Origin of the sequence: uncultured Roseibium sp. (genome assembly GCF_963675095.2) — a bacterium.
Classification (GTDB): domain Bacteria; phylum Pseudomonadota; class Alphaproteobacteria; order Rhizobiales; family Stappiaceae; genus Roseibium.
The window spans coordinates 1-42,123 of record NZ_CAXXSJ010000071.1 but is presented as its reverse complement, the minus strand read 5'-3'; the positions used below and the strand labels follow the sequence as shown (position 1 = coordinate 42,123).

The 42,123-nt window shown below is 60.8% G+C and carries 33 protein-coding genes and 6 pseudogenes; 18 read left to right on the top strand and 21 right to left on the bottom strand.

The window, feature by feature from the left end:
* Positions 1-133: 133 nt before the first annotated feature.
* Positions 134-783 (bottom strand): annotated as a pseudogene (locus tag ABIN98_RS28375) (ribonuclease HII).
* Positions 784-827: 44 nt separating this feature from the next.
* A pseudogene (locus ABIN98_RS28370) lies at positions 828-1,963 on the bottom strand (PA0069 family radical SAM protein).
* Positions 1,964-2,075: 112 nt separating this feature from the next.
* On the opposite strand from ABIN98_RS28370, the gene ABIN98_RS28365 reads away from it, so the two are divergent.
* From ABIN98_RS28365 to ABIN98_RS28355, 3 genes are all read left to right on the top strand, one after another.
* Positions 2,076-2,768 carry a glycosyltransferase gene (locus ABIN98_RS28365; RefSeq protein WP_346915549.1) on the top strand — a complete coding sequence of 231 codons (693 nt, stop codon included), beginning with the start codon at positions 2,076-2,078 and terminating at the stop codon, positions 2,766-2,768.
* A gap of 93 nt (positions 2,769-2,861) precedes the next feature.
* The gene (locus ABIN98_RS28360; protein WP_346915547.1) at positions 2,862-3,743 is read left to right on the top strand and encodes a DMT family transporter; all 882 of its coding nucleotides are present in this window, start codon (positions 2,862-2,864) and stop codon (positions 3,741-3,743) included.
* Between the two features lie 153 nt (positions 3,744-3,896).
* Entirely contained in the window at positions 3,897-4,370 is a 474-nt protein-coding gene (locus tag ABIN98_RS28355) for a RidA family protein (RefSeq protein ID WP_346915545.1), read from the top strand.
* A 57-nt stretch (positions 4,371-4,427) separates the two neighbouring features.
* Here ABIN98_RS28355 and ABIN98_RS28350 read toward each other — a convergent pair whose 3' ends face one another.
* Both ABIN98_RS28350 and ABIN98_RS28345 read right to left on the bottom strand, forming a co-directional pair.
* A complete protein-coding gene (locus ABIN98_RS28350) occupies positions 4,428-5,873 on the bottom strand; it encodes a carnitine 3-dehydrogenase (RefSeq protein ID WP_346915543.1) in 1,446 nt (481 codons plus the stop codon).
* Positions 5,870-6,793 carry a 3-keto-5-aminohexanoate cleavage protein gene (locus ABIN98_RS28345; protein WP_346915541.1) on the bottom strand — a complete coding sequence of 308 codons (924 nt, stop codon included), beginning with the start codon at positions 6,791-6,793 and terminating at the stop codon, positions 5,870-5,872. Before ABIN98_RS28345 ends, ABIN98_RS28350 begins: the two co-directional genes overlap by 4 nt.
* Positions 6,794-6,899: 106 nt before the next feature.
* Here ABIN98_RS28345 and ABIN98_RS28340 point away from each other — a divergent pair, with 106 nt between their 5' ends.
* Positions 6,900-7,820, top strand: coding sequence for a GlxA family transcriptional regulator (locus ABIN98_RS28340; protein ID WP_346915539.1), 921 nt, complete (start codon positions 6,900-6,902; stop codon positions 7,818-7,820).
* On the opposite strand, the gene ABIN98_RS28335 is transcribed toward ABIN98_RS28340, so the two are convergent.
* A complete protein-coding gene (locus ABIN98_RS28335; RefSeq protein ID WP_346915537.1) occupies positions 7,817-8,254 on the bottom strand; it encodes a type II 3-dehydroquinate dehydratase in 438 nt (145 codons plus the stop codon). The two genes, ABIN98_RS28340 and ABIN98_RS28335, sit on opposite strands and share 4 nt — an antisense overlap.
* 153 nt (positions 8,255-8,407) lie before the next feature.
* A complete protein-coding gene (dctP, locus tag ABIN98_RS28330; protein ID WP_394701651.1) occupies positions 8,408-9,394 on the bottom strand; it encodes a TRAP transporter substrate-binding protein DctP in 987 nt (328 codons plus the stop codon).
* A 173-nt stretch (positions 9,395-9,567) separates the two neighbouring features.
* On the opposite strand from dctP, the gene ABIN98_RS28325 reads away from it, so the two are divergent.
* Positions 9,568-10,257 (top strand): GntR family transcriptional regulator, encoded by a 690-nt coding sequence (locus tag ABIN98_RS28325; RefSeq protein WP_394701650.1) that lies wholly within the window; start codon positions 9,568-9,570, stop codon positions 10,255-10,257.
* A 46-nt stretch (positions 10,258-10,303) separates the two neighbouring features.
* Complete coding sequence (locus tag ABIN98_RS28320) at positions 10,304-10,990, top strand: GntR family transcriptional regulator (RefSeq protein ID WP_346915533.1); 687 nt, start codon at positions 10,304-10,306, stop codon at positions 10,988-10,990.
* A gap of 239 nt (positions 10,991-11,229) precedes the next feature.
* Here ABIN98_RS28320 and ABIN98_RS28315 read toward each other — a convergent pair whose 3' ends face one another.
* Positions 11,230-12,138: a LysR family transcriptional regulator gene (locus ABIN98_RS28315; RefSeq protein ID WP_346915531.1), complete on the bottom strand. Its 909-nt coding sequence runs from the start codon at positions 12,136-12,138 to the stop codon at positions 11,230-11,232.
* 119 nt (positions 12,139-12,257) lie between these two features.
* On the opposite strand from ABIN98_RS28315, the gene ABIN98_RS28310 reads away from it, so the two are divergent.
* A complete protein-coding gene (locus tag ABIN98_RS28310) occupies positions 12,258-13,121 on the top strand; it encodes an NAD(P)H-binding protein (protein WP_346915529.1) in 864 nt (287 codons plus the stop codon).
* A 234-nt stretch (positions 13,122-13,355) separates the two neighbouring features.
* Here the strand turns inward: ABIN98_RS28310 and ABIN98_RS28305 are convergent, their stop codons facing one another.
* Positions 13,356-13,685 (bottom strand): transcriptional regulator, encoded by a 330-nt coding sequence (locus tag ABIN98_RS28305; protein ID WP_346915527.1) that lies wholly within the window; start codon positions 13,683-13,685, stop codon positions 13,356-13,358.
* A gap of 79 nt (positions 13,686-13,764) precedes the next feature.
* Here ABIN98_RS28305 and ABIN98_RS28300 point away from each other — a divergent pair, with 79 nt between their 5' ends.
* Positions 13,765-14,961 carry an MFS transporter gene (locus ABIN98_RS28300; protein WP_346915525.1) on the top strand — a complete coding sequence of 399 codons (1,197 nt, stop codon included), beginning with the start codon at positions 13,765-13,767 and terminating at the stop codon, positions 14,959-14,961.
* 3 nt (positions 14,962-14,964) lie between these two features.
* Here ABIN98_RS28300 and ABIN98_RS28295 read toward each other — a convergent pair whose 3' ends face one another.
* Together ABIN98_RS28295 and moaB are read right to left on the bottom strand one after the other, a co-directional pair.
* The gene (locus ABIN98_RS28295; protein WP_346915523.1) at positions 14,965-15,693 is read right to left on the bottom strand and encodes a spermidine synthase; all 729 of its coding nucleotides are present in this window, start codon (positions 15,691-15,693) and stop codon (positions 14,965-14,967) included.
* A 74-nt stretch (positions 15,694-15,767) separates the two neighbouring features.
* Positions 15,768-16,325 (bottom strand): molybdenum cofactor biosynthesis protein B, encoded by a 558-nt coding sequence (moaB, locus tag ABIN98_RS28290; protein ID WP_346915521.1) that lies wholly within the window; start codon positions 16,323-16,325, stop codon positions 15,768-15,770.
* A gap of 184 nt (positions 16,326-16,509) precedes the next feature.
* Between moaB and ABIN98_RS28285 the strand changes: the two genes are divergently transcribed.
* From ABIN98_RS28285 to ABIN98_RS28275, 3 genes are all read left to right on the top strand, one after another.
* Positions 16,510-17,730, top strand: a complete 1,221-nt coding sequence (locus ABIN98_RS28285; protein ID WP_346915519.1) for a PLP-dependent aminotransferase family protein — start codon at positions 16,510-16,512, stop codon at positions 17,728-17,730.
* A gap of 42 nt (positions 17,731-17,772) precedes the next feature.
* Positions 17,773-18,423 (top strand): ceramidase domain-containing protein, encoded by a 651-nt coding sequence (locus ABIN98_RS28280; RefSeq protein WP_346915517.1) that lies wholly within the window; start codon positions 17,773-17,775, stop codon positions 18,421-18,423.
* A gap of 91 nt (positions 18,424-18,514) precedes the next feature.
* Positions 18,515-20,809, top strand: a complete 2,295-nt coding sequence (locus ABIN98_RS28275) for an NADP-dependent malic enzyme (protein WP_346915515.1) — start codon at positions 18,515-18,517, stop codon at positions 20,807-20,809.
* A 51-nt stretch (positions 20,810-20,860) separates the two neighbouring features.
* Here the strand turns inward: ABIN98_RS28275 and ABIN98_RS28270 are convergent, their stop codons facing one another.
* A complete protein-coding gene (locus tag ABIN98_RS28270; RefSeq protein ID WP_346915513.1) occupies positions 20,861-22,363 on the bottom strand; it encodes an EAL domain-containing protein in 1,503 nt (500 codons plus the stop codon).
* 542 nt (positions 22,364-22,905) lie between these two features.
* On the opposite strand from ABIN98_RS28270, the gene ABIN98_RS28265 reads away from it, so the two are divergent.
* Complete coding sequence (locus ABIN98_RS28265) at positions 22,906-24,255, top strand: DEAD/DEAH box helicase (protein WP_346915511.1); 1,350 nt, start codon at positions 22,906-22,908, stop codon at positions 24,253-24,255.
* A gap of 663 nt (positions 24,256-24,918) precedes the next feature.
* Here ABIN98_RS28265 and ABIN98_RS28260 read toward each other — a convergent pair.
* Positions 24,919-26,601: an electron transfer flavoprotein-ubiquinone oxidoreductase gene (locus ABIN98_RS28260; protein WP_346915509.1), complete on the bottom strand. Its 1,683-nt coding sequence runs from the start codon at positions 26,599-26,601 to the stop codon at positions 24,919-24,921.
* Positions 26,602-26,932: 331 nt separating this feature from the next.
* On the opposite strand from ABIN98_RS28260, the gene ABIN98_RS28255 reads away from it, so the two are divergent.
* The 4 genes from ABIN98_RS28255 to ABIN98_RS28240 all read left to right on the top strand — a co-directional run bounded on the left by ABIN98_RS28255 (position 26,933) and on the right by ABIN98_RS28240 (position 30,018).
* Complete coding sequence (locus ABIN98_RS28255; protein WP_346915507.1) at positions 26,933-27,862, top strand: uracil-DNA glycosylase; 930 nt, start codon at positions 26,933-26,935, stop codon at positions 27,860-27,862.
* A 294-nt stretch (positions 27,863-28,156) separates the two neighbouring features.
* Positions 28,157-28,774, top strand: coding sequence for a PilZ domain-containing protein (locus tag ABIN98_RS28250; protein ID WP_346915505.1), 618 nt, complete (start codon positions 28,157-28,159; stop codon positions 28,772-28,774).
* Between the two features lie 158 nt (positions 28,775-28,932).
* Positions 28,933-29,790: a S49 family peptidase gene (locus ABIN98_RS28245; RefSeq protein ID WP_346915503.1), complete on the top strand. Its 858-nt coding sequence runs from the start codon at positions 28,933-28,935 to the stop codon at positions 29,788-29,790.
* A 36-nt stretch (positions 29,791-29,826) separates the two neighbouring features.
* Entirely contained in the window at positions 29,827-30,018 is a 192-nt protein-coding gene (locus ABIN98_RS28240) for a hypothetical protein (RefSeq protein WP_346915501.1), read from the top strand.
* A gap of 251 nt (positions 30,019-30,269) precedes the next feature.
* Here the strand turns inward: ABIN98_RS28240 and glyS are convergent, their stop codons facing one another.
* Positions 30,270-32,357: a glycine--tRNA ligase subunit beta gene (gene glyS / locus ABIN98_RS28235; protein ID WP_346915499.1), complete on the bottom strand. Its 2,088-nt coding sequence runs from the start codon at positions 32,355-32,357 to the stop codon at positions 30,270-30,272.
* A gap of 374 nt (positions 32,358-32,731) precedes the next feature.
* Here glyS and ABIN98_RS28230 point away from each other — a divergent pair, with 374 nt between their 5' ends.
* Positions 32,732-34,234: an EAL domain-containing protein gene (locus tag ABIN98_RS28230; RefSeq protein ID WP_346915497.1), complete on the top strand. Its 1,503-nt coding sequence runs from the start codon at positions 32,732-32,734 to the stop codon at positions 34,232-34,234.
* A gap of 7 nt (positions 34,235-34,241) precedes the next feature.
* Here the strand turns inward: ABIN98_RS28230 and gltS are convergent, their stop codons facing one another.
* The 6 genes and pseudogenes from gltS to ABIN98_RS28200 form a co-directional block, all read right to left on the bottom strand.
* Positions 34,242-35,456: a sodium/glutamate symporter gene (gltS, locus tag ABIN98_RS28225; protein WP_346915495.1), complete on the bottom strand. Its 1,215-nt coding sequence runs from the start codon at positions 35,454-35,456 to the stop codon at positions 34,242-34,244.
* A 76-nt stretch (positions 35,457-35,532) separates the two neighbouring features.
* Entirely contained in the window at positions 35,533-36,327 is a 795-nt protein-coding gene (locus ABIN98_RS28220; protein ID WP_346915493.1) for a DUF2207 family protein, read from the bottom strand.
* A gap of 519 nt (positions 36,328-36,846) precedes the next feature.
* A complete protein-coding gene (locus ABIN98_RS28215) occupies positions 36,847-37,089 on the bottom strand; it encodes a DUF2207 domain-containing protein (protein ID WP_346915551.1) in 243 nt (80 codons plus the stop codon).
* Positions 37,090-37,234: 145 nt separating this feature from the next.
* A pseudogene (locus ABIN98_RS28210) lies at positions 37,235-37,381 on the bottom strand (DUF2207 domain-containing protein); the annotation flags it as partial.
* Positions 37,368-37,502 carry a hypothetical protein gene (locus ABIN98_RS28205; RefSeq protein WP_394701649.1) on the bottom strand — a complete coding sequence of 45 codons (135 nt, stop codon included), beginning with the start codon at positions 37,500-37,502 and terminating at the stop codon, positions 37,368-37,370. The pseudogene ABIN98_RS28210 and the gene ABIN98_RS28205, both read right to left, overlap by 14 nt.
* A gap of 11 nt (positions 37,503-37,513) precedes the next feature.
* Positions 37,514-38,070 (bottom strand): annotated as a pseudogene (locus tag ABIN98_RS28200) (LemA family protein).
* A gap of 962 nt (positions 38,071-39,032) precedes the next feature.
* On the opposite strand from ABIN98_RS28200, the gene ABIN98_RS28195 reads away from it, so the two are divergent.
* Complete coding sequence (locus tag ABIN98_RS28195; protein WP_346915491.1) at positions 39,033-39,500, top strand: hypothetical protein; 468 nt, start codon at positions 39,033-39,035, stop codon at positions 39,498-39,500.
* A gap of 104 nt (positions 39,501-39,604) precedes the next feature.
* On the opposite strand, the pseudogene ABIN98_RS28190 reads toward ABIN98_RS28195, so the two are convergent.
* Positions 39,605-40,597: pseudogene (locus tag ABIN98_RS28190) on the bottom strand (glycine--tRNA ligase subunit alpha).
* Between the two features lie 119 nt (positions 40,598-40,716).
* Positions 40,717-41,958 (bottom strand): annotated as a pseudogene (locus ABIN98_RS28185) (MFS transporter).
* Between the last annotated feature and the right edge of the window lie 165 nt (positions 41,959-42,123).

Below are 42,123 nucleotides of genomic sequence, written 5' to 3'. Positions count from 1 at the left end.
GAGTTACGGTTTGTCGGGAGGCCGTTCACCCCCCTCTGTCCGTTGACACGGACATCTCCCCCTCAAGGGGGGAGAGGGGAACAAGCCGCGTGTGAGGGCCCCTACTGTTCAGCCACGAGTATGCAGAGGCGCCTTACTTGGCAGCCGCTTCCCGCACCGGCCTGAACGACATCCTATGGTGCGGGGAGGGACCGAGTTTCAAAAGCGCTTCCTGGTGGGCCGGGACGCCATACCCTTTATGGGCGGCGAAGCCGTAGCCGGGGGCAAGCGCGTCGAGGCGGACCATCATCCGGTCCCGCAGCACCTTTGCGACGATCGAGGCCGCGGCAATGGCGAGACAACGGCCGTCACCCTTGATCAGGTTCTGTCCCGGCTGGTTCAGCCCCGGTGGAACATCGCGCCCGTCGACCAGCACCATTTCCGGCGCGACCGCCAAACCGTTCACGGCGCGTCGCATTGCCGAAAGGGTCGCGCCTCGGATGTTGAGCCGGTCGATCGTCGTAGGGCTTGCGGTCGCGGCGCAGACATGGGCCGACGAACAGATCTCATCGAACAGCTGTTCCGTTTCGCTTCGGTCAGCTTCTTGGAATCGTTCAGTCCTGCCGGCAGGTTGTCGTAATCGAGAATGACGGCAGCCGTTGCCACAGGCCCGGCCCACGGCCCGCGTCCGGCTTCGTCGACGCCTGCGAGCCGGTAATGGAAACCGGCGGCATGGGACCGCTCCAGGGCTTCGTCGGGACTGTCGGGAAAAGGAAGATCGAAAAGACTGGGTGGCTTGCTCATGTGCCGACCATGCCAATGGCCCGTCGGCTAGACAAGATCGCGGTTCAAAACAGATCCAGTTGCACCCCGCCTTTTTGCGGCGAGACGAAACTTTCCGTGTCGAGCTTTTTCCGCCGCCCGTTGAGGCCGAGCCGTTTCGCGGCCAGGGAAAACCGCTTGGCGATCTGGTCGGCATAGGGGCCCTTGCCCTTCATGCGCTCGCCCCACTTGGCGTCATAGTCCTTGCCGTTGCGCATGGAGCGGATCAGGTTCATCACATGCCGGTAGCGGTCAGGCCGTTCGCGCAGGAGCCAGTCGCGGAAAAGCTCGGAGACTTCCAAAGGAAGACGCAGCAGGATGAAGCCGGCGGATGTGGCGCCGTGTTCGCAAGCCGCCTCCAGGATCGCCTCGATCTCGCTGTCGTTCAGGGCCGGGATCACTGGCGCGATCATGGCCGCCGCCGGAATGCCGGCCTCAGACAGCTTCTTGATCGCCTGAAGGCGCTTGTGCGGAGCGGACGCCCTCGGTTCCATGGCCCTGGACAGCTTGTGGTCCAGGGTGGTGACGGAAAGCGCCACCTTGACCAGGTTCCGCTCCGCCATGCGCGACAGGATATCGATGTCGCGGGTCACGAGCGCGGATTTGGTGACGATGCCGACCGGATGATTGCATCGGTCCAGCACCTCCAGCACCTCGCGCATGATCGCGTATTGCTTTTCCAGCGGCTGGTAAGGATCGGTGTTGGTGCGATTGCGATGGTGCGTGGCTGGTAGTTCGGCCTCGACAGTTCCCGCTCCAGCAATTCGGCCGCATTCGGCTTTGCGAACAGCCGGGTTTCGAAATCGAGCCCCGGCGACAGCCCCATGAAAGCATGTGTGGGCCGGGCGAAACAATAGATGCAGCCGTGCTCGCATCCCGGTAGGGGTTGATGGAGCGGTCGAAGGAAATATCCGGCGAGGTGTTCCGGGTGATGATGGTGCGCGCCCGTTCCTCCTGGGACCGTGGTCTTCAGGGGCGGCAGATCTTCCCCGCTGTCCCAGCCGTCATCGAAGGAAACGGTTGCCAGCGGCTCAAACCGGCCGGACATATTGAGCCCGGCGCCGCGGCCACGGCGAAGGTCGGGCCGCACGACCGGCCCGGCGTCGGAAAGAGCGGCTTCGCCCTGACTGTCGAATTCTTCCGTAACGGCATGGAGTTGCATTTTCGAATCCGGGACAGATTGCATGAGAACATAATGAGAACATTAATCAGAAAATGCCGAAACTCAAGGGGGTCGTCTCGCGCTTTGCGCGAAAACACGCTAGAAGAAAGGCATGATCAGCGTCATCATACCGACATTGAATTCCGAGATTGTGCTCGCCCACACATTGGCGGCTCTCGTTCCGGCCGCGGCCGAAGGCGTCGTACGCGAAGTGATCGTGGTCGATGGCGGTTCTTCCGACAATACCCATGTGATCGCCGATGCCGCCGGATGCGACTGGTGCTCGGACAAGGGGCCGCGCAGCCGGTTGCTCGAAGCAGGCGCCAACCGCGCCAAACGGGGGGAGTGGCTCTTGTTCCTCTCCGCGGACACCGTCCTCGAGCCAGGCTGGTTTCACGAGGTTCAGGCCTTTATCGAGCGGGCGGAGCGCTCCGGCAGCGCCGACCGGACGGCTGCGGCCTTCAAACTGAAATTCGAGGCCTTCGGCCTGGGCGCGCGCTTGTCGGAGATACTGGCGTCACTACGTTCGCATCTGCTCGGAATGCCATACGGCAACCAGGGCCTGATCGTTTCCAGGCGGTTCTATGCCAAGCTCGGCGGCTATCGCCCCTTGCCGGAAATGGAAGATCTCGATCTGGTGAAACGGATCGGACGCCGGCGCCTCGTCTGTCTGCGGGCAGCGGCGATTTCCTCGGGGCGGCTGGACGAGCCGGGCCTCCTGTCGTCCATCCGCCGCTCGATCGCCCGTTTTTGCGTCGGCACCCTGCGCGTGCCGCCGAAGCTCGTGCTGCGCATCCACGGCTGAAGCATGGCTTCCTCTCTCTGAGAGTGAAACCGGCTTGTTACGTTCCCTTGCCGGTGATTAGGTGTTCCTCCCTTTCAAGAGAGGAGATGCACTGTGAGCACGGCCAATGCAGGGGTGGATAGGACGGCGACCGCGGGCATCCTGTTCATGTGTGTCGCCGTCGTCTTGCTGTGTGTCAGCGACGCCATCGCCAAGGCGTTGACCGCGCATTATTCGCCGCTGCAGATCCTTTTTCTGCGCAACATCATCGCCCTGCCGTTCTCCATGGTGATCGCCTGGAAAGCGGGTGGAATCGCCGCCCTGCGTTCTCACCGACCTGTCATGCATATTCTGCGGGGGCTGATCTGGATCGGCGCGGCCGGAACCTTCTTCACCGGCCTCAGGTATCTCGGCCTGGCCGAGGCGACGGTGCTGGCCTTCGCGGCTCCGGTCTTCATCACGGCCCTTGCGGCTCTCGTGCTGAAGGATCCGGTGGGCTGGCGGCGCTGGTCGGCGGTCCTGGTCGGCTTTGTCGGGGTTCTGGTCGTGGTCCGCCCGGGTCTGGACGCGTTCCAGATGGTATCCCTGTTTCCGGTCGCGACCGCTATTCTCTACGCGGTGCTGATGCTGTCGGCCCGCTTCGTCGATCCCCGCGAAAGCGTATGGACGCTGATGCTCTATCTGGTGGGCGCCGGTGCGGTGGTCAGCGCCCTGACGATGCCCTTCGTCTGGGTCCCTGTCCGGCCAGAAGACATCTGGCTGTTCCTGGGGATCGCGTTCTTCGGCACCATCGGCGTCACCATGCTGACCCAGGCCTTCCGGCTCGCGCCGGCGGCAACCGTCGCGCCTTTGGACTACACGGCCCTGATATGGGCAAGCCTGATCGGCTGGCTCGTCTGGGGTGAGATCCCGGACCTCGCCACCTACCTCGGTGCTGCGATCATCATCGCCAGCGGCATCTTCATCATCTGGCGCGAGCGGAAATTGGAGGGGTAGGGGGCCGTTACAGGCCGTGCGCTGCGCGTTGACCAGAAATGCGTTGAACGGTCCATGCACTCATTCGTGGCGGCGTCCCGAAGAACGGCTTTTTGCTGTTGTGCGGAACCCTGCAGTCGCTATCAATACGACCGAGAATTTTGGAGGGGCGTCATGAGTTCGATTGAACAAAAAATTGCAGCAATGGGAATCCGGCTTCCCGAAGCGCCTCGTCCGCTCGGGAACTTTGCACCTTACCTGGTGGACGGGGACTATCTCTATATTTCCGGGCAGATTTCCGTGGGGCCGGATGGTCAGGTTCTGAAAGGAAAACTTGGTCAGGACCTTGCGCTGGAAGAGGGAATTGAAGCCGCCCGCTATTGCGGAATCGGTATCCTCGCGCGCGCCAAGGCAGCAGTCGGCGATCTCGACAAGATCGAGAAGCTCATCAAGCTGGGCGCGTTTGTGAACGCCACCCACGATTTTCCTGATCATCCCAAGGTCGTGAACGGCGCATCCGATCTGATGGTCGAGATATTTGGAGCGGAAAAGGCCGACCATGTTCGTTTTGCTGTTGGCAGCGCAAGTCTGCCCTCAAACGCGGCTGTCGAAATCGAGGCGGTCTTTCGCATCCGGCCTGATCGGTAACGTTCGCTCTGGATCGTTCCGTCCGATTGCAGCCATGGCCGCTTGACGGACGGCGGTTCAGTTCCTGGCAGATGGCTGGCCTATAGAACGGCCGCTTCCCTCGGCCGCTAGCCCAGCGTGGGCCGTCGCAAACCGCTCCAGCGCTTCTGCCACCTCCGGCTTGGGCGGACAGGCCTTGCGGGCGGCGAGATCCGTGTGCAGCAACAACGTCTCCACGGTGGCGGCCAGCGTGCCATCGCCGCGCCAAAGCCGGTGGAACAGCTGCATCTTCTTAGCCATTCCGGAAAGCACCTGGGTGGTGACCGTGAGGCGATCGTGCGCTTTGACCTCGTCCAGGAAACGCAAATGGGTTTCCACGGTGAAATAACTGAAGCCTGAGGCCACATAGGCCGCATCCGCGCCGATCATCTCCATGAACCGGTCGCTCGCCTGAGAGGCGGCTTCCAGATAGCGGGTCTCGTTCATGTGGCCGTTGTAATCGGTCCAGCTCGCCGGCACCTGCCGCGCCACCGTGACCGGGAGAACGCGATAGTCGCCACCCGTTTCCAGCTTGTCCTCATGGGCACGGATGACACCGCCGGCACCGCTGCCACTGCGCCGCAGGGACCGGACCATGCCGACGATGTTGTCGTCGCGCAGCCGCTCCAGCTCGCGGATCGTTCTGTGGCCGGACTGGGCGTCGGACTGGCCGGCAATCAGGTCGACCAGCTCGTCCGTGAACTCCGGCACGTCCATCAGTTTGGTCCAGGGCCAGGAAAGGGCCGGGCCGAACTGGGCCATGAAATGCTTCATGCCGGCCTCGCCGCCGGCGATGCGATAGGTCTCGAACAGGCCCATCTGCGCCCAGCGGATACCGAACCCCATGCGGATCGCCTCGTCGATCTCTTCCGTCGTCGCGATCCCGTCCTTCACCAGCCACAGGCTTTCCCGCCAGACCGCTTCGAGCAACCGGTCGGCGATATGGGCATCGATTTCCTTGCGCAGGGTGAGCGGGAACATGCCGACGCCGCGCAGGATGTCGGCCGCTTGCGCGCACGTTTCCGCTGCGCCGACCAGTTCGACCAACGGCAGCAGATAGACCGGGTTGAACGGATGGGCGACGACGGCGCGCCCACCCTTGGCATTGAGGTCCGACGGCTTGAAGCCGGAGGTCGACGAGCCGATGACGGCCTCGGTGGGGGCTGCAGTCTCGATCGCGGCAAGCACGGTGTGCTTCAGGTCCAGTCGTTCGGGAATGCTCTCCTGCACCCACGTTGCCCCGGCGACCGCCCCGGGCAGGTCGTCGTGAAACGTCAGCGCCCCTTCGGCGGGCAACGCGCGGTCATAAAGCGCGGGCAGGGACCGGCGCGCATTGGCGAGCACCTCGCCGATTTTACGTTCCGCGTCCGGATCCGGATCGAACACCGAGACGTCCCAGCCGTTGAGGAGGAAACGCGCGGCCCAGCCGCCACCGATGACGCCGCCGCCGACGATCGCCGCCTTGGCGCGCGCTCCGCCGGTCACGAGGAGGCTCCCTTCGGCGCACGCTTTTCAAGGCCGAGCCTGTCGCGCACCGCCTGCGGTCCGATCACTCGCGCGCCCATGTTTTCAATCACGGTCACGGCCCGCTCGACCAGTTGCGCGTTGGTGGCAAGTACGCCCTTGTCGAGCCAGAGATTGTCTTCCAGTCCGACACGGACATTGCCGCCGGCAAGCACGGAGGCTGCCACATAGGGCATCTGCTCCCGGCCGAGGCTGAAGGCGGACCACGTCCAGTCTTCCGGCACGGCGTTGACCATGGCCATGAAGGTGTTGAGATCGTTCGGCGCCCCCCAGGGCACGCCCATGCACAGCTGAACCAGCGCCGGCGAGGCCAGCGTGCCTTCAGACACAAGCTGTTTGGCAAACCACAGATGGCCAGTGTCGAAGGCCTCGATCTCCGGCTTGACACCGAGCTCCGTCATCATCGCGCCCATGGCGCGCAGCATGCCGGGCGTGTTGGTCATCACGTAGTCGGCCTCGGCGAAGTTCATGGTGCCGCAGTCGAGGGTGCAGATTTCCGGCAGGCACTCGTCGATGTGAACCATGCGTTCCGAAGCGCCGACCATGTCGGTCGCCTGATCGTTGAGCGGGAAGGGGGCCTCTGCGGAGCCGAAGACGATGTCGCCGCCCATGCCGGCCGTCAGGTTCAAAACCACGTCGACCTCGGCGTCGCGGATCCGGTCGGTCACCTCGCGGTAGTAGTCCGGGCGTCGTGAGGGAGCACCGGTTTCCGGATCGCGCACATGGCAATGAACGACCGCGGCGCCGGCCTTGGCGGCGGCAATCGCGCTGTCGGCGATCTGCTTCGGGCTGCGGGGCACGTGCGGCGAGCGGTCTTGCGTGCCGCCCGCGCCGGTGACGGCGCAGGTGATGAAGACCTCCCGGTTCATGGCAAGCGGCATGGGGTTCTCCCGTTTCCGATTGATGTCTTTCGGCAAGGATAGGTTGGGCGAACAGATATTTTTTGTCCTATGATGCCATCAGATTATCCAATCAGGACAATAATCGATGGCTCGCATCACCTTCCTGCTGTTCGACGGCTTTTCCAACATGGTCCTGTCCTGCCTGCTGGAACCGCTGCGCGCCGTTCGCGACCAGACCCGGGCGGAGATCGCCTGGCAGGTGATCACGCCGAGCGATGCGTCCGCGATCAGCTCGAGCGGGCTGAGTATCGCCGCCGATACCGCCTGGCGAGATGCCGGGCGGTCGGACATGCTCGTGGCCGTTTCGGGCTACGGATTCCGCGACCATGCCAATCGCGAAACCGCGCGGATGCTGCGCGTCCTTGCGAGACAGAGCGACATCGTTCTCGGCGCCGACACGGGCGCCTGGCTTATGGCCGATGGGGGGCTGCTGAACGATCACAGCGCCACGATCCACTGGACGGTTCTTTCCGATTTCGAGGAGCAGTATCCGGATGTCCGGGTGAGGTCCGACCGCTATGTGAAGACGGGCAGGCTCTGGACGTGCGGAGGGGCGTCCTCCGCGCTCGACCTGATGCTCGCCTTCATTTCCGAGCGCTTCGGGTCGGCAAGCGCATTCCTGGTGTCGACCATGTTCCTGCAGGACGCTGAACGGCCGCAAGGCGAAGAGCGCGGACCGGGTATGCTTGCGGGCAGGGGATCTGCCCGACTGCGCCAGGTCGTCAATCTGATGGTCGAAACCATCGAGACGCCTTTGCCCCTCGTCAAACTCGCCGACCGTGCGGGGCTTTCGGTCCGCTCGCTCGACCGGTTGTTCCAGGAGGAACTCGGCATGGCGCCCGGACATTATTATCAAATGATACGACTGTCCCATGCGCGCGAACTGGCCGCGGGCACGCGGTTCACCCTGCGCGAGATCGCCCTGCGCTGCGGCTATTCGGATGCGGCGGCGCTGAGCAAGGCCTTCCGGCGGACCTTCGGTCATCCGATCCGGAAATCGCTCTAGGCGGCAATCAGCTCCTTCATCGCCCCGACCGCGGTCTTGTATCCGGACGGGCCCAGCCCGGCGATCACGGCCGTGGCGACCTTCGACACGAGCGAGTTGTGATAAATCGCGTCGCGCCGGTGGATGTTCGAGATATGTAGCTCGATGATCGGACCCGGGAACATCTTCAAGGCATCAAGGATCGCGATCGAGGTGAAGGTGAAGGCCGCCGGGTTGATGATGATGCCGCCGGCCGGAGCGTCGATGGCTTCATGCACCCATTCGATGATCTCGTATTCCCGGTTGGACTGGTGGAATTCCACCGGCGTGGAGCCTGCCGCCTCGCGGCACATCGCTTCGACTTGTGCCAGGGTCGTATGGCCGTAGATCTCCGGCTCGCGGGTGCCGAGCCGGTTCAGGTTGGGACCATTCAGGATGTAGATGGGATTTGCCATTGGGCACTCCGGAAAGAGCTGGAGATGCGATTTCCGCCGCCCGGTTAAAGACCGGACGGACGGATGCGCGGATTGTCTGTCTGAAGGTGATGCCGACAGAAAACGCGCGGGCAGACGCAAACCTGCCCGCGCGGGTCGAGTGGCCTCAGCTCATCACTGGATGGCGTTGATCCGGTCGACGATGCCTTCCGGCCAGTCTTTCGCCAGATCGGACTTCAGGTACTTGTCCTGGGCAAAGGCCCGGAAAGCGTCCACGTCCGGCTTATAGATCTTCAGGCCCTGTTCCTCGAAGAAGGAACCGAGTTCCGCCTCGCGGTTGAGGTGCTGCTCGGTGCTCCAGGCAATGGCGCTGTCGGCAGCCGACTGCACCTTCGCCTGCTGTTCCGGCGACAGCTTGTTCCAGGTGTCGAGCGAGATCGACAGAAGGTCGTAACCGACAAGGTGGGACGTCAGCACGATCTGCTTCATGACTTCGTAGAACTTCATGTTCTGGACGTTCGGGAACGGATTGTCCTGACCGTCGATCACGCCGTTCTGCAGGCCGATATAGACCTCGCTGTAGGCCATCGGCACCGGGTTGGCGCCGAGCGCGCTGCCCATGAACTGCCAGGCTTCACCGCCCGGCATGCGCAGCTTGACGCCACCCATGTCGGCGGGGGTCTTGATTTCCTTGTCCAGATTGAGACCGACCTGGCGGACGCCGAAATAGGTCGGGCCGAGGATCTTCACCTTGAGCTGTTCCTCGACCATCCCGGTCATTTCTTTGCCGATGTCGCTGGCGAAGAACTTGCGCAGGTGATCGGAGTCGCGGAACAGGTAGGCCGAGGTCAGCACCGACCATGCCGGGATCTGCTTGGCGATATCCTGGGGCGCGATGTTGCCCATCTCCAGGTTGCCGCGCTGCATGGTGACCAGTTCAGTGCCCTGCTTGAACAGCGTGCCGCCGTAATAGCCGTTGAACGTGAATTCGTCGCCGATGCCTTCGGCGAATTTCTTCATCATCTCGGCGCGAATGTCCTGCGGCGAGAAGACGGCCGAAAAGTTCAGTTCCATCTTGTCTTGTGCCGAAGCGGTCGCGCCCGGCGCGATAAGGGCCGCGGCCACACCGGCGGCCAGCAGCGTGCGTCTCGTGAATTCCATCATGGCTGTTACCTCCCAAGCCAAATGTTCACGACGGTTAATTTCCGTCACCGGGAGTCGTGCCATTAGACGAACTCAATTTCAATGGGTATTATTAAAAATCTCATAGATTATTGTTTTTATCCTTTCTGTGCCGCTTGCCGGGACGGCGGGAAACTGCAAAGAAGGGGTCCATGAGAACCGCCGAAATCGCAACGCCCGACATGTCCGTCGAAACGCCCGGAGAGATCGCCTACCGGCAGATCCGGCGCGATATCGTCTTCGGCACGCTTGCGCCCGGGGCCCGGCTGCGGCTGGACAGCCTGAAGGCTCCTTACCTGGTGAGCGTCAGCACCCTGCGCGAAATTCTCAACCGGCTGGCGTCCGAGCGCTTCGTGGTGGCGGAAGGCCAGCGCGGATTTCACGTGTCGCCGGTGTCTCAAAGGCATTTCCGCGAAGTCGCCGGCATGCGCGAACTGCTGGAAGCTCATGCGCTCCAGGAAGCCTTCCAGCGCGGCGACCTGGAATGGGAAGCGCAGGTGGTTGCCACCCATCACAAGCTCGCCCGCATGGAAGCGCTGATGGAGGCCGGCGACCGGGACAAGACCGAAGCCTGGAAGCGTTACGACCGCGAGTTTCACGGCGCCCTGATTTCGGCCTGCGGTTCCAAGGTTCTGATGGAGGCGCATCGCCGGGTCTTCGACCATTTCCTCCGCTACCAGATCGTGGCCGTCATCTACCGCGGACAGGCCGCCGGCGACGAACACCGCCGGCTTCTGGTCTGCGCGCTGGAACGCGATCACGAAACGGCGGTGAAGATCCTCGCAGGGCATATCGAAGCCTGCGTCGAACACACACTGAGCAACGGGCAGTTGGCGGCATGACCCATTCGACGCCCGACCTTGTCCCGCCTGTGCACGGAGCCTGGTCGTGAAACGGGACGCGCCGCCAACGGCCGATCAGGCCGTTCCGACCGTCGGCGAAGGCGCCTATCGCCAGGTCCGCTCCGACATCATCTTCGGCAAGCTGCTTCCGGGGCAAAAGCTGCGTCTTGAGAAACTGAAAACCGCCTACGGCGCAAGCGTCAGCACCCTGAGGGAAATCCTGAACCGGCTCGCCTCCGAAGGGCTGGTGGTGGCCGAAGGCCAGCGCGGCTTCCAGGTCGCCCCGGTCTCGGCGGACAACCTGCGGGAAACCGCGGACCTGCGACTGCTGCTGGAAACCCACGCGCTGGAACAGTCGTTTGCCTCAGGAGACGTGGACTGGGAAGGCCGCGTGGTTGCGGCCCATCACCGGCTGAAGGCGCTCGAAGCCAGGATGCGCGACGGCGACCGCGGCGATATCCAGGCCTGGAAACGTTATGACTGGGAATTCCACCAGGTCCTGATCTCCGCCTGCGGCTCCGAACTCCTGATGGAGACCCACGCCGACGTCTTCGACAAATACCTCCGCTATCAGCTCCTGGCGCTCTCTTACCGTGGCGATATCGCGGCGGAAGAACACCGCCTGCTGCTGGAACACGCGCTGGAGCGCGATGCGGCTAAAGCCTGCGAGGTCCTCGCGCGTCACATCAGGGGTGGGGTTGAGCACGCGTTGGCGACGGGGACGATTGGCTGAGGTTGTCCTCTAAATTGTTCTGATGCCCTACGAGGTGCGGTGAGGGGGCGTCATTTGTTCGCCGGACGTTCGCCGTTCTCGGCGGTAAGGGCTGAGGCAAGGGGTTAAAATCGGGTAGTCAAATAGTTTGCAACAAATGGCCGGAATAGGGCCGGTTGCCGACTGTCCGCTTCAGAAAAATTCGCCGTTAATGCGGACGTTCAACACCCAAATATTGTCGCTTCATAATAGGTCGCATGTCATTTGTGCCGCGCCGAGTTTTTACAAGTCTCGATAAAGGCCCTTAACGGGGTTGAGGCGTAACGGCTCGGATAATAAAGACGCGGCCCATTCTGCGCGGGCCAATAGTTCTGCAGGATGGGAACAAGCGTTCCGCTGGCAAAGTCGCTTTCAAGCCAGTTGCGAAAGGCGCCGATAATCCCCAAACCGCTTCGGGCATAACTTAGCCCCGTATTCAAGGCGTTCACGCTCAACGTGAGCCTTGTGACGGCGTCCACTTCGACTGTCTTGTCTCCGTCTTTCAACACCCAGGGCAGAAGCCGCCCGTTCAGCAAGCGGTAGCGGATCGCGTCATGGAGAAGGAGGTCGGCGGGCGTTTGCGGGTGCTCGCGCTCTGCGAGGTAACCAGGCGATGCGGCGAGAGCGACCCACTGGATACGGGGACCCAACGGAATGGAGATCATGTCCTTTTCCAGACGTGCGCCATACCGGATACCTGCATCGCAACCCGCCGCAATGATATCGACAAGGTCATTTTCCACGACGATCTCGACCTCCACCAGAGGATGACGGCGCTGAAAATCTACCACCAGTGGCGGCAGGATATCCGGCATAACCGCGCCCGGGACGTTGAGTTTCAGTCGCCCGCGCACAACGTCCCTGGAATTTGCCGTTTCCATTACGGCCGCATTTACTTCCGACAGGAGTGGTGCAACACGCTCGGCTAACGCTTGTCCTTGCTCTGTGGCCATTACGCTTCGCGTCGTACGTAGAAGAAGCGGCACGCCAAGCTGCGCTTCGATCCGCGAGATCGTCGTACTGACTTTCGACGGGGCGACGTTGAGACGGCCCGCCGCGGCACGGAACCCGCCTTCGCTGAGGACCGCCAGAAAAATCGATAGGTCGCTGGGGGAAACATTGTTCTTCATGAAGAACAACCTATTCGAAAAAATGCGCGTTATCAAAACGATTGAGAACAGACAGTCTGTTTCCGAAGACAACGGTGGGCGATGCGCCTGCAGAGAAAACCAGCTTCAGGAGAAATTGAATGTTCATCGTCACCGGGGCCTCAGGCCAGCTCGGCCGCAGGATCGTGAGTAATCTGCTCAATCATGTCCCTGCCGAAAGGATAGGCATCAGCGCTCGCGATCCCGAAAAGGTTTCGGACCTGAAGGCGCTGGGTGTCCGTGTGCGCCAAGGGAATTATGATAACGCCGAAAGCCTGCGGTTTGCCTGGGAGGGGGCCGAACGTCTGCTGCTCGTATCCTCGAATGCGGCGGCGACGGGCGGCGATCCTCTGAAACAACATGCCACGGCGCTTGCGGTGGCGCGGGAGGTGGGTGTCGAACGGGTCTTCTACACCAGTCAGGTGGCGAGCTCCGCGACGTCTCTGTTTCCGCCCGGAAGAGTCCATGCCGCCACCGAAAACATGTTGGCAGAATCGAACCTCCGCTGGACCGCGCTTCGCCACGGCTTCTACGCCGCAAGCGCCCTTTCGATGAACGCCCGCGCCTTCAGAACGGGCGAAATGATCGCGCCTGAGGATGGCAAGGTGACCTGGACGACCCATGACGATCTCGCCGCTGTCGACGCCGCCCTGCTGGCCGGAGACGTTGTCATCGACGGACCGACCCCGCCTCTAACCAGCAGCCAGGCCCTAGACCTGGCGGAACTTGCTGAGCTGGCAGCTGAAATTTTGGGGCGGCCCATATCGCGCGTTTTCACAAGTGAGGAAAACATGGAGGCAAATGCGCGGGATGCCGGGATTCCCCAGGCCTCCATCGCCGTTATGCTGGGCTATTTCCATGCTGCGCGGGCGGGTGAATTCGCCGCGATCGATCCCGCTCTTGCCGAAATTCTTGACCGGGCACCTGTGGAGATGGATGCGTTCCTGAAAGCTGAACTTGGCTGACTGTTCGCCAGTCAGCGCAAGAGCTGCACATGAATGCACATTCCAGCAATGCGGGCATTTGTTGCCACCGGACGAATGTCCGTTCTCAAAGGTGATTTCGTTTTCATGAAACTCCGAAATGGGGACGCGAAGCGGACACCCGTTTGACGGGCGGCGAACACTTGCTTCTCGTTCCTGTCATCCCCTTAGACTTCGCTAGGCCACCTTGTCCAACGCTCGCTCCACCCATTCCCCTCAAGATGCATCCAGAACCACATCCAGCAGTCCCGGGAAACGTCTGTCCAGTTCCTCCCGGCGCAGGGACAGGAGCCGGCCGCGGCCCTTCGGTTCGTTGCGGATGACGCCGGCTTCGCGCAGGACCTTCATCTGGTGGGATTTCGTCGATTTAGGCAGCGAGGGATCCTGAAGGTGGCAGCGGGCCGCCTCTAGCGGCGTGTCCTTCAACTGCCGGACCAGCTCCAGCCGAGCCGGATCGCTCAGCGCGAAAAGAACCTTTGAAAGCTCGATTTCGTCTTCCGGCGGATGTTCCAGCGGATCGGGTGCGGATTTTTCTGACTTGCTCACGGTTCGAATATAGTTGAACCTTCGGCGGCAAGGAAGTATGTAATGGTTCGAAATTTTTCGAACCATTGAGAGATCCCGCATGTCCTATGCCGTTTCCGCCACATTGCCGCAGAGCCGGACCGGCTTTGTGGTCACGACCCTGGGGGCGCTGGCGATGATGGCGAGCGCCAGTGCGCCGTCGCCTTTTTATCCGGTGCTGCGGGCCGAGATCGGGTTTTCGCCCGCGCTCATGACCGTCGTCTTCGCGGTCTACGCCCTGGCGCTTCTCACCGCGCTTCTGGTGGCTGGGTCGGCGTCCGATCATGTGGGGCGGCGGCCGGTCCTGAGCCTGGGCTTCGCACTGCTCGCACTTGCCCTTTACGTCTTCGATCAGGCGACGACCGTGTCCGGGCTGATCCTCGCCCGCATTCTTCAAGGGGCGGCCTGCGGCCTGCTGGTCTCCACATTGCCGGCGACGATCACCGACTTCGAGCCGCGCGCCCGGCCGGGACTGGCGGCGGTGATCAACACCGTCGTACCGCTCCTGGGGCTGGCGCTGGGCGCTCTGGTCTCCGGCTTCTTCCTCGATCTCACCACAAGGCCCCAGGTTTTCGTCTTCGGCGGGTTCGTGGCGGTCAGTGGCGTCTTTGCCCTGGCCGTCTGGCTGTTTCCGGAAACGGCGCCGCGCCATGACGGCTTTCTGGCCTCGCTCAAGCCCCGGGTCGGCGTGCCGCCAAGCTCCCGCAAGGTCTTCTGGGGCAGCGCGCCGGCGCTGTTTGCCAGCTGGGCGACCGGTGGCCTCTACCTGTCGCTCGGAGCCTCCATCGTGGCGCAGGTGTTCGCCATCCACTCCGCCATCCTCCAGGGGCTGGTGATCACGGTGCTGACCGGCATGGGGGCGCTCGCCTGCCTCATCGCCCGCAACCGCTCCGGCCATGGCGTCATCCTCTACGGCACACTGGTGATGAGCCTCGGCACGGCCCTTTGCCTCGTCGCGCTGTGGAGCGGCAGCCTGACGCTCTACCTGGCCGCTCTGGCCTTTGCCGGCACCGGTTTCGGCACCTGCTTCTTCGGCGTGCTGCGCACGGTGGTGCCGACTGCTGCGCCTGACGAGCGGGCGGAACTCTTCGCCTCGATCTTCACGCTCAGCTATCTCTCCTTCAGCGTGCCCTCCGTCATCGCAGGGATTCTCGTTCCGATCATCGGGCTGAAGTTGACGGTGACGCTCTACGGAGCTGTCGTCATCGCGGGGGCAGGCACGGCCGGCATTCTGCGCTGGCGTCGGGGCGAGGCATGAAGCCTATGCGACCTGGGCCTTGCGGCCCAGATACACCGCCTGCGTGACCTCGCGCCCGTCCTGCAAGGGATTGGCAAAGACGACAGGCGCGGCCCAGGCCTCGGCGAAGGTCGTGCCGAGCAGAGACGTGATCGCCTCGTCCGGCGGCTCGTCGGACCAGAGTCCCACGACTCCGCCGGGTTTCAGAAACCGCTGCAAGGCGCGCAAGCCGTCGGCCGTGTAAAATCCTTTCGAGCCGCCATGGAGCAACCGCTCCGGCGTGTGGTCGATGTCGATCAGGATGGCATCGTATTGATGTCCCGGCCGGTCGGCGTCGAAGCCGGTATCGGAGGCCGCGAGCGCAAAGAAGTCCCCTTGCACCAGCCGGCAGCGCGGGTTGTCGGCAAGTTCCGTTTTCATGGGCACGAGGCCTTCCCGGTGCCAGCGGATCACCGGCTCCAGGAGATCGACCACCGTGAGAGCGGCAACGGTTTCATGGGCCAGCGCAGCCTGGGCGGTGTAGCCGAGGCCGAGCCCGCCGACCAGCACGTCCAGCCCGCCGCCGGTCAAGGCGGCAAGCCCTTCGTCGGCCAGCGCCACTTCGGACGCGATGAACAGGCTCGACATCAGATGCTCGTCGCCGAGCAGGATCTCGAAGACGTCCGTGTCAAGGGAGAGGATGCGCCGCCGGCGCAGGGAAATCGCCCCGATAGGCGTGGGGGCGTAGTCCAGTTCTTGGAATAAGGCGCTCATCCCCGCACCATGGCGGTAAACGTTCGCGCGGGAAAGGGAGGATCTGGAAAAGTTGGGTACCGACTGCCGGTCGTTCACGCTTCCCGGAGTTTGCCCCGCTTCAGGTGCTCGTCGAGGCGCGGCATGATTTCCACGAAATTGCAGGGCATGTGCCGATAGTCGAGCTGCCATTTCAGGATGCCGTCCCAGGCGTCCTTGCAGGCGCCGGGCGAGCCCGGGAGCACGAACAGATAGGTGGCATTCGCCACGCCGCCGATCGCCCGCGACTGGATCGTCGAGGTGCCGATCTTCTCGTAGGAGATCTGGTGGAACACGGTCGAAAAACCGTCCATACGCTTTTCGAACAGCGGTTCGATCGCCTCCGGCGACACGTCCCGGCCGGTAAAGCCGGTGCCGCCGGTGGAGATGACCACATCGATCGCCTCGTCCGCGATCCACGCCTTCACCACGTCCCGGATGGCTGGCACGTCATCGATGACGATCTTGCGGTCGGCGAGGATATGACCGTCCCGCGCAATCCGGTCGGCAAGGGTCGAACCGGACCGGTCCTCGTCCAGCGAGCGTGTGTCCGACACGGTCAGTACGGCGATCTTGAGCGGAATGAACGGGCGGCTTTCGTCGATACGGGACATGAAAATTCTCCTCTGGAAAAGACATAAGCGAGCGCGGAGCGACAATCCAGAGGTTCACGTACGAATTTCGAAATGCATGAAAATTACAAAAAATAGCCATTGAAAGACACAAACGAAAATATTAGGTAAGTGTCATTGACCTATAATATCAAACATAAGGTCGTCCTAAAAAGACGAAAACACCATGCAGGACTGGAGCCACTTGTTTGCCACGCGGTCGTCGCGGATGGCCGCATCCGAAATTCGTGAATTGCTGAAGCTGCTGGACCGGCCGGACATGATTTCCTTCGCCGGCGGTATTCCCGACCCGAAGCTGTTCCCGGCCGCGGCCTTCAGCGACGCCTATGGCGAGTTGTTCGCGTCCGCCACCTGCCAGACGGCCTTGCAGTATTCGGTAAGCGAGGGCTATCCGCCGCTGCGCAAATGGATCGCGGAGCGTATGGCGGAGCTCGGCATCCCTTGCGGCATCGACAACATCATGATCACCTCCGGATCGCAGCAGGCGCTGGATTACCTGGGCAAGCTGTTCCTGTCGCCCGGCGACACGGCGCTGGTTGGATGGCCGACCTATCTGGGCGCGCTTCAGGCCTTCAATGCCTATGAGCCGGCCTATGATCGCCTGCTGCCGGCGGCCAACCGGACCGCTCAGGACTATCGCGATAGAGCAGAGGAGAAGGGCGGAGCGGTGAAATTCGCCTATGGCTCCGCCGATTTCGCCAATCCGACCGGCCTGACCCTGGATCTGTCAGAGCGCGAGCGGATCCTGGACCTGGCCACCGAACTCGACATCGCGGTGATCGAGGATGCCGCTTACCAGTCCCTGCGCTATGACGGCGAGCCGTTGCCGCCGATCCTGGCGCTCGACATTGCCCGCAACGGCGGCATCGACAACACGCGAACGATCTATTGCGGCAGCTTCTCCAAGACCCTGTCCCCGGGCCTGCGCGTCGGCTGGGTTTGTGCGGCGGCCCCGGTCATCCAGAAACTGGTTCTGATCAAGCAGGCCTCCGACCTGAACTCGTCGACCATCAACCAGATCGTGATGGCGACGGTCGCCGAACGCGCCTTCGATGCTCAGGTGACCCAGATCCGCACAGCCTATCGCGCCCGCCGCGACTGCATGCTGGACGCCCTTGAGCAACACATGCCGGAGGGTGTGTCCTGGGGCCGGCCGGAAGGCGGCATGTTCATCTGGATGGAGCTGCCGGCGGGCGTCAATTGTGCCGACCTGCTCGCCCGCTCCATCGCGGAGATCAAGGTTGCCTTTGTGCCGGGCGGGGCGTTCTTTCCAGACGGGACCGGCGCCAACTGCATGCGTCTCAATTTCTCCGCGCCGAGCGAAGAGAAGATCAAGGATGGAATTGCCCGCCTTGGGCGATTGATTTCTGAAACCCTGTCCCGATAGGGTGCCGTCGACGCTACGTTGGATACGGGCAGCGAAAGGGAGATGACTTTGGATCTCGGCGAACAGGTTGATCGGTATTGCGAACGGCTCGGTCCGGAGTTCTGGGCCGAACCTCTGAATGCGGTCACCAATGCCGCGTTCCTGATCGCGGCGATTGCCGCTTTCCTCATGTGGCGGAAGAAGACGCCGGATGATCGGGTGGCGCTTGCCCTGATCGGCGTCGTCTTCCTGACCGGGATCGGCTCCTTCCTGTTTCACACCTTCGCGACCCGATGGGCGGGGATGGCCGATGTCATTCCCATCGTCGTCTTCATCCATTTCTATCTTCTGATCGCATTGAAGCGGTTCCTCGGGCTCTCCTGGGTGCTGGCCGGGGCGCTCGTCATCGGCTTCTTCGTCATGTCTCCGGGACTGGGTGAGGTCTGGGCGCCGATCGTCGGATCGTCGGCCTTCTATCTGCCGGCGCTGCTTGCGATCTTCGCGGTCGGGATTGCCTTCTGGCGGATCGACAACAGGCTGGGCCGGGATCTGCTTCTGACCGGTGTCCTGTTCGCCGTCTCCGTCACCTTCCGCGCGCTGGACATGCCCTTGTGCGCTGACGTTACGGCGGGAACGCATTTTTTATGGCATATCTTCAACAGTCTGGTGCTGTTTTCGCTTCTGCGGGTTCTCATTTTACACCGCAGCGGGTAATCCCTTTGTCTAATAAGGAATTTGAGTTCCGCGTCGGCAACGCACAGGCAAGCCGAAGGCGATTTGGTATGATGGAAGAGAGGCGGCAGCCATGAGCGACGACAAGACCACCGGCAGCGATCTGACCGAAGCCGCCCTGTTCTTTCACCAGCATCCGAGGCCGGGGAAACTCGAAATCCAGGCGACAAAGCCGCTCGGCAACCAGCGCGACCTGGCGCTGGCCTATTCTCCTGGTGTCGCTGCGCCCTGCCTGGAAATCGCGAAGGACCCGGCCAAGGCGGCCGATTATACGGCTCGGGGCAATCTGGTCGGTGTGATTTCCAACGGCACTGCCGTTCTGGGGCTCGGCGCCATCGGTCCGCTGGCGTCCAAGCCGGTCATGGAAGGCAAGGCGGTTCTGTTCAAGAAATTCGCCGGCATCGACGTGTTCGATATCGAGGTAGATGAGCGGAATGTCGATCGCTTCGTCGATGCGGTTGCGGTGCTCGAACCGACCTTCGGCGGCATCAATCTGGAAGACATCAAGGCGCCCGAATGCTTCATGATCGAAGCCAGGCTGCGGGAGCGGATGAACATCCCCGTGTTCCATGACGACCAGCACGGAACGGCGATCATCGTCGGTGCGGCTGTCCGCAACGGCCTGGAACTGGCGGGCAAGGATATCTCGGAAGCGAAGATCGTCGCCTCAGGGGCAGGGGCGGCAGCGCTTGCCTGCCTTAACATGCTGGTGAGCCTGGGCGCGAAACTGGAAAATATCTGGGTCACGGATATCGAGGGCGTCGTCTACGAGGGCCGCGAGGCGCTCATGGATGAATGGAAATCGAAGTTCGCGCAAAAGACCGACAAGCGGACCCTGGCGGAGGTCATCGATGGAGCGGATGTCTTCCTCGGCCTGTCCGCGGCCGGCGTTCTCAAGCCGGACATGGTCGCCAAAATGGGTAAGGGCCCACTGATTCTGGCGCTCGCCAATCCCAATCCGGAAATCATGCCGGAAGAGGCTAGGGCCGTCCGTCCCGATGTGGTGATGTGCACCGGCCGGTCCGACTATCCGAACCAGGTCAACAACGTTCTGTGCTTCCCCTACATCTTCCGCGGCGCGCTGGATGTCGGCGCGACCACGATCAACGAGGAGATGAAGCGCGCGGCCGTCGAGGCGATCGCGGGTCTTGCCCGGGAAGAGCCGTCCGACGTGGCCGCCCGTGCCTATGGCGGGGCGACGGAAACCTTCGGACCGCACTATCTTATTCCCTCGCCCTTCGATCAGCGCCTGATCTTGCGGATCGCGCCGGCGGTTGCCAAGGCGGCCATGGAAACCGGCGTCGCCACCCGGCCGATCGAGGATTTCACCGCCTATCTGGACCGGCTGAACCGCTTTGTCTTCCGCTCCGGCCTGATCATGAAGCCGATCATCCAGGCGGCGACCCAGGATCCGAAGCGGATCATCTATGCCGAAGGCGAGGACGAGCGGGTTCTGCGCGCCGCCCAGGTGCTGATGGAAGACAAGATCGCCAAGCCGATCCTCGTCGGCCGTCCGGATGTCCTGCAGGCCAGGTGCGAGCGTTTCGGCCTGAAGATCCGGCCGGGCGAGGATTTCGAGTTCATCAACCCGCAGGACGACCCCCGATACCGGGATTATGTCGACGAGTATTTTTCCTGCGTTGGCCGAAAGGGTCTGCCGCCCGATGCGGCGCGGACGATCGTGCGCACCAATTCCACCGTCATCTCCGCGCTTGCTGTTCGCAGGGGCGATGCGGATGCGGTGATCTGCGGCCTTGAAGGCCGCTTTATCCGCCATCTGCGCGATATCCGCCAGGTGATCGGCATGCGCGACGGCGTCCGCGACCTGTCGGCGCTCTCGCTGCTGATCAGCAGCCGTGGAGCGGTGTTCCTGACCGATACCTTCGTGTCGGAGGATCCCGGAGCGGAGGAACTGGCCGAAATGGCCCTGTTGGCGGCGGAAGAAATTCACCGCTTCGGCATCGAACCCAAGGCTGCCCTGCTGTCCTTGTCGAACTTCGGGTCTCGAGATACGGCCTCCTCCCGCAAGATGCGGGAGGCGCTGGAAATCCTCTGGCAGTCTCATCCGGATCTGGAAGTGGACGGCGAGATGCACGGCGACGCCGCGTTGAACGAGCTTCTGCGCGAGCGCGTGATGCCGAACGGCAAGCTGAAAGGCGAGGCGAACCTGCTGCTCTTCCCGAACCTGGATGCGGCCAATATCGCTCTCAACCTATTGAAGGTGTCCACCCAGGCGCTTCATGTCGGACCGATCCTGCTCGGAACCGCGAAACCGGCACATATCCTGACCCCGTCGGTTACGTCGCGCGGCGTGGTGAATATGTCGGCGCTGGCATGTGTGGAAGCTCAGAAGCGGGCTGTCATCTGACGGAAATCCGCTCGCTGCGCCACCCGAGGTGCAAGCCGTCGTCCTTGCGGATCAGGCAGACATCTGCCGGCTCTGCTCGGTATCGGACGCTGGCCCTGTGCTCAGCAAGGCGAGGGCCTGCTCCTGCGGAACCGCCTTGCCGAACAGGTAACCCTGGCCGAAACTGCAGCCCAGTTGCTTGAGATCGTCGAGCTGGCTTTCCTGCTCGATGCCTTCGGCCGTCGTGGTGATACCCAGGCCGGTTGCCAGAGCAACCGTGGTTCTGACGATCTTCGATTTCTTTTCGTCCTGCTCCAGGCCGGAGACGAAAATCCGGTCGATCTTGATCTTGTCGAAGGTCAAGGCGGATAGTTGCGCCAGGCTGGAATAGCCGGTGCCGAAATCATCCAGGGCGACGCGGATACCGGAACCGCGCAGTTCCTGGATCATGGCCGCTGCCAGATCGGTGTCGCGCACCAGGGCGCTTTCGGTGATCTCTATTTCCAACCGGTGGGGACTGAGCCCGGTTTCTCCCAGGATCTTGAAGATCTTCAGGCCCAGGTAGCGGTCTTCCAGCATCAGGGGCGAGATATTGAACGCAAGATGAACCTGTGTCGGCCACGCCATAGCGTCCTTGCACGCCTGGCGGAGCAGGTGTTCCGACAGGTCCGAAATCAGCCCCGTATTCTCGGCGATGCGGATGAACAGGTCCGGCGAGATGAAACCGTCCTCCGGCGTGTACCAGCGGGCGAGGGCCTCGAAGCCAACGATGGCACCAGTCTTCAACTCGACGAGCGGCTGGTAGTAAGGAGCGATATCGTCATTGGCCACCGCGGTCCTCAGCTGACGCTCGATGCGCGTACGCCGGGCGAGATCCTCGTTGATCTCCGGTCGAAACTCCACATAGGAATTGCGTCCCTGCCGTTTGGCGACGCTCAGCGCAAGGATAGCCTGTTTGACCACGTCCTTCAGCCTCAGGCCGTGTTCGGGATAGCTTGAAAGGCCCACGCAGGCACCGACGGAAATCTGCGTCCCCTTGATATCAAAAGGCCTATTCAGCAGGCTGATCAGGTCTTCGGCCAACTTGCGGGTTTGCTCGGGGTCGGTGCAGTCCTGGCAACGGTTCGATGCCGTGCAGCCAGCGATGATCAGAAATTCGTCGCTTCCGAGGCGTAGGAGCAGGGCCTCCGGCATGAAATCGGTAAGCCTTTTGGCAATGTCGATCAGCAGCATGTCGCCGCCGTCAGGCCCGACCGTTTCATTGACCTTCTTGAAGCCGTCGAGATCGAATGAAAGGACCCCGTAACCCGCCTTGCCGAACGTGCTTTCGGCGATTTCGGGAGCTTTTTCTTCCAGAAACCGGCGGTTGGGCAACCGTGTGAGAAAGTCGTGATAGGCGATCCAGTCGGCCTTGGATTCGGCCAGCGAACGCCGCCCCTGTTCACGTCTCAGGTCGAGGAATTTGCGAAAGCCGAAGGCGTAGCCGGCGCAACCGACCAGAAGCACACCGACGATGAGGCCGTCGATGCTGGAATGCAGCCGCGAATGCCATCCTTCCGGCAGAAGCGTGAGCATTCCGGTGGCCCGCGTCGCAACAAGTGCGACACAGGCAAAAAATCCGGCCAGCAATCCATAGCGGATAAATTTACGCTTGTTCGGTATTTGGATATCTTCTCGCATCAGGACGGCTCGGACAAATCCGAATAATTTTCAGGTGGTAATATTGCCAGTGCAATACTTTGGATTGTCTTAACAGCCGAAAGGGACGTCCCCCTAGCCTCCTTCAGAGAGCACGATATCCCTTGACTTTGCAGTGCACAAATCCGATATAGAGCCAATTGCATTCGACCGCCGCGTGAGCGGTCTGCACAAGAGCGCTGACGTAAAGGCGCTGAAGCTTGAGCAAGATGCAGTCTCAATCGGTTTAAAAAACCGGCAATCTCCTGAGTTCCCATTTCACGCGGGGTTCTGACGATCGGCGCGGCCTGAGCGGACAATCCAGTCCCAGGTGAGTGCGCCTGTCGTAACCGCACTATTATCCTCCGCTGCCAACAGGCCGTGGAGCCTTGGCGCATTTTGCTTCAATCAGGCGGAATGCAGTTCCAGAAGGGTATAACTTGACAGAATTTCAATCGCTTGGCCTCTCCGATCAACTCCTGAAGGCCATCGAGGCGAACGGCTACGAAACGCCGACGCCGATCCAGAAAGACGCAATCCCGCTGATCCTTAAAGGCGAAGACCTGATGGGCCTTGCCCAGACCGGTACCGGCAAAACGGCAGCCTTCGGCCTGCCCCTGGTGGAGCGGCTCCTGGCTCATCCCGGGAAGGCGGAACCGAAAGGCGCCCAGGCGCTGATCCTGGCGCCGACCCGCGAACTGGTGAACCAGATCGCAAAGAACCTGGTGTCGTTCGTGCGCGGCACGCCGCTCAGAGTGACATCCGTCGTCGGCGGCGTTTCCATCAACAGCCAGATCAAGCGCATGTCGCGCGGCACGGATATTCTCGTTGCGACGCCCGGGCGTCTTCTTGATCTGGTCGACCGCAATGCCGTGACCCTCGGGAGCGTTTCGTTCCTGGTTCTCGACGAGGCCGATCAGATGCTCGATCTCGGTTTTATCCATGCCCTGCGCAAGATCGCCGCGCTGGTTTCGAAAAAACGCCAGACACTCCTGTTCTCGGCCACCATGCCGAAACAGATCAATGAATTGGCGCAGTCCTATCTCACCGATCCGGTGCGCGTCGAGGTTGCCCAGGCAGGCAAGACCGCGGACAAGATCGATCAGTCCGTCCATTTCATGGATCAGAAGGCCAAGACGGACTTCCTCGTTTCGACGCTGTGCGACCGGCCCGATGACATGTCGCTCGTCTTCTGCCGCACCAAGCACGGTGCCGAACGCCTGATGCGCAAGATGGTCGCATCCGGCATCAAGGCGGGCTCCATTCATGGCAACAAGAGCCAAAGCCAGCGCGAAAGGGCCATCAAGGGCCTTCGCGAAGGACAGATCAAGGTTCTCGTAGCAACCGACGTCGCCGCCCGGGGCATCGATATTCCCGGCGTCAGCCACGTCTACAATTTCGAGCTGCCCGAAGTACCGGAAGCCTATGTCCACCGGATCGGCCGGACAGCGCGTGCCGGTGCGGACGGCGAAGCCGTGGCCTTGTGCTGCCCGGAAGAAATCGGTCTTTTCCGCCAGATCGAAAAGCTGATCGGTATTACGATCGAAGTCGCCAGCGGCGATGTTCCGCCTGCGAGCGCGGCGGTTTCTCCCGGCAAGGGGCGGGGCGGAAATCGCGGCCGCCAGAACAATGGTGGCCGAAGCAATGGTGGCCAGAACAACGGTGGTCGCAACAACAGCGGTCAGGGCAGGGGCGGAAAGTCCCGGTCCAATGACAACGACAACGCTGCCTCCCGGCAACGTCGGGCAAAGGCGAAACGGCCTGTCCGCCGGCGCACTGAAGCTGCATAAGCAATAGTTTCGGAACGGTTCCACGACCGGTGGCGGACTGCCACCGGTCGTCGCTTTCGCGCTGCGATTCCGAACGCATGAAAATTCTCCATCTGCATTCGAAAAAGCGTTTGACCGCTTGTTTGCTTGTATGTATACAAACGCACATAAGTAACGCAAGGGAACTTGCGGGTGTCTATGACGAGTGAATTGGTTAAATGGGGCGCCGATTGGTAAGTTGGATTTTCCGATCCGGTAAGTCGACCTCATTGCCAATTGAGCTTCGGCCGCTTTGAAGTCACAGAATACTGCGTAAAAGTGTATGTTCAGCCTTCTTGTCGAACATGGCTGGATGGGCGCAGCCGGTTTTGCTGCTCTTAATGTCGCGGCGGAAATCGGGCGACCTATCGTGGAAAAATTCTCAGGCGATCGACTTCGGTTCCTGGCTTGTATGTATACAAAATCTTGTGGTGGCGGGCAAATGTCCGGGTTCCGTTTCAACAAGACGAACGCATAGTTCGCGGGAACTCACATGACCTTTGACAACCGCGACCGGCAGCGCCGAGTCCCCTCGGCGACCCGCCGGATAATGACCCATCGGCCACAAGCAAACGGCACCGGGATCTTCCTCCCGGTGCCGTTTTTATTTGTATGCTGCCAATGATAGTCCGGCAGAAACGAAGCTTACATATTCGGGTAGTTCGGCCCGCCCGTCCCTTCGGGAACCGTCCAGGTGATGTTGCCGTTGGGGTCCTTGATATCGCAGGTCTTGCAGTGGACACAGTTCTGCGCGTTGATCTGGAACCTTGGTGCGTCTTCGCCTTCTTCGACCCATTCGTAGACCCCGGCGGGGCAATACCGGTTTGACGGGCCTGCAAAGACGTCGTGCTCCGACAATTTCTGCAGCGCTTCGTCGCCCACCTTCAGATGAATCGGCTGATCTTCCTCGTGGTTGGTGTTCGACAGGAACACGGAGGAGAGCTTGTCGAAGGAGATCACACCGTCCGGCTTCGGATAGTCGATCTTCGGGCAATCCTTGGCCAGCTTGAGGCTGGCCGCATCGGTCTTGCCATGCTTCAGGGTGCCGAAGAAGGAAAAACCGAACAGCTCGTTGGTCCACATGTCGAGACCGCCGAAAGCGATACCGAGCACGGTGCCGAACTTGGACCACAACGGCTTCACGTTGCGGACGGTCTTCAGATCTTTGCCGATCTCGCTTGCCCGCCAGGCAGCGTCATAGCCGGTCAATTCCGTATTGGCTTCGCCGCGGCCGATAGCGGCCATGACTTCTTCCGCCGCCAGCATGCCGGACAGCATGGCGTTGTGGGAGCCCTTGATCCGGGGCACGTTTACCAGGCCTGCCGAACAGCCCATGATCAAGCCACCCGGGAAGGAGAGCTTGGGAACAGACTGGTAGCCACCTTCGGTGATCGCCCGTGCGCCATAGGCGATGCGCTTGCCGCCCTCGAACGTGTCGCGGATGGCCGGGTGGGTCTTGAAACGCTGGAACTCGTCGAAAGGCGACAGCCACGGATTCTGGTAGTTCAGGTGCAGCACGAAACCGACCGCCACCTGATTGTCTTCAAGATGGTACAGGAACGACCCGCCGCCGGTCTTGCCGTCGAGTGGCCAGCCGAAGGAGTGCTGAACGAGGCCTGGCCGATGTTTTTCCGGGTCGATCTGCCACAGCTCCTTGATGCCGATACCGTACTTCGGCACGTCGCTGTCCCGGTCGAGGGCGAATTTCGCGATCAGTTCCTTGGCGAGCGAACCGCGCGCGCCTTCTCCGATCAGCGTGTATTTGGCGCGCAGTTCCATGCCGCGGGTAAATTGCGCATTGGGCTTGCCGTCGCGGCCGATGCCCATGTCGCCGGTGGCGACACCGACAACGCGGCCCTCTTCGTCATAAAGGATTTCGGCGGCTGCGAAGCCCGGATAGATCTCGATGCCGAGCGCTTCAGCTTTTTCCGCCAGCCAGCGGCAGACGTTGCCGAGCGAGACGATGTAGTTGCCGTGATTGTTCATCAGTTTCGGCATGAACATGTTCGGCAGGCGAATGGAACCGGCCGGCCCGAGAACCAGGAAATGATCGGCCGTGACCGGGGTCTTGATCGGCGTGTCTTCCTCCCGCCATTCCGGCAGCAGCTTGTCGAGCCCGATCGGGTCGATGACGGCACCGGACAGGATATGGGCGCCGACCTCGGAGCCTTTTTCCAGCACGACAATGCTGGGCTCCTCGCCCTTCTCATCGGCAATTTGTTTCAGCCGGATCGCGGCAGCCAGACCGGCCGGGCCGGCGCCGACGATAACGACGTCAACGTCCATGCTCTCGCGTTCGCCAAGCTCTGCCCCATCCTGTTCGGACATTGAGTTCTCCCTCGCTTGAAATCCGGTCCTGGCCGGATCATACCGTTTTGCATCATCTGCCGGCGGAACGCACGACCCTATCGGCAGACCTGCCCCGATCAAGTGCGAAATTCGGCTTATAACTTCGAAACGCACATAGACTGAAAAGTCTTTCCGCCGTCAAGTCTGGGAGTGACGCTTACGTAAGCGGAATTTTTCTTGCGAGGTGAGGTACCCGAAACGAGTCATTCTGTTGGACAAGCGGTTCTCCGCGGATAAAACAGCCTGTCTTCGCTTTGTTTCCGGACATGGGAACGAATAGAATACCTGCGGAGGCCATAGGGTACAGTCGATGGATCAGGCAAACAGGGAACTTGAAGCGCTGCTGGATTTTTATCTGGCAAGCGGGATCGATTGCCTGTTGGAGACGGATCCGGTCGATCGTTTCGCCGAAACCGCTAGGCTCGCCGAAAGGCGGGCGGCCGAACAAGGGTTTCGCCCGTCCGACCGTCCGGTTCAAGGGGCAGGTCCGGCTGCGGCCCAGTCACCCCTTTCCCGGAGGCCGGGAGCGGATCGAACCTTCCCGCAAGCGGCCCCTGCCGCTCCGGTGCCGCAGCAGGGCAACGAGGCTTCCGGTGGCGGGACTTCGGTGGTTCTCCCAAATGCGTCAACCGTTGAATCCGCACGCGATGCCGCCCGAAATGCTTCTACACTCGATGAGTTGCGTGCCTGTCTGGAAGGATTTGACGGCTGCAATCTGCGTTTGACGGCAAAAAACCTTGTCTTTGCCGACGGGAACCCGGAGGCTCGGGTCATGTTCGTCGGTGAAGCCCCCGGACGGGATGAGGATTTGCAGGGCAAACCCTTTGTCGGTCGCTCCGGCCAATTGCTCGACAAGATGCTGAAAGCGATCGGACTGGACCGGTCAGCTGCCTATATCGCCAATGTCGTGCCCTGGCGGCCGCCGGGAAACCGGACGCCGACACCGCAGGAAACGGAGATCTGCAAGCCGTTCATCCTGCGCCAGATCGAGCTGGTGAACCCGGATATATTGGTATTTCTTGGATCGGCCTCCGCGAAAACCTTGCTGGGGACCCAGGAAGGGATCAGAAAATTGCGCGGACGCTGGATGAGTTATTCCACCACAGGTGAGGAAATAGCCTGTGTCGCAACCTATCACCCGGCCTATCTTTTGCGCAGTCCGCTTGAAAAAAGGCAAACGTGGCAGGACTTTCTGTCGATTAAGCAAAAGCTTGATGAAAAACGTCTGGCTCAAAGTTAACAATATCTAAGTCTAAATATATTTTTCGACTTTAATTATGGATTCTTGAAAATACGTTATATGGAGAATTTTTACAGGCGCGTTAACCTGAAGTTTGCATCGGGCGGGTATCTCCTTAAAGAGTTCTAAGGGAAATTGCTCGTGACCGCTTTGGCGCAAAACATACCTGAAGGCGCAACGCTGGCCGTTCTGATCGTCGATCTGGAGCGTCTTCTTTGCATTGAGGGGTCCGCATCGGACTTTTCCAGTTCCGGCTGCAGCATTCTCTCCCACCGCGTGAACGAACTGAACGAAATGATCGGTCTGCGCGTGGACGGCCTGGAAAAGATGATCAAGGGCCGGATCACCTATGTTACGGACGGTGAAGCCAAGGTTCTCTTCGATTTCAGCGAATCGAGCAAAGACCAGGAAAAACGGAAAGAGCAGCGCCGTCCCGTGCATATTCCGGCCCGTGTCAGCGACTTGTCCGGCAATGCCTCCATCCATTGCGTCATATCCAATGCCAGCAAGAACGGCTGTCGTCTCGAGGGAAAAGGCGTCGGGCATCTGCCTGATGACATTTTCCTGCGTATCAATGGATTGGATTTGCCTGTACGCGGCAGCATTGCGTGGCGTGGACCCGAATGCGCCGGCGTCCGCCTGTGCTGGCAGTTTACATCGGGCAAGGAAATGAAGCCTGTGCTCAATGACATGAATCCCATGCATAAGGGGGTGGCAAGACGGGCTGCGGATTACGGGCCGGCAAAGCGGCGGACGAACGGCGCTGGAGACAAAGCCAGGCCCGAAGTGATCGCCGAGGAAATCGAAAGAACGGCTGAAGAACAATCCGTCCGTGAAGTGAAACGCGCCGAACGCAAGGCTCGGCGCGCCGAAGCAGGTGCTTTTGGAGCGCGCAAGGGCGCTCAGCACTGATTCCGGCCGAAATCCCTTAAACTCGATTGCACGGAACGCCGGGTCCCTCTTGGAGGAGATCCGGACCAGTCGGTTCGAATTCGTGGTCGGATGGGTTATATTCGGAAGCGATTGGCACTATATGCCTTTCGATAAACTCTTCCGGAGCTTCTGTTTCCTTGTTCGATAAATTGCGCAAACTGCTTCCCAAGGCTCTTCGAAAAGACAAGACGGTTATCCCGGTCGTCCGCCTTCAGGGCGCGATCGGCATGGTGACGCCACTGCGTCCCGGCTTGTCGCTGGCCTCCGTTTCCCAGCCGCTTGAGAAGGCTTTCGCCATGAAAGAGGCGCCTGCGGTGGCGCTGATCGTGAACTCTCCCGGCGGGTCGCCGGTGCAGTCGCGGCTGATCTTCAAACGGATCCGCGATCTGGCGGAGGAAAAGGAAAAGGACGTGCTCGTCTTCGTGGAAGACGTGGCTGCGTCCGGCGGCTACATGATCGCCCTAGCCGGCAACGAGATTTACGCGGACCCGTCTTCCATCGTGGGCTCCATCGGCGTGGTCGCCGCCGGCTTCGGCTTTCCCGACCTTCTGAAGAAGATCGGGGTCGAGCGCCGGGTTTATACTGCCGGCGAAAAGAAGGTGATCCTGGACCCGTTCAAGGAAGCCGACCCGGACGACATCGAGTTTCTCAAAGGACTGCAGCAGGAAATCCACGAGGTCTTCATCGATATGGTGAAGTCCCGTCGGGGAGACATTTTGTCCGATGACGAAGAGCTCTTTTCAGGTAAGTTCTGGACCGGCGGCAAAGCCCGGGAGCTGGGCCTCATTGACGAGATAGGCGACCTGCGCGGTGTCCTGAAAAAACGGTTCGGCGATAAGGCGGAGCCCAAGCTGATCTCCGCGCCGCGCGGGCTGTTCGGCCGCAAGAGCGGGGTCGGTGTCGCGGCGCAATTGCTGGAAAGCCAGAGCGGACTTGCCGACGAGATGATATCATCGCTTGAAGCACGCGCATTGTGGCAGCGTTACGGGCTTTGAAGCTTCAGACCGGGCAGGGCCGGCGGTGGAGGTGACATGACGGAACTACTCGGATTTGCAGCCCTCGCCGTCGGTGGCTACTGGGTCGTGAACCGCATGAAAAAGAAAATGGCCGAGGTCGAAAGACGATTGTCCGAGGCCGCCGCCGCGGCCAAAGGCCCCAACGGCGAGCCGGTCAGGACCCTGAAGCAGGACCCGGAAACAGGCCGTTACCGGCCCGAGCAGTAACCGGCTTCCAAGGGACGAAAAGGTGGCCTAGCCGGCCGCCTGAGGTTGAAGACAAACCCTGATTTAGTCATCCCGGACGAAGCGTAAGCGGAGATCCGGGATCGGCGAGCCGAGGTTCCGGCGAACCGAGGTCTATGTCACCTCAATCCTGCTGAAATTGTTAGGCATTTGCCTCGCCGGCCCCGGCCCGCGCTGTCGCTTGGCCGGGGTGACTACGGAGAGGAAAGGCTTTGCCAGCAGGCTGAGGTAGCCTAGCCGGCTACCTTGGCGAAATCCGCAACCACATGGGTGGCGTCGCGGATTTCCGATAGCAGCCGCAGCCGGTTGAGACGAATTTCCGCCTCATCCGCGTTGACCAGGATATCCTCGAAGAACCGGTCCACCGGCGCCCGCAGCTTCGACAGCGCTTCCATGGCACCTGCAAAATCTTCCCGCTCCACCGCAGTCTCGGCATCGGCGCGAGCCGTGTCGATGGCCGCTGCGAGATCGACTTCCGCCTGTTCCTTGAAGTGATCGGCATGCGGCCGACCGGTCACGGCCGCGCCGTCCTTCTTTTCTTCCGCCTTCAGGATATTGACCGCGCGCTTGTAGCCCGCAAGCAAATTGGCGCCGTCCTCTGTCTCCAGGAACTTGCCGAGCGCCTCGACCCGCTTGACGACCATCAGCAGGTCGTCCTGGCCTTCCATGGCAAAGACCGCGTCGATCAGGTCATGACGTGCGCCTTCGTCCTTCAGATATACCTTGAGCCGGTCGGCCAGGAAGGCGAGGAGGTCGGCGACGATTGCATCCGGGTTTGCAACGTCGGACTTGACCCGTCCGAGCGCCGCGCGGATCAGGCCTGACAGGCGCAGACGCAGATTGTTTTCCAGAATGATCCGGATCACGCCGAGCGCGGCACGGCGGAGCGCGTAAGGATCCTTGGAGCCCGTCGGTTTTTCGTCGATGGCCCAGAAGCCGGCCAGCAGATCGAGCTTGTCGGCGAGCGCTACGGCAATGGCGACCGGGTCGGCCGGAACGGTGTCCGAAGGGCCCTGCGGCCGGTAATGATCCTCGATGGCCGTTGCAACGGACGCATCCTCGTCCTGGGCTGTCGCATAGTAGCGGCCCATCAAGCCCTGCAGTTCGGGAAATTCGTAGACCATGGCGGAGACCAGGTCGGCCTTGGCGAGCGTTGCCGCGCGTTTGGCCTTGGTCGCGTCGGCGCCGACCAGCGGCGCGAGTTCGGCGGCCAGTGTCTCCAGCCGTTTCACCCGCTCGCCCTGGGAACCGAGCTTTTCATGGAAGACGATGCCGTCGAGCTTCGGCAGGTTGTCGGCCAGCTTCGTCTTCAGGTCCGTGTCCCAGAAGAAGCGCGCGTCGGAAAGACGGGCACGGATGACCTTCTCGTTGCCGGCGACGATCTCCTTGCCGTCATCGGTTGCCTCGATGTTGGAGGTCAGCACGAAGCGGTTCGCCAGGTTCCCGGTCTTCGGGTCCTTGAGCACGAAGCATTTCTGGTTGGCCCGAATGGTCAGCCGGATGCATTCGTCCGGGATCTCAAGGAATTCCTCCTCGAAGGTTCCCGTCAGCACCACCGGCCATTCCACAAGGCCGGCGACCTCTTCCAGCAGGCCTTCGTCCTCGACCAGTTCCAGCCCCAGGGCGAAAGCGCGGTCGCGGGCATCATGCACGATGATGTCCTTGCGTCGGTCTGCATCGAGCACGACCTTGTGCTTTTCGAGCGTCGGGGCGTAATCGTCGAAGCGGCGCACATCGAAAGCCTTGTCCGCCAGAAAACGGTGGCCGCGGGTGGTCTTGCCGGAAACAATACCATCGACTTCGAAGGGAACCACGTCCGGCTCTTCGGTTTCCGGGCCGAAGGTCGCGATAATGGAATGCAAGGGACGTACCCAGCGCATCTGGCCGGTGCCCCAGCGCATGGATTTCGGCCACGGGAAGCCGCGGATGATGCCGGGCATGAAGTCCGCGATGACGTCGATGGCGTTGCGGCCCGGCTTTTCGATCACGGCGACGTAGAACTCGCCCTTCTTCGGGTCGCTCTGAATTTGCGCCTGATCGGTCGATGCCAGGCCGGCTCCGCGCAGAAAGCCTTCGATGGCCTTCTCCGGTGCATCGACGCGCGGGCCCTTGCGTTCTTCCCGGGTCGCGGCGGATGCCACGGGAACACCGGCCACATGCAGGGCAAGCCGGCGCGGGGTCGCAAAAGCCTTGGCGCCTTCATAAGGCAGGCCGGCCTCGACCAGGGCATTGGTCACCAGGGACTTGAGATCATCGGCGGCGCGGCGCTGCATGCGCGCAGGGATTTCCTCGCTGAATAGTTCAAGCAGGAGATCGGGCATCGGAATTACATAGCCTTCGGTAGAGCGGGATCCATCGGATCGGTCGGCTCGTCCGTTAGCAAGTCCGCCCGGTCTTGTCACCCCCCTCTTGGGACTGCAACGGAAATTTGCCGCCGCCGGATCTGTCGGCGCCCCGGCCTTCACGAAAAGGAAGGTCATGTATTTGGACTGAATACTTTTGCGGAGGCGGAGCATTCCGGGTGAAACTATCAAATTTAGGTATTCGGCTTCATTGTTCCTCAAGGAAAGTCGGCGAAAATCTCCGGTCCAAGCATCTCAATGTCAAGGCGAAGCGGCGCAAAGTGAAATATCCCTTCAAAAAGCCTTCCCGATCTCAATGGTTGGTGCTTGGCGCTGCTTGTGCGGTGCCGGTATTGGGATTCCTGATCGCGCAGGTCCGTCCGTTTTCTTACCTTCCGCCCGAAGACAGCGCCCGGCACCACATGATGGAAGTGCTGGTCAGCATTCTGGCATGCCTGATCCTTTTCGGCTTTTTCCTGGGCGCCCGGCAGGTGATCGGACTGCGGCGGGATTTGCGTGAACGCAAGGCGGAGCAGCATCAGGCGCTTCAAATGGCGCAGCACGATGCTTTGACCGGGTTGCCGAACAGGCGGAAATTTCAGGATGCCCTGATCGAACTGACCGGATATCTGGCGCCGGATAAGTATCGGGCCGTCATGATGCTCGATATGGACGGCTTCAAGACGATCAACGATGTCTACGGCCATGGCTTCGGCGATGCGCTCCTGGCCGGCTTTGCCGAACGGTTGCGCAGGACGGTCGGTGAGGATGGCGTCGTTGCCCGTTTCGGCGGCGATGAATTCGCGATCATCACGCCCGAGATCGCCGATAAAGGCGAAGCGGCAAGTCTGGCGAACCGGATCCTTCAGCGCATCCAGGAAGCCTTTGTCCTTGAGTCCAGACAGGTCACGATCGGCAGCGGTATCGGCATCGCCATTTTTCCTGACGACGGATATTCGCCGGCCGAACTGCTGCGGCGCGCGGATATCGCTCTGTACCGGGCGAAGACCTCCGGCCGATCGTCCTACTGTTTCTTCGAAGTCGACATGGACGCGACGATCCTGCACACGACATTGCTCGAGCAGCGGTTGCGCAATGCCATCGAGAACCGGCTGATCAAGGTCTATTACCAGCCGATCCTCGATCTCGGGACACGGGAGATTGTCGGCTTTGAGGCACTGGCCCGATGGTCGGACCCGGATTTCGGACAGGTCTCGCCCGCCCAGTTCATACCGATTGCCGAGGACTGCGGCCTGATCGGAAGTCTGACGGAAGCTCTTCTGAACGAAGCCTGCTCCGTCGCCAGAACCTGGCCGGCGTACATCGGCCTGAACTTCAACATATCGCCGCTGCAGCTGCAGGATCTGTCCTTCCCGCTGAAAATCATCTCGGTGCTGGCGGAGACCGGCTTGCCTCCCGAACGGCTGACCCTGGAAATCACCGAAACGTCGCTGATGGGGAATGCGGATACCGCGCTTGTCATCCTGCGGCAACTCTCGGACGCAGGGGTTCAAATCGCGCTGGACGATTTCGGAACCGGGCATTCCAGCCTGACTTATCTGCGTGATTTTCCGATCAACAAGGTCAAGATCGACAAGTCCTTCACCATGCACATGGCCGACAGCAAGGAATGCGAGGCTATCGTTGAATCGGTTCTGGTGCTGTCACGGGGGCTCGGCGTGGAAGCTGTTGCCGAAGGGATCGAGCAGCCGGAGGTTCTGCGGAAGCTGAACGACAGCGGCTGTGCCTTCGGCCAAGGCTTCCTGTTCGGTGCCGCCCGGCCACAGGAAAAGATCGCCGAGCTGCTTCGGGTCACCGATAAGCCGGAAGCGGACCGAGCACGCCACAGGGCCTGAAAGTGTTCTAGCCTAGAAACAACCAGATGATCGCGGCATTGCTGAGGTCGACGAAAAAGGCGGAAACCAGCGGCAGGATCAGCAGCGCCTGGGCGGCGGCACCGTATTGCTTCGTCACCGCGGACATGTTGGCGATGGCGGTCGGAGTCGCGCCCAAAGCGAAGCCGGCAAAGCCCGCGCCCAGAACCGCCGCCACGTAATCCCTGCCCATGACGGGAAACAGCACGAAGACGATAAACAGCGCTGCGCAGGCGATCTGGGCGGCCAGAATGACCATCATCGGCGCTGCAAGCTCCGCAACGACCCACAATTGCAGTCCCATCAGGGACATGGTCAGAAAAATGCCGAGGGCAAGATCGGAGATGACGGCCAGGGACTTCGATCGGGCGGGCCATTTCATGTTCTTGAAAACGAACGGCACCGTGTTCGACAGGACAATCCCGCAAAAAAGGCAAACGACAAAGAGCGGCAGTTCCAGTCCGACCTCGGACAGGACTTCCTGAACGGCCACCCCGAGGGCGATCGCGATATTCAGGACCAGCAGACTGCGCATCAGGCCGGTATGGGTGACTTCGGCAGTCGCCTCCGTATCGCGCTCCAGGCCGATGATCGGGACTTCCTCGTGGACCGACGGGTCCGGTTTCGCGCCCCTGCGATTGATCAGGTAATCGGCAACGGGTCCGCCCAGAAGGCTGGCCGCGATCAGGCCGAGCGTCGCGGTGGCGGCCCCGATCTCGACAGCACCTGTCACGCCATAGCTGTCGGCCAGGGTCGGTCCCCAGGCGATCGCCGTTCCATGGCCGCCGACCAGAGCGATCGTTCCGCCAATCAGCCCGAAGCCGGTCGGCTGCCCCATGGAGAGCGCGAGCCCTACGCCGATCCCGTTCTGCAGCACCATGAAGCCTATGGTCAGGAGCAGCAGCTTCAAAAGGGGGACGCCGCCGCGCGCCAGATCGCCGAACCGGGCGTTCAGACCGATGGCCGTGAAAAAATAGAGCAGCAGGAAATCCCGGGTCTGAAGCGAAAAGGCGACCTCGCCGCCGGTGATGAGGTAGTAACCGAGGGCGACGATCGCGACGAGCAGGCCGCCGGAGACCGGTTCGGGAATATTATAGGCATTGAGAAAGGCAATGGTTCGGTTGAGCCGCACGCCCAGGAAATAGACGATGATCGCGATATTGAAACTCGCGAACTCGCCGATCGTTACAGGATCATGATCCATGCCTGCTCTCCAGGTTGTCCATCGGATCGTTGCCGATCATTCATCCGGGCATGCCCGGCCTCAACTGCTTTACGGGCTACCAGCCGCCGCCGCCGCCCCCGCCGCCCCCGCCGCCGGAAAAACCGCCTCCGCCGGAAAAGCCCGAACTCGATGACTTGGGCGCAGGCAGCGAGGTGCTGAAGCTTCCCGCCATCGCGCCGGTCACGTCCTTCATGGAACCGGCGATGTTGTGGGCATCGAACCCGTGGCCGGAATACCATGCCGGAGCATAGGATGCGGCGACCGCCGCTCCGGCCGCCGTCAGAAGCCATGCCTGGAACGCATTCGACCAGGGTTTTTCCACGCCGAGCGCAACCGCATAGGGCAACAGCGTTTCGAAGTGGGAGGGGCTCATGTCCGGAGCGCCCTCCATGTTCATCCGGTCTTTCTCGGCAACCGTCAGGTACAGCTTCAGGCCCTCTATCTCGTCGAGAACCTTTCGGCCGAGCACGGTCGGCGCGCCCAGCAGATAGTAGAACAGCAGGTTGCTGGCAACCAGCGCGACGGCAAGCGCCGGAAGCAGAGGTATTCCGAAGTCGCCGCTGAAGAGGAGGGGAACGGCGCTGACAAGAATGGACATGCCGAAGCCGAAGATCATGAAAATGGCGGCGATCTTCGCGAAGATATTGCCGGAGCGCCGAAAAAGCTTGCCGAAATTGACGGAGAAAACCGTTACGAAAACCCCGATAAAAAGAACCGGCATGAACAGCGCAATCTGATCTTCGGACAAGTTGCCGAAGACCACCAGCGCGATTGCGGCCAGAGCGCTCAGGATCGCGCCGGGGATCACGTAACCCCAGTTCTTCTTGAAATACCGCGCCCCGGTTTTCATCTTCGATCGCGGAGCGGAACTTGCTTCCGAGTGTCTGGACCGACTTGCCGTTGTCCTTGTTGATCGTGAGCGGGCTGCCGCGATTCCGCAGCCACCGGTTCACTGCCGCTTCGCCCCTGGGAAGAGGATCATCCCATGCATTTCTCGGATTGCCGTCCGGCTTCGGAACAAGCGTGACCGTATCGCCGGGCGCCTCCAGAACCAGCCGGCCTTTCACGGCAAGGTTCAGGCAGGCCGCCGACAGCGCCTTCCAGCCGCCGTCGCCGAAACCGCGGTTGGTGACGTAGTTGGCAAGGGCCGGAGAAATCCCTTCCGGCGCCTTGAAGCGCGGGAAGATCACGCCTTTCGGCGGATCGCGGCCGCACCTGCCACCAGGCGATCAGATAATAGGCAAGCACCAGAAGCACACCGAGGCTGCCGACGATCTCCGCCCGGTAATCCATGAGGAAGTAGGCCGCTTCCTGTTCCGCCCCTCCGGTGGAGTGATACGACGCCCTTCGGCATCGCCACCGACGATGCTCAGGCCTTCCTGCGGCCCGAGCGGGCGTGTGGTCCGGAACAGGACACTGTTGCCGCCATCCTCGGCTGCCGCCGTATAGGCGGTACCCTTGGCGCCGTAACGCCCGGTAAAGGCGGTCCATCTGGTGGCCCCTGGCGCCCGTGGGCAGGATGACCCGCGCATTCGGCCTTGTCGATCGGAAAGATCCATTCGTTGCCGGTGGCGTTCCAGTAAACCTCGTCGTGATCGTCGAAGAACCGGATCTGACGGGTCGTCTCGTAGCTCAGCGTGTAGGTGTAAGGTGCCGGAGGCGAGAAACACGTCCTCCTTGCCGATATAGATGCGCACGCCGCCGGAGGAACGCCTCACCGAATGCGGTTCCGGGCTGCCGTCGCGCAACACTTCCTTTAGCTCGAAACCGGCTTTTTTCTCCCGCCCGTTTGCATCCCGAAAGGTCAGCGGAATGTCCCTGTAGATCCCGCGCTTGATGTTCCGGCCCTCCGCCCGAATGGTGATCTTTTCCGTGACGGTCAGGATGCCGTCATGGGCGACCACGATGGTGGAGCCGAAATTTCAGGATGCGTTCGTCGGCGAGAGCGTGGGTAAGGGCCGCGAAGAAGGCGAGACAGCCGAAGACAAGCGCTGTCAGGCGGCGGGAAATACGGAAGCCCGGCATGGCCAGCCCCTTCAGAAACTGACTTTGGGAACGGCCCTGTCGGCGGCATCCTCGATTTCGAAATACTCGCGCTTTTTCGAATTTGAACTGTGAAGCGATCAGGTTGGAAGAAAGCTTTCGACCATGACGTTCAGGCCGCGCACGGCGCCGTTATAGTAGCGCCGCGCCATTTGCAGGGCGTCCTCGATCGCGTCGAGCGAAGCGTGAAGGTCCTGGAAATTCGTGCTGGCCTTCAGGTCCGGATAGGCCTCGGCCACGGCAAAGAGCCGCCCGAGCGCCTGGGACAGCATGCCTTCGCCTGTGCCGGCCTGCCACGTCGCCGGAAGGGACACTGGCCCGCCTTGGCGCGCATCTCGGTCACCTCTTCCAGTGTTCCGCGTTCATGGGTCGCGTAGCCCTTCACGGTTTCCACGAGGTTGGGAATGAGGTCGGCCCGGCGCTTAAGCTGGACATCGATGCCGCTCCAGCCTTCCTCCACCATCTGCCGCTTTTGGACGAGCTGATTGTAGAGGGTGATGACATAAAGGCCGATCAGAATCAGTAGGCCGAGGATGATCCAGGTCGTCATGAAGGCGTGCTCCGCAATCGATTTTTGCGAAGGCTAGCGGTTCAGCGTAAAATTGTCATCTGTCGGGGTACGTAGCAGACCTTTTAGTGATTAGTGGTCGTCTATGTTATTATTTTATTTGCAAAGTCGGGAGCTGAGGAGGAGCTAAGGACACTTTTCATGTAGTTTTTTCGATTTCAGCCGGTGAAAGGCGCATGGAAATAGCATGAGGATCAGTTAGATTTAAATATATTGGGCCTGCCTTCACCCGATTTTCGTGAAATATTCCGCCTTTTTCAGGGGGGCTAGAATGGCCGTAAACATATTAGCCGCAGATATGTGGGTGTTATAATGGGATTTCAGCGACCCAAATGAGCGCTTTCGCAGATTTCTCAGCACTGCCAAACCTCGCTTTCAGAATTTTTTTGACAGCACACTATTGTATGGACGAAGTGGTGATCCCGACCCAAGACTTTATGTCTTTGGCGGTCATAATTCAAAGCTTAGGCCCTGAGCCGACTGCTCTCTTTGCTCGATGAAAACGTAATAAAAATAGCGCGGGCGAAAGGTTCACTATGCTACCTTGGGAATGGTTCCGGTTTGCGCTCGTTTACGCTCGGGCGAAGAAGATAATCAAGGCGCCGTCTCTGGTCCGAAAGAAGAAGCAATAGCTTGGGCACTAAAAGGGGGCTGGTATCGTAGATAGTAGGCAGTCTAAGGTACTTCTAGATAAAATTTATAATAATACTATTGAGCTGGATCTTAAGAATTCTTATGAGGAAATTAGAGGGGAGACGTATAATGATATATTAAGATCAGAATATTTTATTCAAGAGCTCAAGTTCCCAGAAGACCTTTTCTAGCCTGCCCGGAATAGAGCCTAAAGGTCTAACCGTATATAATGGGTTCTCGCATCGATAAATTCGGAAGCAATCAGATCGACTCCTTGTTGGGCTGTCGCTCACAGTTTTCAAAATTTGGAAATGAAACTTGCTAATTTAGCAGAGTGTTCAGACGTATCCACGAATACTCCCATCGGTCATTTACTCCGGGGAAAACAAGAACGGATAAACGCGGCGAAAATGCACGCAGGTCAGGTACGTCTGTTCGAATTGACAGAAGTGCCAGATGTTGGAAGTTGGGCTTTAGAAAATCCGAATAAAATTGAGAAGCTTTTAAAACTGCGTAGTTCAAGATCTGGAACTAGTTTCAGAAATTGGTTTCATGCTGAAGCAATTAAAGAAAACCCGGACATTGCTAAATCTTACATAGAACTCCTGAGTGAAACCAATGCATTCAACTCCACCCCTATGCGTGTCGTTAGGTTCCTATGCACAGCTGCCTGGGCGGCAATTGAACCAATTTCAGGCACAGCTGCTACAATTGCAGATAATTTTCTAATGGGTAAAAGCGAAGCATGGCGTCGCCAAAATTCTTCATTGAGAACCTAAAGCAATTGCCAAAGAGATGATCAGGCACCTTGGGTTTTGCTTAAGCCTAATTTGGCTTCATGAAATGGAAGAAAGATTAGAGTTGCACCTTTGCAAGGACGAACTCAGCCCTCGTAGCCGACGCCGCCGGCTTCCGTTTCCAGGAAAGCCCGCACCGCAGGCTTTCGCCAGCTCGCGCACGCGCAGGATATAGCTCTGGCGCTCGGTCACCGAGATGACACCGCGCGCGTCCAGCCAGATTGAACAGCATGGCTGGCCTTCAGGCAGTGGTCGTAGGCCGGCAGCACCACCTGATGCACCGGTGCGCCGGCGTCGTTCCCGGGCCTTCGGCGCCGAACGTCGCAGGATCGCCTGGCACTCGGCCTCGGCGTCCTTGAAGTGGCTGGAACAGCATGTCTCGTGTCGACGCGATCTTCGAAGTTGAAGGCGGGAGATACTGCTGCTCGGCCTGCCAGGAAGACGTCGCCGGTAGGTGACCTTGCTCGTCGCCTGGTCTTTCGGCACGCCGTCCCAGTCCAGGTCATAGACGTTCTCGACGCCCTGGACGTACATGATCTAGGCGTTCAAGGCCGTAAGTCAGCTCGGTGGAGACCGGGTTGAACAGTCGATGCCCGCCGACCTGCTGGAAATAGGTGAACTGCGCTGACCTCCATGCCGTCGCACCAGCACTTCCCAGCCCAGACCCCAGGCACCCAGGGTGGGGCTTTCCCAGTCGTCCTCGACGAAGCGGATGTCGTGCGACCAGGGGGTCGATGCCGATGGCCCTAGAGCGAATTCGAGGTAGAGCTCCTGGCTGTTCGCCGGGCGAGGGCTTCAGGATCACCTGGAACTGGTAGTAGTGCCTGCAGGCGGTTGGGGTTCTCGCCGTAGCGCCCGTCGGTCGGCCGGCGCGAGGGCTGCACATTAGGCCGCCTTCCACGGGCGCGGTCCGAGCGAGCGCAAGGTGGTTGCCGGATGAAACGTTCCGGCGCCCACTTCCATGTCATAAGGCTGAAGCGCGACGCATCCCTGATCGGCCCAGAACCGCTGCGGGTCAGGATCAGGCCTTGAAAGGAATTCTGGGGGCGCATGTGCGCCGGGATGGCGTCGTTCGACATGAGAAGCTTTCTCGGTGGATGATAGGCAGGGCCGTTATTCGGCGCGACAGGTGCCACGGCGGCGGCGGAAGGTCAAGACACCGGCGAGCCGGCGCATCACCCCAGATCCCGGTCTGTCCTTATTCCGCCGGTTGTCCGGCAAGCCGTGCGACAGGCTGCTCCTTGATCGGCCAGTGAAATGACCGCGGCGAAGAGACCGAGCGCGATGCCCATCCACCAGATGGCGTCATAGGATCCGGTGGTGTCGTAGAGATAGCCGCCCAGCCAGACGCCGAGGAACGAGCCGATCTGGTGGGAGAAGAAGACGAAGCCGAACAGGGTCGCCATGTAGCGCGGGCCGAACATGACCGCGACGAGGCCGGAGGTCGGCGGCACGGTTGAGAGCCACAGGAAACCCATTGCGCCGGCGAACAACAGCACCGTCAGAGGTGAAGCAGGGACCAGGATAAACACCGTGATGGCGATTGCCCGCGCGAAATAGATCAGCGACAGAAAATGCGACTTGGAATAGCGCCCGCCGACATAGCCGGAGATCAGCGAGCCGGCGATGTTGCACAGGCCGATCAGGGCGATCGCAATCGCGCCCCACGACGGGTCGAGGCCGAGATCCGCGATATAGGGCGGCAGATGGACGGTGATGAAGGCGACATGGAAGCCGCAGACGAAGAAGCCGAGTGTCAGCAGAATGAAGCCCCGGGTGCCGAAGGCTTCGGCCATGGCCTGGGTCAGGCTCTGGTCGGGGCTCAGACCCATGCTGGCCGGCGCATGCGGGCGGCCCTTGAGCGCGATGGCCAACAGCGGAATCGCCATGAGAAGGCCGGAAAACACGATCAATGTTTCCTGCCAGCCGATACCCTCGATCAGGAAGTTGCCGAGCGGGGCAAAGACGAATTGTCCGAGTGACCCCGACGCGGTGCCGATGCCGAAGGCGATTGACCGCTGCTCGGGTGTCACCACCCGGCCGAAGGAGGCAATCACCAGGGAGAAGGAGGAAAAGGCAATTCCCAGGCCGATCAAGACGCCGGCGGACAGGTGCAGGGCCACGGGCGTTTCGGCATTTGCCATCAACAGCAAGCCGATCGCGTAGAGAACGGCGCCGAGGCTCAAGGGTCTTCCAGGTGCCGTAGCGGTCAGCCATCATGGCCCGCCACCCGGCTGCGCGGCGCCCCAGATCAGGTTCTGGATGGCGATGGCAAGCGCGAAGATTTCCCGGCTCCAGTCATGGCCGCGGTCATCGGCTGAAAAAAGAAACCCATGGCTGAGCGCGGACCGAACGACAGAAGCGCGATCACGCATCCGCATACGATCACCAGGGGCACGTTCGGGCCGCTTTTGACGGGGTAGAATGTATCGTTGGACATGAGATCCCGCAGCTGCGGCGGTAGCCGCTGTTATTCATCGTTACCTTACGATAATCGCGCTGATGGATAGGAGAAAGCGATTTTTTCTGATTAATTCATAAATGTTTGAATGAATTGGGAGGTGCCTCCCGAACGGAAGCGGCGGGGCTATATCGTCGACCAGAG

Bases quoted from the DNA above. Each gene is read 5' to 3' on its own strand.
- moaB (WP_346915521.1), bottom strand. From the start codon at position 16,325: ATGTCCCGTATCGACGAAAGCCGCCCGTTCATTCCGCTCAAGATCGCC.
- ABIN98_RS28345 (WP_346915541.1), bottom strand. From the start codon at position 6,793: ATGCCGCTTGCCATGAACCGGGAGGTCTTCATCACCTGCGCCGTCACC.
- ABIN98_RS28220 (WP_346915493.1), bottom strand. From the start codon at position 36,327: ATGAAAACCGGGGCGCGGTATTTCAAGAAGAACTGGGGTTACGTGATC.
- ABIN98_RS28335 (WP_346915537.1), bottom strand. From the start codon at position 8,254: ATGGCAAATCCCATCTACATCCTGAATGGTCCCAACCTGAACCGGCTC.
- ABIN98_RS28275 (WP_346915515.1), top strand. From the start codon at position 18,515: ATGAGCGACGACAAGACCACCGGCAGCGATCTGACCGAAGCCGCCCTG.
- ABIN98_RS28280 (WP_346915517.1), top strand. From the start codon at position 17,773: ATGACTTTGGATCTCGGCGAACAGGTTGATCGGTATTGCGAACGGCTC.
- ABIN98_RS28260 (WP_346915509.1), bottom strand. From the start codon at position 26,601: ATGTCCGAACAGGATGGGGCAGAGCTTGGCGAACGCGAGAGCATGGAC.
- ABIN98_RS28240 (WP_346915501.1), top strand. From the start codon at position 29,827: ATGACGGAACTACTCGGATTTGCAGCCCTCGCCGTCGGTGGCTACTGG.
- ABIN98_RS28355 (WP_346915545.1), top strand. From the start codon at position 3,897: ATGAGTTCGATTGAACAAAAAATTGCAGCAATGGGAATCCGGCTTCCC.
- ABIN98_RS28300 (WP_346915525.1), top strand. From the start codon at position 13,765: ATGTCCTATGCCGTTTCCGCCACATTGCCGCAGAGCCGGACCGGCTTT.
- ABIN98_RS28255 (WP_346915507.1), top strand. From the start codon at position 26,933: ATGGATCAGGCAAACAGGGAACTTGAAGCGCTGCTGGATTTTTATCTG.
- ABIN98_RS28365 (WP_346915549.1), top strand. From the start codon at position 2,076: ATGATCAGCGTCATCATACCGACATTGAATTCCGAGATTGTGCTCGCC.
- ABIN98_RS28285 (WP_346915519.1), top strand. From the start codon at position 16,510: ATGCAGGACTGGAGCCACTTGTTTGCCACGCGGTCGTCGCGGATGGCC.
- ABIN98_RS28315 (WP_346915531.1), bottom strand. From the start codon at position 12,138: ATGAAGAACAATGTTTCCCCCAGCGACCTATCGATTTTTCTGGCGGTC.
- ABIN98_RS28270 (WP_346915513.1), bottom strand. From the start codon at position 22,363: ATGCTCACGCTTCTGCCGGAAGGATGGCATTCGCGGCTGCATTCCAGC.
- ABIN98_RS28325 (WP_394701650.1), top strand. From the start codon at position 9,568: ATGAGAACCGCCGAAATCGCAACGCCCGACATGTCCGTCGAAACGCCC.
- ABIN98_RS28340 (WP_346915539.1), top strand. From the start codon at position 6,900: ATGGCTCGCATCACCTTCCTGCTGTTCGACGGCTTTTCCAACATGGTC.
- ABIN98_RS28310 (WP_346915529.1), top strand. From the start codon at position 12,258: ATGTTCATCGTCACCGGGGCCTCAGGCCAGCTCGGCCGCAGGATCGTG.
- glyS (WP_346915499.1), bottom strand. From the start codon at position 32,357: ATGCCCGATCTCCTGCTTGAACTATTCAGCGAGGAAATCCCTGCGCGC.
- gltS (WP_346915495.1), bottom strand. From the start codon at position 35,456: ATGGATCATGATCCTGTAACGATCGGCGAGTTCGCGAGTTTCAATATC.
- ABIN98_RS28250 (WP_346915505.1), top strand. From the start codon at position 28,157: ATGATCGGTCTGCGCGTGGACGGCCTGGAAAAGATGATCAAGGGCCGG.
- dctP (WP_394701651.1), bottom strand. From the start codon at position 9,394: ATGGAATTCACGAGACGCACGCTGCTGGCCGCCGGTGTGGCCGCGGCC.
- ABIN98_RS28195 (WP_346915491.1), top strand. From the start codon at position 39,033: ATGAAACTTGCTAATTTAGCAGAGTGTTCAGACGTATCCACGAATACT.
- ABIN98_RS28205 (WP_394701649.1), bottom strand. From the start codon at position 37,502: ATGCCGGGCTTCCGTATTTCCCGCCGCCTGACAGCGCTTGTCTTCGGC.
- ABIN98_RS28295 (WP_346915523.1), bottom strand. From the start codon at position 15,693: ATGAGCGCCTTATTCCAAGAACTGGACTACGCCCCCACGCCTATCGGG.